We start from the raw sequence: 57,671 nt of genomic DNA, 5'->3' as shown, positions 1-57,671 counted from the left end.
CTCAGGCCATTTTTAGAGGGATAAACGACTTCGAACCTTCTCTTGAATGGCTTTATGCCTCGTATGAAATTACGCCGAGCCTGGAAGTAAACGCGGGGCGAATGCGCTTACCTGTATATCACTTTTCAGATTATATGGATGTGGGCATAGCCTACCCATGGTTGAGAGTGCCGTCTGACGCTTATTCGTTGGCTGTCACAAACTATCACGGCATTAGCCTACGCTATATGCTCGACTGGAATTCAGGAACAACAAACTTCCTACTTTACGGCGGACAACAAGACACAGATCCCAATGATTTAATCACCACGATTGAGCAGTACAAAACTGAACAACTGTACAACGAAGATGGTGGGTTTAGAGGCGTAAGAGGTATTCGCACCACCAAAGACTATGAAGACATGAAAGGCATAGTCGTTGATACTCAAATTGATTGGTTTAATTTGAGGTTGTCATATCTTGAAGGTAAAGAGAATTTCACTTTCTATGCCGAAGGCGGCTATCCGTCTACACCGCTTTTCGGTGACCAGTGGGTAGATACCCAATTTATCGATGTATCGACGTCTATCGACTATAACAATTGGTTTTTTATTGCCGAATGGAACGAGTATGACACGATTTACACCTCGTGGTTTACCTCGATAGCCAAAACCATTGGTGATTGGACGCCGTACGTCTTTTATTCCAATTTTGAGGGAGAATTAAGGTTCATTGCGCCAGGCGGTGTTTCAGCTGGTTTTGAAGATGGTGTAACAGGGACACTAGATGATGACTATAATTCGATTGGTATCGGCGTTCGTTATAACTTAAATCCGCGCACGGCGTTGAAGTTTGAAATAACCGATTTCAATGACGATGGCGATGCCGCTGTTTTCATAGATGAAGACCGAGACGGCGACACTGACGCAACAGCCGTAGCATTTTCTTTAGATTTCGTTTTTTAAGGTCTGACAATCATGAAAAGAATTTTAATATTATGTTTGGCTATGGCTTTAGCAATGCCTGTAACTGCGGCTAATGTGGTAATTATTAATGCCAATAACACCTCCGCAACAGACATGGAAACCGTTCAGCGAATTTACCTTGGTAAGTTGAAAGCTTTCGCAGATGGCAGCAGAGCCTTGGCGCTCACGTACGATCAAGGCGACGCATTACGTGAATTATTCAATAACGAGGTACTAGGAAAGTCAGAAAGCCAATACTCAGCATTTTGGTCGAAGCTTGTTTTTACTGGCCGAGGTACACCTCCCGAGTCAGTAGCTTCGCAAGAGGAAATGGTTAAGCTAGTTGGAACAAACCCCAACACCATCGGGTTTGTGGATGAAAGCTTAGTTAACGATTCTGTTAAGGTAATCGGTAACTTTTAAGCCTCGTGCTTTCTGCCATATGTAGAGATAAGAAGAGGTGCGGTCAGCTTAGCTGATTAAAGCTAAGCTGACTTGCTCTCGCTTTTACGCTAGTTAGTAGGCATCAAAAACACTTCGCGCACGTAGTTTCTCGGGTGTGCGTATACCGCATATAGCACTGCGTCAGCAACATCTTCTGGGTCAAGTTTATCCGGCTTAGGTGTATCGAAAAACGGAGTATTCACTATACCTGAGCTTATTGTGGTACAGCGCCCTTTCCACTGGGCCATTCCACTGGGCCATTTCTTCGGCCAAGTTAATGCCAAACCCATAGGCAAACTATTTTGCCGTACCATAAATAGAGCCTTTATGCAGTGTACGTTCAGCAACAAAGCTAGTTAGAACAAAGTGGTCCTGTTGAGCGCGCAAATGCGGTAACGTTAGTTTCGCTGTCCACAATAACGCGTTTACGTTTATATCGATAACACGCTTCCACTCGTCTGGATCGCCGTTTTCAGTGCCCGGGGTTGAAATGCCAGTTCCTGCATTAGCAAAAACAACATAATCTCTGCTGCCCCGGTTTTGGTTTACCCGTTTAACCCAAAACACCCCAAGTGCTAGTATTAAACGATATCTTTACTAACAGGTAATTCTAATGAAACGCTTTTTGATAATGGTCGCAGTATTGTTTTCGGCAGGGTGCGCAACGCTTTCTCAGCTTTCTTCATACACTGTTTCTAACGCAGAGCTAGAACAAGTACTTGATGCTCAAGTAAGTAAACTTCAGAAGCAAACGTCACTGGCAGGCATTCCGCTGTTTTTAGATGTTGAAGATATGACAGCAACCATTGGCCCAAACGGTCGAGACGTAGTTCAGCTAGGCGCTATTGCCATCGCTCGTGTTAGCGCATTTGGTTTGAATTACCCTGCCAAGGTAAGCTTGGCGCTTGAAGGCACGCCTTATTACGACAGCGAAGAAAAGGCCATTTTTGTGCGTTCGCTATCTTTGCTTGATAGCACAATTGATGCTGGCGGTTTTAAAGGAAACCTGGCGCCTGTCAGCGGTGAGTTCATGCAGCTTATCAACGGATATTTGGCCTCAAACCCGGTATATCGGCTAGACGCCACCAACAAAGCCGTGAACTTACTTTCAACGGTGCCAATGCAGCTCACCGTTGAAGAAGGTAAATTAAGGTTAAGCGCTAAGCCTTAATTATTGGTGTTGGGTCTATATACTGCGTTAATTTTCATTGCGGTGAATTGTCTACTTAGGCGTTGCCATCAAAAAATTGTTTTAATGCCGCTAATACCAACTCTACTTTTGTTGAGTACTGTTTATCAGCGGTTAACGCATAAATCTCGTATTCGCTAGTCTTCCAATCTGGCAGCAGCGCTACAAGTTCGCTTCTAAAAATAAGCTCTTCAACTTCTAGCCATGGTAGTAAGGCTAAACCATACCCCGCCTGTACATGGCTTATCAGGCTATTTAAATCGTTGAAACTATAGTGAAGCTTAGGTGCAAAACAGAATGACTCGCCGTTTGAATGGGTAAGATTCACTGTGCTAAGCACCCCTTTCGCTTGAGGTAAATTCATACCCAGCCACACATAACTTTGCAGCTCTTGAGGCGACAAAGGGCATCCAATTCGCTTTAGATAGTTTGGGCTAGCACAAAGCACTGTCGTGTTTTTACCCAGCGCATGATAAATAAAATTTGAATCTGGCGCCTTTCCGCAATCGATAAGAATATCGATACGTTCTTGAATAAAATCAATGTCGTGATCTTTAGCGATTATTGATAACTTCAAATCTGGGTGTTGATCGAATTCATGCTTTAACGCTTGCGCCAGCGGGCGAGCGGCAAGCCCTACAGGTACGCCTATTTTAATTTCTCCGCTTATTTCGCTTTTGCTTTGAAGTATTACCTCTTCTGCCTGCTCGGCAGCGATAAGCATTTTTTTACCCCACGCGTAATATTGCTCCCCAGCCTCAGACAAATTAATTCGGCGAGTAGAGCGATATAGCAAGGTGGTTTGTAATTCCTTTTCTAACTGGTTCATTTGCTGGCTTACGGCCGCTGGACTTATACCTAGCTGTGCCGCGGCTTCTCGCATAGAGCCAGAGTCGACCACGTGACAGAAAACGCCAATCAACTTCAAGCGATTTAAAAATTGTTGAGACATGATAAATAAACTTAAGTGCTACTTAATTGTATGTTAACAGTATTGAGACTTATTATCATTTACTTGTGTGACTATAATGCCGCCCCAGCAGTTAAAGCCAAAGCAATAAACCTAATCGCGCTTTTCTCCTCACTGCTTTTTTAACTTAATCAAACACGGAAACACTTAGTCTCAGTAAGTGCTGTGACGGTTTTCTTTTTCTCACACAGTAGGAAAACACGCTTTATGAAGTTATTAAAATTATCACCAATTGCATTGGCGATAATGTCGTTAAACGCTGTTGCAGCCAATGATAGCGACGAGAAAAAAGTTGAGCGCATTAGCGTTTATGGTCAACAAAATCAGCTTATTTTAAATTCTGGAACGGCAACCAAGTCAGACATGGAGTTAATTGAAATTCCAGCGGCTATTGTGGTGATAGGTAAAGACCTTGTCGATCAGCAAGGCAAAACTGACCTGCAAGAAATCATCAATAATATTAGTGGCTTAAACCAAGCTGGTAACAATTACGGCGTTGGCGACAACTTAGTTATTCGTGGCTTAGGTGTAAGCTATACGCTGGACGGAATGTATGCAGGTGGTGACTTCGGTAATAGCTTTAACCCTACTCGCTCTATGATCAACGTGGAAAGCGTGGAAGTGCTGAAAGGCCCTGCAACAGGGCTTTACGGTATTGGTGCTGCCGGTGGTATTATTAACCTAGTTGAGAAAAAACCGCAGTTTGAAGACGCATTTCATGTTCGCGCTCGCGCAGGAAGCTGGGACGCTCAACAAATCATGTTCGATGCGACAGGGCCACTGTCTGAACACTTAGCCTATCGCCTTGTTGCAAACCACGAGTCGAGTGATGGCTACCGAGGTCTGGGTCAAGAAAGAAACGAAGTTTACTCTACCCTTCGCTTTGAGTACACCAAATCACATACCCTTACCCTTTCTGGTGCCTACATCGACGATAGTGTTCAAATAGACTCGGTGGGCCATCCTGTTCGTATTGTAAATCAAGACAGTATTAATGGTTCACAAACCGATTGGACTGCACTTGTTAACGACAGTGATACGGACGGCGACGGCGTATTTGGCATTCAGTTAACCGATGCACAGCGACAAGAACTTGCAAACACTATCACTGACACCGATGGCTTACGCCCTTACGATTTGGGAAGTGGTTCGGTCATTTCGCCACTTTCAAAACCTAATGAAGGTGAAGAAACACGCATCAAAATAAAGTCAGATTGGCAGCTATCTAGCGACACGCTGCTAATACAGCAATTACAGTATCGCGATTATGAGTCTGAATTTGTTCGCCAAACAGGGGCGTACAACTATGTATATTGGAACCGAAATGGCGAGATTAACGCAAACCCTCGCGCACCGCTTGTAATCGACGATGTGCTTTATCCGTTTGCTGCACGCCGCCAAGAGTACCGTCGCCAATATGCCGATGAACAGTCTTTTCAGTACTTTGCCGATTTGAAATCAAACTGGTCTTATGGCGGTGTGCGCGGTGAGCATTTGGTTAGCGCTAACCTTGAATCTCGCGATATTCACTTAAAGTCTTGGTCTATTTACGACGCTGATGGCACCAGTGCCGACAATGCGATACCGTATATTTTAGATATCACAAATCCAAACTGGCCAACCGGAAACTTTGACGACTACGCACCATCACTTCGCAGTAACTACGATAAAAAAGTGACCGCAATGGGCATAAGCCTACAAGAAGTGGTGTATTTCACAGAAAGCCTCACTGGGCGTTTTGGTGCAGCCTTTACTGAAATTGAGCAAGAATACCAACACTTGGGTACTGACCGTTCACCACTTCGCACAGAAGAAGCCGACACCGACGATAAAGGTGTTACTTATAACCTTGGCCTTAACTACCGCATCACACCGCAATTTTCCGTGTTTGCAAATGTTGCTAAAGGGCGCACGGCTTATAGCATTTTAGGGAGCGTTTCTAGCTCAGAAGAAGACAATCGCCCCGATTCAGAATCTGAGTCGTTCGACATTGGTGTGCGTTTTACCGCACTGAATGAAGAATTGATTGGGTCAGTCGTTTTCTTTGACACCAGCAGAACTAACCTTCGCTACAGTAACCCGTTGTTTAACGATAACCCTGACGATCCAGAGTTCAATATCGACGTGCCGCAGTTCTTCTATGATGACGAAGACAAAACCCGTGGTGTGGAAATTGACGTGAACTTCGACATTAACGAAATGTTCTCGATGAATGCTAACGGAACCTATCAAGACGCTGAAACTATTCGAAACAGTAACCGTGGAACTGACACGCCGGTATCAGGCCCAGTTAAAGGTATTCCAGAAAAGTTTGCCAGCGTATGGGGTGAATATCGCGACACCGTATTCGGCTTGCCGGGGCAAATTAATGCAAGCCTTGGCTTAACCTACGAAGACGAGCGAACCATTAACTCAACTTCGTTTGGCCTGCCCGTTTCTGTGGTAGGAAGCTACAGCGTGTGGAATGCGGCTGCCGGCTATACCACAGACGAATGGCAGGTACGCGTTAACGTAAACAACCTGTTTGATAAAACCTATTACTCAAAGGCAATGTTCTTGGGTGGTTTACCCGGCGAAGGCAGAAACGTGACAGTGACCTTCGACTATCACTTCTAAGCTGACCAAACCCAAGTTAATAGCAGACAAAGCAAACACGTACTGCTTTTAACGTTTTATCAAAGCGCCGTCATTTTTTGAGGGCGCTTTTTTTACGTCTAATTTCTAAAATCTTATTGTTTCTTCGAAATGCGGAATAAACGCATTCCATCCTTTTTCTTTAATGGCACTTTGCAATGTATGTTTAGCGCCTTCCTCTCCGTGGATTAAGTAAATGTTGGGAGGCGAATTGAAGTGCGACAACCAGTCAATAAGTTGTTCTTGACTAGCGTGTGCTGAAAACCCGCCTAACGTGTGGATTTGTGCGCGAACGGCAATGTCCTCTCCCGCCATTTTTACATGCGTGGCTCCGTCGATAATCTTTCGTCCCGGTGTCCCCATCGCCTGAAAGCCTACAAACACCACATGGGACTGCTTACGCCATAAATTTTGTTTTAAATGGTGTCGAATACGCCCACCGTTGCACATACCGCTGCCCGCAATAATTATGGCACCGCTAACCACCTTGTTAAGCGCAATCGATTCTTCTGTTGATGTGGTATAGCTTAATATGGGTAATAGTGAATGTAAGCTCTGATTTTGGCTATGAACGCGCTCGGCACTATCGGAAATAGCATCGAGATCTTCTTCGTTATAAACATCTTGATAGCGATGATAAATTTCAGTGACCGCAATCGCCATTGGACTGTCTAAAAATACCCTTTGCTGCGTTAATTTGCCTTGTTGATATAGCTCGCCTAATCGAAATATGATCTCTTGGGTTCGCCCTACTGCAAATGATGGAATAAGAATGTTTCCGCCGTTTTCACTGGCTTGTAAAATGACCTGTTCAAACTCATCTAGGGTGGCTTCCATTGAACGATGGTTGCGATCGCCATAGGTAGACTCTAAAAGTACGATATCCGCTTCTTTTATAATATCCGGGTCGCGAAGTAACGCGGCTTGCGAATTACCGAGATCGCCAGAAAAGACTAACTTTTTAACGTCACCGTTTTCAGTAATACATATCTCTACTATCGCCGAGCCAAGAATGTGCCCGGCGTCGGCAAAATTAATTTCAACGTCTTGGGTTATTTTACGTTTGGTGTGATAGCGAGTGGGTATGCACTGCTTTAACACGCCATCAACTTCTTCTTTGCGATATAACGGTTCAATGAGGGGTTTGCCCGAACGCTGACGACGTTTATTTTCCCATTCGGCGTCTCGTTCTTGTAAAGACGCAGCATCTTTTAACAAGACTTCAATGAGATCGGCGGTTGGCCGAGTCATGTAGATTGGGCCACTGTAGCCCTCTCTTAGTAAAATAGGCAAACGGCCAGAATGATCAAGATGTGCATGAGACAATATCACCGCATCAAGCTGGCTGACATCTATAGGCAAGGGTTCGTGGTTTTTGGCTTCTTCATCTCGCCTGCCTTGATATAACCCGCAATCGAGTAACAAGGTGCTGTGCGCTGTTTTAAGCAGATGCATTGACCCTGTCACCCCTTCAACTGCGCCTAAAAAGGTAAGTGTTGCCATAGTATGCTCCTTTAATCGCCTTCCACGTTTTGTTGACTATCACCGTGCGTTAAATTTGCCGTGGTAATGCCGTCCTCGACCTGCTGAATGTGACTAAAGACCTTGATCCACATCTGCACGATTTGTAATAGCAATTCCATACACTCGGTGGCGTCTGTCATTTGGGTAACAGAAATATCACCTTGTGTTGCCCCCAGCACCAGCGCTGATTTCAGTGTGTGGTGCTCTTTATCAAGTAAATCGAATTGAACGTTTAACGCGTCGCTGCTATCAAATTGTCTCCAACGCACCATTTTCATGAACTCATTGGTCACCGATAAATAGTTGGTAAATTGCCCTTCAAGCATTGGCTGAGCGAGCACCTCTCGACGCCTACTCAGTGCTGAAATGGCTTCGGCTTTTTGTGCGTTCGATAACATGTAGTGCTCTACTCGCATAAGCGATGCCAACGCTTCGGTGGTTTGTTCACTTAAGGCTTCGCGCTCTACTTCAACAATGAACTGCGAAATATGCTTACAGAGCATCTCAACACTATGTAAATCGTTTTCAACGGCCGTTTTTTCGCTGCTTTGTTGGGAAAGCAATTTGGGGTAAACGCTTAAGAAGCGGTCTGATACTGATAGTAATTCTAGGATCAGCGCGTTCACTGCCAAATCGGGAGTTTGAGCAATGTTTTTATCTAAGTGCTTAGGCTTAGACGCCTTTTCTTCTAACGATACAAAACGTCGCTCGAGAAAGCGTGTTAGCCTGTCGTTTAGGGGCAAAATAAGCGCCACTCCCAGCAGGTTAAACAAAGTATGAAAGATAGCAAGTGTAATGCCCGGAGCTGCTTCTACGTCGGCAACAGCGGTTATCCAATTAATAAAGGCAAACAGAAGGGGTAAAACCAAGGCAGCCACAATGGCAGTAGTAACGTTAAAAATCACCTGTGCCGTTGCCACTCGCTTAGCACTGGATGTAGCGCCAATAGAGGCGAATAGAGCGGTAGACGTAGTGCCAATATTTGCACCAATTACCATTGCACCCGCGGCATAAATGCCCACCATGCCAGAGGACGCAGCGGTGATAGTTAAAGCGATGGAGGCACTAGATGACTGAGTTAGCACTGTCATAATAAAGCCAATGACTAAATACATCAGAAAGCCTTCAATACCAGAGGATTGAAACTGACTGAGATCGAAGGTGCTCACGATTCCTTCAAAGGCTGTTTTTAAACTGTCGATCCCCACAAAAAACAGGCCGAACCCAGCAATCGCAATACCCAGTGATGCTAATCGACTGTTGGGTTTCAGTAGTTTTAAAATCATGCCTACACCAATCATAGGCAATGCAACGGCTTGAATATTTAGTTTAAAACCCACTAAGGCAACAAGCCACCCGGTCATGGTTGTACCTATGTTTGCACCGTAAACAATGCCTAGAGCATGGCGCATGCTAAGAAGGCCTGCGTTAACAAAGCCTAACGATGCCACAGTTACGGCGCTTGAAGACTGGACTAACGCGGTCATCGCCGCACCTGACAACACACCTCTAAATGGCGTTTTACTCCACTTAGCAAGTAACGTACGTAAAGCGTTTCCTGCCGCCAGTTTAAGCCCGTCGGTCATCATGCCAATGGCGAGCAAGAAAAGCCCTAAGCCACCAATAATATTGCCAAGCAGTACGATACTATCCATCTACCACCTTCTTTGTCTTTTAATCGCTTATCAAAAGCAATTCGTAATACACTCTCTACTAATAGGAATTCGTTAGGAGGGTGTTGCATATAATGCCCCCGCAACGGTCACCAATTTGTAAACTAGAATGCTATGCACTGAACAAGCGGTGCTATGCATTCAACAAGCGCTGTATGCCTGCATAAAAGTGTAGATAAGAGTACAATGGGCGTAATTTGCATTGTTTGTTCTTGGTCAAACAATAAAGAAAAATTGCTGCGCTTGGCGCTGTAAGTCGGCAAGTCTATGTTCCCGAAGGCACGTGGCAGCTCAGTAACGGGCGGCTAGTATGAAAAAGGTGATGGAAGTGACAGAACGTATCAAAACACTAGATGAATTCGCAAAGCACGTAGATTACTCTTTGCTAAATACACTCACTCCCGACCCACAGTCTACCAGCGATGGTAGCGACCATGACCCGCGCCAAGTTTTCTCCGGTCACTATGTGCCGGTTACTCCGACCCCATTAACTGCACCCACGTACATTGCTCATAGCGAAACCCTGTTTGCCGAATTAGGCTTGGATAACGAGTTGGCGGCAACCGAGGCGTTTACGCGCTTATTTTCAGGCGACATGTCTGATGTACCTGCATCAATGCAGCCTTTCGGCTGGGCAACCGGCTACGCGCTTTCTATTTACGGTACGGAGTACACAGAGCAGTGCCCGTTTAGGACGGGTAACGGCTACGGTGACGGCCGCGCTATCTCTATCGTTGAAGCGGTATTAAACGGGAAACGCTGGGAAATGCAGTTAAAAGGTGCAGGCCGCACGCCTTATTGCCGTGGCGCAGACGGGCGCGCCGTATTGCGTTCAAGCGTACGCGAGTTTTTAGTGCAAGAACATATGCACGCACTTGGCATTCCAACCTCACGTTCGCTGAGTTTGTTTATGTCTGAATCAGACACAGTAGACAGGCCATGGTATCGCGAAGGTTCTCACTCATATGAACCTGAAGTGATGGTTGAAAATATAACGGCTATTTCCACCCGCGTTGCGCCTTCATTTCTACGCGTTGGGCAAATTGAGCTTTTTGCAAGACGTGCTCGCTGCAATGAACACAGCGAAGCGCTCAATGAACTCAAAGCCATTGTTAAGCACCTTATTGAGCGAGAGTATTCAAGTGAAATAGACACAAACACGCCATTTGAAGAGCAATTGGTCACGCTGGCTGAACTATTTCGAAACCGCTTAACGCGTCTTGTTTCTGGTTGGGTTCGCGTAGGTTATTGTCAGGGCAATTTTAATAGCGATAACTGTGCTGCTGGCGGCTTTACTTTAGATTATGGGCCATTCGGCTTTTGTGAATTTTTTGAAGCAGACTACCAACCTTGGACAGGCGGCGGCCGTCACTTCTCGTTTTTAAATCAGCCCATTGCTGCACAAAAGAACTTTGATATGTTCTGTCGTTCGTTAATGCCTCTGCTTGAAGGCAAAAGCGAGCACCTTTCAAAGCTTAATGATATTAATGACGGCTTTTCTGGCGTTATGGAGCAAGCGATGGAAAGCATGTGGGCAGAAAAACTAGGTTTGACTCATTATGATCACGATTTGCTAATTAAGCTTTTGCAGCTGATGTTGCGCACTGGTGTAGACTACTCAATGTTTTTCCGAGAGCTATCGTCGGTACCTAAAAATATGGCGAGTTTGACCAAGAGTTTTTACTACCCGCCAAAAGAAGACGCAATGAAGGAGTGGGAAGCGTGGCTGCAAACGTGGCGCGAGCGTATTGAAAAGGACGCCGAGGCACAAGGCGATAAAGCAAATGCTATTGCTGCCACCGCAAAAAACATGCGCAAAGCAAACCCTAAATTCACATGGCGCGAATGGCTAATTGTACCTGCCTATAAAGCCGCAGAAAAAGGCGACTTTTCGCAAATTCACGCGCTCCAAAAGACACTAACCGCGCCTTATGACGAACAATCAGAAGAGATAGAGAATAAATACTATCAGCTACGCCCGCTTGAATTTTTCAGTGCGGGCGGTGTGGCCCATTACAGCTGCTCTTCATAAATGCGCATTTCTCTTTTTGAAGTAAAGTGCTGCTAAAACCACACTTCTCCAAAATAACGGCTTTATAAAAAAGGCAGCGGAGGTAAAACCGCTGCCTTCATTCTGCTTAAGTTAAATCACATGTGCTTTTACTTTCGTTCTTTTAATGAACGTCTATTAAAGCGCGGTGAAACCACTTCTCAGTTTAGCTACTTCAAATATACGGTCTTACCTGTTTTAGCACTTTCTCTTGCCGCATCAAGAATTTCGACCACCACCATATTATTCTCTAATGCTGATAAATCATGTGGCGAAATGCTAATTTCCTCATTGATAAGCGCTTTGAAATAGTGAAATGGGTCGTTGTAAGGCGCTTCTCTTTCAGACAATGTAAGTACTGTTTCGTCGAAGTCATCGTAGCCTTTTGCAATGCGTTTGCGGTATTTATGGCGGTTATCCGCATATACGGCACCGGTTTCACCGTATATTTCCATGTCCTTGCGTCCTATAGGCCAGTTCCAAGAACCTTGCACAATGGCATTGGCCTTTTCGTAGCCCAAAATAATAATAGATTCATCATCTACCTGAGGGTTATTTTCTGCTTGAAGCTGCTGCGTAACTGCCGTTACGCTCTGCGGCTTTTTGCCATCCATCAGCCACGTCATCAGGTTTGCGCCATAACACCCAAAGTCGACAATGGCACCGCCTCCATTTTCTGCTGGGTCTGTTAGCCACTCTAAAAATTCGCTATTAATGTCCAGTTTTGACGGGCCTTTATGGCCATCTCTAACGATGACTTTTCGAATGTCTCCAACGTCACCACTCTTAACCGTGCTATAGGCTTTATGATTAGTGGGATACCACGTAGTTTCATAATTGGTTAGCAGGTGAATATTGTGCTTTTTCGCCAGTGCCTTCATTTGGCTGGCGTGATCCATATTAATGGCAAGTGGCTTCTCTACCATTACATGTATACCGCGCGGGGCTGCTTTTTGCACCACTTCTAAATGCTCAAAAATAGTGCCAAACGCAGTTACCGCTTCAACATCTTGCGCAGCAAACATGGCTTCCATAGAGTCATACACTTTGCCCATGGAATAGTTGTGCTGTTTTGCGTAACGCTGAGCCAGGTCTTTGTTTTGCTCTACAATGCCAACAATCTCAAATTCACCCTGCTTTTCGCTTTCGAAAATCCAATGAACATGGGTGTGGGTTAACCCCACCACGCCTATTTTTAGCTTATCAGATGCATTAGCACTGCCAAAAGATAGCGCAACCAATAGCGCACTTAAAAACCTGCCCAACGTTCTTCTCATCTTTATCCCTTTAAACGTTTTTTTAACGTTATTAAAGCGCGTCAATCGACTCACTAGGCTCAGCAAACCACACAGGGCCTTCTTCAGTCATATAAAAATGATCTTCTAATCGAATACCGAATTCATAGAGCACCACTAATCACAGCGCGCTTTTCCATGCTTTTTCTGGCAATAAATAAAGGCCTTTCTCGCTTTTTGCACCTTCATTCACAATATGGCCAATACCCGCAGCCATCACCGCTAAAGTGACGTCAAACGCGTTAATGCTGTCGCCATATCCAGCAGTTAAATTAAACATAGAACCGTCTGCAAGAAGATAAAGTGTTTTATCGCCCAATCTATAAGCATTCACATAAGGCATGGGCTCACTGTGACTTGCGTTGTTTTTAAGGTATGGCATATCAATTTCTTGTGCCACATGACCTACATTTAAAATAAACGCACCATCTTTCATGCTGCTCAGATGAGCCGAATTTACCACGCCATAGGCTCCCGTTGCGGTGGCAATAACATCGGCGTGGCCAGCGACCTCACTTAGACTAACTACAGGCCAACCGTCGTATTTCGCCTGTAGCGCCCTTGCTGGGTCAAGTTCGGCAACTTGGACCTGTGCACCGAAGGCTTTAGCCGACGCCGCCACGCCCTGCCCTACCAAACCATAACCAATGACCACCACTACTTTTTCGTGCAGGGTTAAATGGGTGGTTTGGAAGAAAGTTTGCCATGCGCTTAAGCCCACCATGTGTCTATTGTGAAGCCCTTCTTTCACTGGCAAATCATCCCAGTTAAAAATTGGGTAGTTTGGCGCCATACCGTTTAATCGGTTAATGCCAGAGCCCGTTGCTTCCAAACCCGAAACAATATTAGGCACTGGCTTTTTTGCTTTTATATTTTCATGAAGTCGGGTAGTGAGGTCGGCGCCCATTTCACATAAATGGGTGGGTTGCCACGCTAGCGCTTTGTCGAATGACTCAGACCAGTCAGCCTCGCTCATATCACGCCATGCATGGGCTGTTGCGCCTTTATCAACAAGGTAAGACACGACATCGTCTTGCACGGTCGTTGGGTTACATGTAGTAAGAAAAATATCGCAACCCCGTGACAGCAGCCCTTCAACCAAAGGCGCCATTTTTAAGTCCAAATGCATGTTGCAAGCAAGTTTAACGTTAGTTAGGTCAGGTAAAGATGCGATAGCCTCACGAGTACGCGGCATATGTAAACTGGCCCACGCCAGCTCTGCTTGAAAATCTTGATACATGAAGAACTTACCTAGAAAAAACGAAAATAGAATAATACGTGAGAATTCTATATTTACAAATCAGCGAAGAAACTCACCTTCATTCCACAGCACAACCTTATTTCGTCCTCTAGCTTTCGCCAAATATAGTGCTTGATCGGCACCTTTTATTAAAATATCAACGTCTTCATCGCCAGGCGACGTTCCAGCTACGCCAATACTCACGGTAACGCTAACCAATTTATTGATGTCATGGGCAAAAAGGTGCATTCGTAAATTTTCAGCAATTTGCTTTGCGTATTGAACGCGAGTGTTAGGTAGAAAAACTAGAAACTCTTCGCCGCCCCAGCGAAACGTAATATCGGAAGCTCGTACTTGACACTTTATTTCTTCTGCCACTTTCTTCAACACTTTGTCACCCATGTCGTGGCCGTATTTATCATTGATACTTTTAAACCAATCAATATCAATAAGAATAACTGACATAAATTTATTGCTACGCTTGCCTAACTCCCAAATCGGGTAAACCAAGTCTTCAAAAGCACGTCGGTTATACAGTGAAGTGAGTGGGTCTAATCGCGCATCACGTTCTGCGTTTCGGCGCGCCTGCTGGACCTGTTTATAATTGAACGCCAACGAAATCGACAGTAACGACATCTCTAAAACCATTCCAATTTCGATTGCTCGGAACGCCCATGTCGAATAGGGAATAAGCCCCCACGTAGCTAAGCTAGAGACCGTTGCTCCACCTGTTCCACATAAAACAGCAGGTAAGAAAAATTTTGCTAATGTGTCGCCATTTCTATAGGCAAAAGCACCGATAAACAGCATCCACAGCGCTATCGTTGTAAGGATAGCCAGCTGTGACATTACGGCAAAAGAACGGCTGCCAATGATCACAATAACCACTGCGAGCACACCTAATGCTCCGTAGATATATTTTCTACTTCGATATAGTCTGGGTAAGTAATGCTGGGTGTTCAAAAACTCTATAGTGAATCTAACGGCGCTAAATAAATATAAAAACATAAACGCTGGCATTAGCCATTGTTGCGATAGGACAGATTCAGACCAAACCCACCAAAATCCATGCCCTGTATAGGTAAAATTGAAAATTAAAAAAGAAAAAAGGTACAAAGAGTAAAGCAGATAGCGCTTCTCTTTGAGATAAGAATATAAAACTAGGTTGTAAACTAGCAATATAATCAGCGCACCATATAGCGCACCATAGAAATACGCGTTTTCGATCGATTTATTTTTAGCAGCTACAGGTGGCCCTACAAAAACCGGAATGGTCATGGGATCTTGGGTGGAGAACCTGAAAATGAGGATTGTTTCAGGTTGTGTAAAGCGGTAAAAAATAGAAGGCATTCTCGCGTTTTCAAATCGCGCGCTGTGGACTTGATTATCGCCTAATTTTACGTGACGTTTACTCACACCGTTTTCAAAAAAATAAATATCAATGTCGTCTAGCCATGCATTGTCTATTTCAATTTTTAAAGGAAGAAAGGGAATGTTTATCGGGCTGTCTTTGGAAACGCTTGTAACAAGAAACCCGTAAGTATTTAGCGATACAGGCAACACGCCCCATACTGTTTTGTTGGTGAAGCCATAGCTGACTCGCCCTTCTGCGTTTGTTTCAAGAAGTTCTTGCTCGTACTTATACAGAATGTCTTCTGCAGATAACGCGTTGCCATCTTCTTCAAAAATCCACAAACTGCTGTTAACCAGATGCATCTTTTTAATTGAAGCCGTTTCTTTTGCGTACACGTGCACCAGCCCGCCAGCTAGGCAATTCATTAATACAAAACCAGTAAAGAAAAGAAATGCTCTCATACATCAAATCTTTCTATTAGTTCTGAAAACAAAGCGTTGGAGGCCAAAGCGGCACGATCTTTCGCATACATAAATATTAACTTACCCTTATCAACCTCAATTGTGAATAACTTTTAATCTTCAATGTGGTTCACTTTTCGTTAGGCGAATTTGAATTCGTTAATTATCAGCGGCATTTTTTAGAAAGTGGCAAACAGTCACGATAAGAAGGGCTGTACCCTTTTAAAAATCTAGTTCAAGGCAGTGAGGTACGCTCAACGATTTCAAAAATTATTGATCTTAATAGATTAAAGCAGCAAGGCTTAAATTTCTTAAACAGAATGTGTTTTACAGCATTGTCAATCTATAAACCTCGATTGATTGCGCTTTACGCTATCTAGCAGCCACTTTGTAAAAACCTGAAAACGGGCTTGAGAATGCGTTTCCTTGTGCGTGGCCAACCAAAAGGTACGCTTAATATGAATCTCATTTTCAACTAGCCGCACCAAGCCTGGCTGTGTTTCAGCCATAAACTTCGGCAAAATACCGACGCCAGCGCCATTTATTAACATCTGATACTGCGCGTTAATACTGGTGCTACGAAGCGCACTCAACTGTGACAATGCAGTTTCTTCAATAAATTTCAATTGAGGCGCGTAGACCAAATCTGGCACGTAGCTGACTAAATTAAATGCACAGAGTTCTTGTAATGAGCTAGGCGTGCTGTCTTTAACAAGGTCTTGATGGGTATATAGGTAAAGGTTGTAGTCGGTGAGCTTTTGCGTAACCAATAAACCCCGGCTTGGCTTTTCCAACAAAATAGCCATGTCGGCTTCCCGTTTGTTTAGGTTAAGAAAACCACTGGTAGCCACCAATTCAATGCTAATGCCCGGATATTGCTTTTTGAACTCAGGTAGTAGTGGCGCTAAAAACCAGCTTCCAAAGCCTTCTGATACACTCACCCGAATGGTGCCAGCCAGATGCGAACGCTCATCGCTGAGTTCGTTTTGTGCTTCTAAGAAGTAATGCTCGGCTTTTTCGATGTAATTCACTAACTCACTGCCATGAGTAGTAAGTACGTAACCTTTTTTGGTCAGCTCGAACAATTTACAATTTAGCGAGTCTTCCAGTTTTTTTACACGACGAATAAGCGTTGTTGGGTCAACCTTTAACCCTTTTGCAGCAATAGCTACGCGCCCATTTCTGGCTAATCCTAGAAACAACCGCATATCATCCCAATTCACATTATCACCTGCATTTTTACAGCACCTTGCTGCAAGTATATGTATTGCTATTGCAAACACAAGGTTTCAATATTGTTAAAAAATACAGGAGCTATGTCATGAGAAAAATTGTTCACTTTATTGCAGGTAAAGATTTTGAAGATAGTAGCGAGAATACCGCGTCGGTATTTGCGCCTAATACTGGTGAAGTTCAAGCCGAAGTAAGCCTAGCTAATGCTTCAACCCTTGCCCATGCAATTGAAACCGCGCAAGCCGCGCAGGTTGAGTGGGCGGCGACAAACCCTCAACGACGTGCTCGTGTGATGTTTAAATTCAAAGAGCTAGTTGAGGCAAATCGCGATCGATTAGCTGCATTATTATCAAGCGAGCATGGAAAAGTGCTGGTTGATGCACAAGGCGATATTCAACGCGGCCTTGAAGTTATTGAGTTTGCGTGTGGTATTCCTCACGCGCAAAAAGGTGAATACACCGAAGGCGCAGGCCCAGGTATTGACGTGTATTCAATGCGCCAAGCACTGGGTGTGGTAGCGGGTATCACGCCATTTAACTTTCCTGCCATGATCCCGATGTGGATGTTCGGTGTGGCCATTGCTTGTGGTAACGCGTTCATTCTAAAGCCTTCAGAGCGCGACCCATCGGTACCTGTTGAACTGGCAAAGCTTATGATTGAAGCTGGCCTGCCTGCTGGCGTGCTTAACGTTGTTCACGGCAACAAAGAAGTGGTTGACGGCATTTTAGACCATCAAACTATCAAGGCTGTGAGCTTTGTGGGCTCGTCTGATATTGCAAACTATGTATATGAGCGCGGCGCGCGCGCAGGTAAACGAGTTCAAGCAATGGGTGGCGCGAAAAACCACGGTATCGTGATGCCTGACGCCGATTTAGATCAAGTGGTAACAGACCTTGTTGGCGCAGCTTACGGCAGTGCCGGCGAACGCTGCATGGCGTTACCCGTTGTGGTTCCAGTAGGCGAAGAAACAGCTGAAAAACTTAAAGCCAAGCTTATTCCGGCTATTAAAGAGATCATGGTGAGCAACAGTGAAGATCCAAACGCTCATTATGGCCCTGTGGTTACCGCTGCGCATAAAGAACGAGTTGAAAGCTACATCGACCTTGCTATAGAGGAAGGAGCTGAACTGGTATACGACGGTAGAACCTCACAAATTCCTAGTGACAGCAATGGCTATTTTATTGGTCCAACATTCTTTGACCACGTCACTAAAGATATGCGGTCTTACCAAGAAGAAATTTTTGGCCCGGTACTGCAAATGGTGCGCGCAAAAGATTTCAATGAAGCGGTAAGCCTAGCCAGCGATCATCAATATGGTAACGGCGTTGCCATGTACACCCGTAATGGCCATGCAGCGCGGGAGTTTGCTCACCGCGTAAACGTGGGAATGGTTGGCATTAACGTGCCAATTCCAGTGCCTGTTGCTTATCACACCTTCGGCGGCTGGAAGCGCTCTGCGTTTGGCGATACCAATCAACACGGTATGGAAGGCGTGAAGTTCTGGACCAAAGTTAAAACTATCACGCAGCGCTGGCCTGACGGCTCAGACACCAACGACAACGCTTTTGTTATTCCAACCATGGGCTAAGCAAGGAGACGATTATGACCACAGTTGCATTTATTGGCCTAGGTAATATGGGCTCAGGCATGGCAGATAATTTGGTTAGAAACGACTACAAAGTATTGGCTTTCGATTTAAGCGAAGCTGCATTGGCTAAGGCCAAAGCAGCAGGCTGCGATATTGCACTAAATACAGAGCAAGCCGTATCCAAGGCTGATATTGTTATAACCATGCTGCCTGCTGGAAAGCATGTTAAGGACATCTATTCGAATCAAATACTCGCTAACGTTAGCAAAGGTACCTTGCTTATTGACTGTTCCACAATTGACGTGGAAACGGCAAAAGCCGTATCAGAAATGGCGGAAAAACAAGGCCTTAAAATGCTTGATGCGCCAGTGTCTGGCGGTGTTACTGCCGCAGCTGGGGGCACATTAACATTTATGGTAGGCGGCGATGCTGATGCATTTGATAAAGCCAATGGCGTTCTTAGCGCTATGGGTAAAAAAATTGTACATGCAGGCGGTCACGGTGCGGGCCAAGCAGCAAAAATTTGTAACAACATGTTACTTGGCGCAACCATGATTGCTACCTGCGAAAGCTTCCAATTGGCTCAAAAACTGGGTTTAGACGCCCAAGTGTTTTTCGATATTGCGTCGAATGCGTCTGGACAAACTTGGTCTATGACAACCTACTGCCCCGTTAAAGGCGTGGGCCCACAAAGCCCAGCAGATAATGACTTTGCCGGCGGCTTCGCTTCAGCACTTATGCTTAAAGATTTGAGCCTAGCTATGCAAGGCGCACAAGGCGTAAATGCGCAAGTACCCATGGGCGAGCTTGCCGCTAAATGGTTTGAAATGCACTGCGAAGAAGGCAATGCAGGTATGGACTTCTCATCGATTATCAATCGACTTGCGTAGCGAAAGCACTGTAGATTTCTTCTAGGGCCGCTTAGTGAACCTACGGCCCTTGCACTGAGCGAGTAAAGCTTTTTTACTCGCTCTTTTTTTTAGTTGTACTTCCCAGAATTACTCTCATTTAACTTCATAATTTGCGCATTTATCATCCACTAAAGCCTAGTTTGCGCATTACTAATGGCAAGCTGCTAGACCCTTAATTCAAGTACTCGGTCTAATTATTGCTTTAGTCAGTATTCGCTTAGAAAGTTACACTGTGAAAGGGGTTTATTTTTTATACACCCTTATGTAAGGTAATACCTTTACTTACTATAAAATGTAATAAGTTTTAATCACTTGCTAAATTCACAAAGCAATTTCACTAAACACATTTTCTCTTGTTGCTCTGTAGGGAGCTCAATACAAAGGAGTGAATGTGTCGCTAGTTTCTAACGCTCAAATTCCTAAATTCAGTAAGTAATAATAAAAGGAACATAATATGAAAAAGCGCATTATTGCCGCTTCAACGGCAATTGTAGCTATTGGTTGTATTTTCGCATTTCTCGACACCACACCGTCGCAGGAAAATGAGAATGTAGCAGCCAATTCTGAAACAGAAAGCGTTAAACAAACGCCAGTAGTTGAAAAGAAAAGAAATGGGCAGGTGCTGTCTACAGGTGTAGATAACTTCAAGCCCAAAAGTGAGTCTGAGCTAAAAGGAAATGTTGTTGATGCCAGCGGCGCAAAAGCAGAAAAAGACACCATCGTGTGGAAAACCTCTGAAGAGGGCAAGCGTGTTCTTGAAGCTGAAGGCCATATTCCCGCGGATGTTGTTGACGAAGCCTACATTGAACTTGATCGCGAAGAGCTGATGACTGTCGAAGTCGGGGAGTATCTAGATTTATACATCCCTCAGTTTGGCGGCAGTTACACGGGCGAAGTTGACCACATTCAAAATCACCCCAACGGCGATCGCACCGTTGAAGCCCATATTCCCGGCGCTGGTTCTCTTTACGCTGCAGTTATTACCATTGGTGAAAACGCAACCTACGGAAACCTTGCTACCCCAAGAGACGTTTTTGTGCTTGAAGGGAACGACAAATACGCGTGGATCGCGCCAAAGTCATCAATGATGCAGAGCCATATCGAGCGAGAGCCTGATAGTACAAGCCCGCTCAGTGATGACAATGCTGAAGAGGTTTTTGACCTCGGGCAAAACTAATCCCCTGACGCCTGTTGAGCTTCACAGGAAATTCAACAAGCTCAAATAAAACAACAAGAAGGAAATAAAATGAAACACACATTTAAGTGTTTAACGGCAATGGCTGTATCGTTGTTTTGTGCAACGACAGCTTCAGCTGCAACCATCGATGTGATGGTGCTTTATACCCAACCAGCAGCTAACAATGTGTCTAATATCGACACAAAAATTAATCAGTACATTTCTCACGCCAACCGCGTGTATAGCAACAACGCTGTAGATTTGCAGTTGCGCTTAGTTGGCGTTCAGTCAGCTGCTGCAACATCTAGCGATCTTCAGCCAACTGAAAGTGCACTGAACTTACTTACTGACAGCAGCGGTGTTCAAGGCGCAAGAGCGTCTAACGGTGCTGACATGGTGGTACTTTTAGGTAACCGTGAAAACATCTACCAAAATGGTCAATTAACTGGCTACGTATGTGGTATTGGCTGGGTAGGTCAAGGTAACAACGGAACGTTATACTCAAGCTCGCAAAGCCGTATGTATAGCATTAGTGCCGTTGACTGTGGCCTTTCTACTTTCATACACGAGCTAGGTCATAACATGGGCTTAGGTCACTCTGTTCGTCAAGGTTCAGTAGGTGGTGTATACAATGATGGTATTGGTCACGGCGTTGATAACAACTTCTCAACTATTATGGCATACCCGCAAGCATTTGGTAGCGCAACTCAACTAGACTACTTCTCAGATCCATACTGGTCTGGCTGTAATGGCCAAGCCTGTGGTGTAGAGAACGTGTCAAACGCGTATCGCGCAGTGAATGCGGTAATCAATCAAATCGCTAACTACTACTAAGTAAAACCTCAGGGGATATTAGGGGGAGCAGTCTTGCTTTCCCTTCTCTCGCAGAAGTTCCTTCCTTCATTACTCCTACTTGTTGTTAATATAGCCATCACTAGTGATAATTTTTACCACTAGTGATGGCTACAATATAACATATCAATATGGGTAGGATTTAGGTGAAAGAAGGCATTCATTCAGCATAACTATAAATAAGGCGCGAGTGCTCCTACTTTAAGCGAAGCCTTAGTGATGTCCGCCGCAGCAACCTCCATCATGCTCAGCCCAGTTTTTACGTTTAGTGGTTTTACCTATGCCAGGGTTGAAACTATTGGTTGGGTCCAGTTCGCGATAAAAGTTTTTCAATGCATCTTTGGCGAAGTATTCGTGGCCCACATTGTGCTCCGCTGGATACTCGGCGCTTCTTGCGTCAAAGGTCTCTAGAATTTTGCCTTTAAGCAGTTTGGCATCTGCGGCTTTTGTTAGCACATAGTTTTGGTGCATAACGTGGCAAAACAAATGGCCGTAATACAGTTTAGTATCTATTTGTTCGTCAATTTCTTTAGGCAATACTTCAAACCAATCGGGGTCGTTGCGGCGAAGTGCTACGTCAATGGTCATCATTGCGCCCACCTCTTTACTGTGCATAACGTGGTAGCGACCAATTGCTCCACCTGCAACAAAGCGATGTAAGATAGCTTTATCTGCTTCTTCCTCTGTACATTCGAAGTAGCTGCCTTCATTCGTTTTAAAGAACTCATCAAGATAGGCTTTTGCTTCGTCTACCCCATCGTTGCTCATTTCTAAAATCCAATGATGTTGGTACTTGTCTCTGTACTCTTCCATGCGCTTTGGCAAATGATTAGGAAAAATATAGCTCATGTACTGCATTACTCGGTCAGACATTTTGTTAGGTAAAAAGCCCAACTTGTCGGTAAATGCATCGAACTTGCGCTTAAAAGCAAAAAGCTTAGGAATAAATTTTGCGCCAAGCTTACTGATAACAATGAACATATCTTTGCCGTACTTTTTCGAAACATCGTAGCAGTCGCGGTGAAGATATTCGCCAGAGTCTGGCAGGTTCTTAAAAGTAGAAAGAATATCGCGACGCACTTTAGTAAAAACAGCGGCATCGTTAGAGCCGACATAAAAAACCTGCTTCTTTTCAGGTATCGGGAATGTGTCTAGTCGTACTGCAAACACAGCAAGTTTACCCGCACAGCCCGAGGCTTCATGAAGCCGTCTGCCGTCGTTATTAAAGCGCGATGGCGTGTCTGAGTCTACGTCTCGCACTCGTTCATCATATTCGTTGTCTGACGCTCGAGCATCGGGATGGAATACGTCAGATTCTTTGTAACGCTTTTTCTCAAGGTTGTTTAAGATTTCCTCTGGGTCACTGCCTAAGTGAATACCTAAGTTATTAACCAGAGATAAATTACCATTGGCATCTATTTGTGCGAACAATGCAAGTTCGGTGTAAGCAGGGCCACGTTTCACCAATGCGCCACCCGAGTTATTGCAAATGCCGCCAACTATAGAGGCACCAATGCATGAAGAACCAATAACAGAGTGCGGCTCGCGGCCATAAGGTGCGAGTGTCTCTTCCAATCCAAATAGCGTACTGCCTGCTAACCCAACAATTTGCTTACCACTGTCTACCAGCTGGATATCATCAATACGCATGGTGCTTATGATCACAAGCGGCCTGTCGTAGTCTTTACCATCAGGCGTCGAGCCGCCTGTTAGACCTGTATTCGCAGCCTGCATAATAACCGCAACGTCGGCTTCAACACACAATTTAAGCACTCGCCAAATCTCAATTAATGAGCCTGGTCGCACAACCGCAAGCGCTTCGCCTGCACCAAAACGAAAACCTTTAGTGTAAGGCTGCTTTTTCGCTTTATCTGTTAACAAATAGGCTTGCCCTACTACATCGCGCATAGATGCAATCAAAGACTGTGTGTCAACGTTTACGGTCATGGTACTCTCTGTGTGTCGAAATTATCGAAGGATGAACTTGGTGATGAACTATACACTAACGTCATTTTTAACAAAGGGGGCAAGCAGTTTTTATCGCGATAATTTACTTATATTTAATACGCTGAGCGCTTAAAAAGTGTTGCATTTTTAGAAAATTTACTCGCGTTTTTTGCTGTTACATTTTGTTACGCTTTGCTACTGCAAGTAAGACCTCAGGAGTATTGTAAAGCAATGGTATAGTTCGTAAGGTTGAAGGCCACGAAAAGGAGCCTTCATGTCACATCAAGCGTTCGTACTAACAAGAAATAGTTTCGGTGAAAATACGAGAAAAGACGAGGCCTACGAACGCTTCCTTAGTATTTTGCCATCTTGTGGATTTACTGTTACAACGGGCGCAATTCATCCACCTAGAAGTGTGCTTAATAATACCCATACGTTCTTCATTGATGCGCAATACTGTAGTGCAGCGGCAATTCTCAATTTGCCCGTGGTACATGATTATCCTGAGTTAAACAAAGTCATTTTCAATGTTCGTGAATCTGACGTTGACTTTCATTACGCAGCACTTCAACACGGTATAAATGGTATTTTTCACATTGAAGATAACTTAGAGCTTTTGGTACGTGGCGTTCAGCAAGTGCAGGCAGGCAACAAATGGTTTAGTCGCGAAATTATGAGTCGCTATATAGACGCAAATTTAGTGCCCAAAACTAAGTCTATAGCGGCACTACAGTCGTCTACTGCGATTTTAACTAAGCGGGAGCTTGCCATCACGCGAAAAATTGCAGAAGGAGCGCAGAATCAGGAAATTGCAGACAGCTTACATATCAGCGTGAATACAGTGAAAACACACGTATATAGTATCTTTAGAAAGACTGAGTGCCGAAATCGCGTTGAGCTTATCAAATGGTTTGATCATCAATTTAGTCAGCCGCAACAGGTTAACTACTAAACCCTATTGCAGCGCTTGCATGGCGCCTAGGCTTTAGCGCGCCACACACCCTTCTCCATTCCTTGTAATACTAATTCGGTTACCGCTTTTTCTATGCTTTGTTTTACGCATTCAAACATGGGTTCATTGGTAGTGTAACCAGTCTCAGCTTCAAGCAAACGCTTGAGTGAAACATATCTGAACAGCCCGGCCCTGATTTCTTGGCTTAGCACCTTTTTAGATGTTGAAACCGACACCAGCACTTGACCCGTTCTCACATCTACTGCACGCATATAAATTGAAATTTGATCTTCTCTAAACAGCTCACTGGCGCCAATGCCAAAATACTCGACCCCTGCGCCACCGGTGCGAACATTGGTATCGTAGCTAATTATTCCGCCCTCAATAATAATTCTTGCGGTGGTTAAAGGGGGTAAATCGCCGCCACTGTTTTCGTCTGCTCGAATTATTTTTCGTTCGGTAAGAATATTTTGTAACCCTTCACGTTCAACCGGTAGAAACCACGATGTTTCACTTAGGGTTTGTACAAGAATAGACGTTGCACCTTGAGTGACCGCTGTGGAAAACGAGCTTGCACCTGTACTCGGCTTGTATTGCCCCGTCTGATCTCTAAATGCATATACTGAGACAGGAATTTGCCCCATAGGTGCAGGCAAAGCTTTCACTTCAGATAGCGTGGCACTATCTTTGATAACGTCGGCAGCTGTTGTGTCAGGGGGCAACGTATTGGTGATAGATTGGCAACCAGATAGTGCCAACACTAGAATTAAAAAAACGGTACTTCTCATGAATTTCCCTACCCAAACCGTGGAATTTCTACGACGGTTACTTCGCCTGTCAGCAAGTTAGTAATGTTTACGACAATACTGTCTGGATTACTTGTTATTAGCTCAACCTGAAAATCACCGCTTACAAAAATGCTATCTTGATTAAATATACTCTCTATCGGATTGCCGTCAGCATCGAACTCTTGTTCGCCAAACGCAATATCAGTAATTTCTCGAACAATACGATTTATATAGGCACGTTCTAATGACTCCTGAAGTCGTTCGTCGTAAGAGCGTTCGTTGAACGGCGCCGTGTGTGCATTTTGTGAGTTTGCCTTACTCAATAAAAATGAACCGTTTAGCGGGTTTCCGCCAAACGAAGGATTTATTGGTTCATAAACCAATTCAGTTGCCTGAGCCATATTCAATGCTAACGCTCCGGCGAACATCAGTGCGGTTAACGCCTTCCCTTTTTTCATTACCATTCGTCCCCTGCTAAGTCTGGGCTTCTACTTTCTATACTTGCGTTTGCTACCGCGTCTAAGACCAAAATAATGGCTTGCTGCACTTTCTCATCAAGCGGCACTTGCCTACGCCCCATGTATGTTTGATAAACCACCTTATTGTCGTAAATCACCGAAAGTAATGTTCCAGCCTGAGGAACAATAACTTCTTTAACAACCAAGTTTTTACCAGAACTATCAGGAACTTCTCGCCAGTACTGGCTGATGCGAGAGGCAAATTCATGACCTTGACGGCTGATGCTATTATCAAGCAACAGTCCACCTAACCGAATTTCTTCTGCGTGAATCGGAGAAAAGAGCACACCCGTAATGAGTGTGATGAAAGTGAAACGATACAAGTACTTCATTGTATTGAATAAAGCCGGGCGAACGCCCGGCCAACCGTATTACATTTGGACTACAGTTGCCACGTTGTAATCACCAACCTGCGTCACACTTACCGTGCCGCCGTTACCAGTGATACTACCTGTCACTAAGTTATCGTTGCCCATTTGCGAAACTTCGAACGTGTTTGCATCCCCCGAGACAACGAATTGACCACCCGCATCATTCGTCACCCAGTTACCTACACCTTCTTGCATTACGCTAATCATGTTGTCATCGCCGTTAACAAGTAAGTCGAGTAAGTTTAGCTCGCCTGATTGCGCTACCATAATCTCGTTGCCGCTTGATGATACATCGCTGGCTAGCTCAACAGATGCTACGTTCTCGATACCCTCTTGTGCCATATCTATTACGTTAGCGTCAGCAAAAAATGTAGCGTCACCGATACCAGCTTGAGCTAATGCTAAGTTAGCGTCGCCGCTTTGCTCAATTTTTACCGTGTTAAACAGGCCATCGAAGTTAACCGTGCTAATCTCATTGGCATCACCCACTTGAGTTAAATCGAACTCATTGAATAAGCCAATCACACCTGCATAAGCCGTGTTACCTTCGCCTACTTGGTTAATTTCAAAGCTATTAGCTTGTCCGCCGATGGTTTCTACCGTAGCCAAGTTAACATCGCCAATTTGATCGATATTTACTTCGTTTCCAGCACCTTCAAATGCACCAGTGGTAATTTCATTTCCGTTACCATCTTGTTCGAATTCAAGAATGTTGGCATCGCCAACCATATTCCAGTTCACGGCATTTTGGTCGCCATCCTGGTCTATCTCAATCTCGTTCTCTGAACCAACAACAGTCAAGTCAGACACGTTGTAGTAGCCAGCCTGAACAACATCAATGACGTTGGCATCACCATTTACCTCACGAACATAAGATTCGTGCCAATCACCAGACTGATCAACAAAAACCGTATTGTCGTTACCTGAAATTACGTTATCAGCCCAGTTACCACCGTCGCCTTGATATACTGACAAGGTATTGCCGCTACCAGTGATGCTGTTTATTGTGCGATTAAAGATAAAGCCGATAGGACCACCATCGCCTAACTGCACTAGTGATACCGTGTTATCGTCGCCCTCTACAACAGCCTCTGCTGTGCTATCTAGGCTATCTTGTTCAGCTTCTAATACGTTACCGTTACCCGTTACACTTGCAAAAAACGTGTTGCCTGCCTGCATTTGTGACGAAAGTACTTCGTTCGCATCTCCAGTAACTTCAACGACAATCGCATTTAAATCGCCTTCTTGACTTAGAATAGATTCATTGCCGACTTCGTTTCCTTCCGGAGCCGTTTGAGTCAGCGTAACTTCATTGCCTTCTGACGCAGCAACAAAATCTGCTGATGCATTAAAGTCTACTGTCTTGCTGGCTGGAATTTCTTGAGCTGATGCCCACCCCGTCGCAGCCACTAAAAGCAAAGCACTCGCTATTTTTGTTTTTCTCATTTTCACGTTTGTCTCCCTATGGCAATTACATCATTCTTGGTATTGCGTGATGTTAATTACCATCTCGTTCCCTATTTGATAAACAGTAAAAGACTGCTCACCTAATTGATTAACATTGGCAACATTGTCGAACCCATCTTGAATAATCTCGAAATAGTTATTGTTGTTTTGCTGCAATAAGTTAACAACGTTTCCCTCACCCAGCTGAGTGATCATTGCTTCATTATTACTGCCGTTTTGAACAACATTTGATAGGTTAGCGCCGTTACCGCTTTGGATTATGTTAGTTATGTTATTTAGCCCAAACTGACTGACAGCAATGAAGACCGTTTCATCGTCTATCGTGATAGCTTGAGCGTTCAGACTCATTGAAAGAGAAGATTCCACCATGTCTGAGCTTGTTGATAAGTCGGAGTGTTGAGCATAAGCAGGAAGGTTTACGGTTAGAAGACTACACCCCGTAATGGCTACTAATGTAGCAGCTTTAAATCTGTCTACTTTTTTAGCAAGTTGGCTCTTTTTAACCTGTAACTTCTTGTCCATGAGAACGACTACTTCCTTAATTAACAACAAAGGTGACTCCTCTATAACACTCCTTAAACTGGCGAGAATCTATCACCAATAAGTTGTATTTATTTCTGTTCAAATACAGGAAGTACACGTTAAATCAGCGGGTTATTCGTAGGGAGTCATACCATAGTGCTAGATCCAGCATGAAAACGGGCGTCTTAATGTTATTGGTAAGACCACCTACTTTTTGTGGGGGTACTCTCGAGCAAATGCACAAAGCGTGTTTAGTAATTAAGTACTAGTTTAGATTCGAATTTACATTTTCCCCTAGTGGTTAAGTTGTATTTTTAGGCAATTCCTTACGATAAAGGGTTGCAGGCTTTAAATTTTACGTTATAAGTTTTAACCGTTAGTTATATCAGACCGAGTGAGAAGGTTTCGTGATTTAAGTATTATTGCTAGTTATGGAATCTAAATATGAAAACAAAGCCTTTTAAAACAGGTCTTTCAGCACTGTCATTAGCCCTTCTACCGCTAATGGTATCTAGCCATGCACACGCTGCAAAAGCCGAAATTTTCGACGATAGCGTTATTGTTGTGTACAAAGAAAATGTTAGCAAAACTGAGAAAATGCGCGCTCGTTCATCAGTGGGAGCGCGTATTAGCGACGCAAACCGCGATGAAATAGACGACCGTTTCTCAAACCTTTTGAATGGCCGTATTGCTAAACTTCAACTTCGCGGTAAGTCAGTTAAAGACGCCATTGAAATACTGAAGAAGAACCCAGCGGTTAAAATTGCAGAGCCAAATTTTCTGTATCGCAAGGCATTAGTGCCGAATGACCCTTCATATGGTGATCTTTGGGGGCTGAATAACACGGGTCAAGCTGGCGGAACAAATGATGTAGACATTGATGCGCCGGAAGCGTGGGATATTACAACGGGTGATAGCGATGTTGTCATTGGCGTGATTGATACAGGTGTTGATTACAACCACGAAGACCTGGCCGACAATGCATGGGTAAACCCTGGCGAAATTGCAGGAAACGGCGTTGATGACGACGGTAACGGCTATATCGACGACGTTTACGGTATTGATACAGCAAACGGCGATACCGATCCAATGGATGACGACTCTCACGGTACACACGTTGCAGGCACCATTGGTGCTGTAGGCGATAACGGTATCGGTGTGGTTGGTGTAAACCACGATGTGTCAATTGCTGCATGTAAGTTCTTGGGTGCCGACGGTACGGGGTCAACAGCTGGTGCCATCGAATGTATTGATTATTTCACCGACTTGAAAGAAAACCGCGGTATAAACATCAAAGCGACCAATAACAGCTGGGGTGGCGGTGGCTACAGTGAAGCATTAGAGACCGCCATTGAAGTTGCGGGTCAAGCAGGTATCTTATTTGTTGCAGCTGCAGGAAACTCTGGTTCGAACAACGATAACGTAGACAACTACCCGTCTAATTATGTGACCACTACCAACAGTCTACTTGCGGTTGCAAGTCATACCCGTACCGACGGAGACAGCGGCTACTCATACGGCATTGAAACAGTGGACATTGCTGCACCAGGTACAGCAATTTTATCTACTGTTCCAGGTAACGGCTATGCAGCATTTTCAGGTACGTCTATGGCAACGCCTCATGTTGCTGGCGCGGCGGCACTTGTGTGGTCACTAAACCCAGAGCTAACGCCTTCTGAAATGAAAGAACTGTTAATGTCTACGGGTGAAACAAGCCTTTGGGCTGATGGCCGCACCGTTTCTGGCAACCGCTTGAATGTGCTTAATGCTTTGGAAGAAGCCGATCCGACACCAGGTTTCAAACTAGGTATCACACCAGGTTCTGCTGAGATTGAAGCGGGTGAAACCTACACCTTCACTATTGAAGTGGGCTCTATTGCAGGCTACGACGAAGAAGTTCAATTAGCACTTGCAGAGCCAAGTGACATCGCCTCGTTAAGTGCAAGCATCGCAATGCCTGGTGATACTGTAACGCTTACCGTTGTCACCGCTGAAGATACGCCATGGGGCCCTTACAGCTTTACGGTTAACGGTGTAAGTGGAGATATTGAAAAGTCTAAATCGGCGAATCTTTATGTTTACCCTCAAGGACTGAACGAGTTCCCTTATGCGTACTCTGGTGATGCAGTGCCTACACTGCCTAACGAAGAAGATCCAGATGATGAAGGCGTGGATTTGGTGATCAATATACCAGATGATCTCACCGTATTTGGTATGCAGGCGTCGGTAGACATCACGCACGCCTACAGCGGAGACCTCGTGCTGTCGCTAACATCACCTCAGGGTACAACAACCGTTCTGCGCCAAAACCAAGGTGGCGGCACTGATGATATCGTTGAAAGCTACAATTCAGATGCATTCAACGGCGAAGTGGCAACGGGTGATTGGACATTAAATGTTCTCGACACTTTTGATGGTGACAATGGAACCGTAAACACATGGAGCCTAGTAGTTACGGGGATTGGTGAAGTTGGCCCTACACCACCTAATTCGGCGTTTACCTATGATGCTACAGGCTTGTCGGTAAGCTTCACAAACAATAGTAACGACGTTAACGGTGACATTGTTAGCTACAGCTGGGACTTCGGTGATGGCGCTACTTCAACAGAAGAAAACCCCACACACGTTTACGCTAGCACTGGCGCTTACGATGTAACCCTAACGGTGACAGACTCAGAAGGTCAAACGGGTGTATCAACAGAAACTGTATCGGTTTCAGACAGCAACATTGTTGCAGAAATTGATCGCGCTATGTTATCCCGCTTCGGCTCGCTTCGCGTAGATTTATCGTACAGCGGTTCAATGGCTGACACCGTTATGATTTATCGCAACGGTGAGTTACTTGAAGAGGTAAGCAACACTGGTCGTTATCGCGATAGAAGCCGAGGCGTTCAACCTGGCGTATTCACGTACATGGTGTGTGACGAAACTTCTGCATGCTCTGCTCCAGTAACGGTAAACCTTTAACATACTTCACGCATTGCAGTATGTAAGCGATGCCCTGTCTTTATAAGACAGAATAAATAAAAAGAAGTATCAAAGTTAAGTCACTGCCGGCCAGGGATAGGCCGGCTTTTTTTTACTTAAAAAGTTCTAAAAACATCAATCTAAGCCATCGGCTTATTTTCTATAGGCCAAATACAACGTAAACTTGATGCATTAAGAATAAAAAATATTTTTTTATGCACATACTCATCATTGACGATTATGAGATTGTAAGGGACGGCATTAAAACACTCATCGAGCAAGAGTATGGCTGGCACGTAACTTATGCTGTGAGCTCTCTAAGCGCGTTGCCTTCCTTTGCCTCTTTAGAAGAAATTGATGTGGCCATACTGGATATTTCTCCAACTCAAGAAAGTGGCTTCGACACACTTGTAAAACTTAAGAAAGAAGCGCCTTTTATAAAGTGCTTAATATTAAGCATGTATCATCATGTGGGCTATATCAGTAAGGCGCTCGAACTAGGGGCCGATGGTTACGTGACAAAAAACGCGGCCACCAAAGAATTAATGGATGCCTTGACGTCGCTAGAGAAAGGCGAAAACTACTTAAGTCGCGATATCAGTAAGAAATTAGCGTTTGGCGATAAGCGATTAACGTCTATTCTTACAGAAAGAGAAAAGGAAATATTCTTACTTCTAGCAAAGGGGTTTCAACCTAAGCAAATTGCCTATCATATAGATACTGCCCCAAAAACAGTGATGGTTCACAGAACAAATATTTATAAAAAGCTAAACGTTACGTCTCAATTTGGCCTTCTTAGAATTGCATTAGAAACAGGGTACCTTGATGCTTTTGACGTGATCAATGACGACACATTGTGTTAAACCAGATTAACGAGAACCAAACACCGGTAGCTTCTCTACTGTCCCACTACCATGCCTTTCATTATTGCGATTTTTTTCCGCTTTTACATTCTCTTTTTATGCTACATTGTCGTTGATTTGACTCAAATTTTGACAAACTTATGCAAAACATTTTTCTTACTCGAACGCTACCATTCACTCGCCGTGCTCACTGTTTTAAACATCGCCTAACTGCGATCTTTTTTTTCGTCACCATTTTTGCGCTAAATGGTTGTGTGAGCACTCAAGATACTAGCCCTTATTCCTACACTCCATCGGTTTCACCTTACCAAGATGTAGTAAATGCGCAGCAAAAGGCAGTACAACAAAATAACTTACTTCTGGTGGTGTTGGGTGCACAATGGTGCCACGACAGCACCGGGTTGGCCGAACGATTCGCAACGAAAGAGATGGACCTTATTCTATCAGCCCATTACGAAGTCGTTTTTGTTGATGTTGGAACCCTAAAAGATAGAAGAAACATAACTGAGCGATTCAATTACCCTATCTATTACGCAACGCCTACCGTGATGATTGTAGAGCCTAATTCCAGTGCCCTGTTAAATAGAGCGACCATGGATATATGGGGGCACGCCGATAGCATTCCATTGTCTGAATATATGCATTACTTTTCGCGCTTTCCCGCGATGACACAAGCCGAAAAAGTACCGTTAATTAACTGGGCAGCCACCAATGAGGAAATTGCCTACAATAAAGAGCAAGCGGCTAGGCTTCAAAGTGCTTACGACAAACTAGGCCCATTATTGGCTCAGGATTTAGCCGGCAATTCGCCAGAGGGGCTAAATGCACTATGGAAAGAGACTAAAGGCTTTCGCACTGAACTGCAGAAAACACTCGTTAAACGCGCTGAGCTGACACTTGACGCTGAAAATGCTGACGATGTTAAGACCGCACCGTTATTACGCCACTACAACCCATTTTCATGGGAACACAACTAAGAAGCAGTTATTTAAACGATAGTGAAGCTAAAGGGCCTTTATCTTATAAAGATAAGGCCCTTTTTTGTAACAGAATTATGCTTCTGCCTGACTTGCTCTGCTTTTATTTGATGAGTGATTTCTGCGGTTAGGCGGACGCTTTGTCGCATTACTTCCTTCGCTGCCTGCTTTTTGTTGCCTTGCTGGCTTACCATTAGCGTTGTGTCGCGAGTTCGACTTCCCACCATGAGAGTTGCCGTTCCCACTGCGGTTTCCCTGGCGAGGACCCGACTTTTTGTGTTGACCAGAACGCTTTGCTTCTCCACCGCTCTCATTTTGCTGCGCTTTTGGTTTCTTCGGCTTTTTTGGCTTTTTCGGCTTAGATAGTGTGGTAGGTGGTACAGCTTGTTGAGGTTCAAATCCTTCAAGAGTTTCACGAGGAAGCAGCTTTTGAATAAGCGTTTCAATATCTTTTAAGTTTTGAAACTCTTCAGCGCACACGAATGACCACGCCTGCCCACTTGCACCAGCGCGCCCCGTGCGACCGATCCTGTGAACGTAATCAGCAGCCGTATTAGGTAAGTCTAAGTTAACAACAATCGGTAATTCACTGATGTCGATGCCGCGTGCTGCAATATCTGTGGCTACTAGCACTTTGATTGCACCACTTTTAAAGTCAGCTAAGGCTTTGGTTCTTGCACCTTGGCTTTTATTACCGTGTATTGCAGCACTTGGAATTTTTGAACGAGTAAGCTTTTCAGCAATGCGGTTCGCTCCGTGCTTAGTGCGGCTAAATACCAACACTTGTTCCCATTTTTGTTGCTTGATAAGACAAATAAGCGCAGTGGTCTTTTTCGATTTATCAATGGTTACTAAATGCTGCTGTACGGCTTCAACCGTGGTGTTAGCCGGCGCCGTTGAAATACTCACAGGGTTGCGCGTAATCGTTTTCGCCAGTGCTGTAATTTCATCAGAAAAGGTCGCCGAGAACAGCAGGCTCTGACGCTCTTGTGGCAATAGCTTCAACACTCTTTTTATGTCGTGAATAAAGCCCATATCAAGCATTCTGTCGGCTTCGTCCAACACCAACACTTCAAGTTGAGAAAACTTAACTGCGTTTTGTTGGTGCAAATCAAGTAATCTTCCAGGCGTTGCAATTAATACGTCCACGCCTTTGCGAAGCTTCATCATTTGCGGGTTAATGCCCACACCACCAAATACCACGGCAGTTTTTAATGGCAAAAATTCACTGAACGCTCTAATACTTTCTTCTACCTGCGCGGCAAGCTCGCGAGTAGGTGTTAAGATAAGAGCACGAACATTATTGCCAGACACAGGTTGCCCTGACATCAATCTTTGTAAAATGGGTAGTCCAAATCCCGCGGTTTTCCCTGTTCCCGTTTGCGCAGCTGCCAACACATCCTTTCCTTGCAACACTTCTGGTATTGCTTTTTCTTGGATTGGTGATGGTGTGCTAAATCCTCGTTTTTCAATGGCTTTTAACAAGGGTTCAGCGAGCCCTAATTGGGTAAATGACATTAACAAACTCCTGTCATAGGTATTTATAAAAATTGCATACCGCAAAGGTATAAGCGCTAGTGCGTTATTGCTAACCGTGGGGGTTATAGATTACTGGGAAAACCTAAAGAGATACGCCATTGCCAACTTGGCTTATTGGTGTTTGACATCAAGAAAAGAACGTAGGTGTTTACTCTTACAAATTGCGCGCGGAGTCTACCACTAAACGTGGGAAGCCACCAGCGCATTTTTTGTTCAACATTTAATTAGATAACAAAATAGCATCAGCACGATAAATAAAAAAAGCTTTACCATATTTGCTATAACAGATAAAAAGCGCTCAGATATTCGACGACCTAAACTATCCGCGTGAACTAACGTGGCAAACAAGTGAAGTAGAAAACATGAATGTTGATAATTTAACCCAACACTTTGAAGAAAAGTTGGCATTAGTCAAAGCATCGGTAATGTCTGACAGCTTCGTCATCCAACTTATGACAATTGCTGTTATTTATTGCGTAGCGTTTTTGCTTGCTAGACAAGTAAAGAAGCCATTTAAGTTCACGCGAGAAAAACCCCAGCAAGGTGCGCATACCATGCACGGTTTTTTGTATAACCTAGGTGAAGCACTATTCCCACTTATTACAATAAGCATGCTAAAGCTAACAACTGTGCTTGGCGCGCAATTTCAGTTCGATGCTTGGCTATTAGAGATAGCCGTGGTTGTCGCACTCATGCTATTTGTAAATTCACTCATTACAGGCTTTGTTGAAAACAATACTATTGCAGCTTTCATGCGGTGGGTCGGCTTACCTATCTTATTTTTACACCTAGTTGGTGTGCTCCCACTGATTACTTCTGCACTAGCGTCAATTTCTATTTCGGTAGGTAACGTTGAAATTTCAGCCTATGGCGTTACTCGCGTCCTGTTATTTGGCGCATTACTGTTTTGGTTAGGGCGCAGTTCTAATGCAATAGGTCAAGACATCATAAGAAATCACAAATCGCTAGATGTTTCGACAAAAGAAGTCTTTGCAAAGCTTTTTGAAGTTGCACTTTTCTGTGTTGTGTTTCTTCTATTACTTAACGTAATGGGAATTAACTTAACCGCGTTGGCTGTGTTTGGTGGTGCTTTAGGTGTTGGTTTAGGCTTAGGTCTTCAGTCAATTGCATCGAACTTTATCTCTGGCATCATAATTTTGCTGGATAAATCGTTAACTGTTGGCGATTACGTTGAGCTTGAAGACGGGCAAAAAGGTATCGTAAGAGAATTCAAAATGCGCTACGCCGTATTAGAAACTTTCGACGGTAAAGACATTTTGGTACCAAACGAAAAATTTATCAGCTCTTTGTTGATAAACTGGACACATAAAAACCAAATGCAGCGCTATCGCATCGACTTCTCCGTTGCCTACAAAACTGATATTCGGGCAATGGTTGAAGTGATTAAAGAGGCAGTGTCTGAACATCCTCAAGTGATCAGTGGCGATGATGTTCCATTTGAAGAGCGACCTGATTGCGAGATAGATAGCTTTGGTGATTCTGGTGTAAACATGTTTGTCGAGTTCTGGATGGAAGGTGTCGATGACGGTAAAAACCGCGTTGGTGGCGACTTGCTGCTTACGGTTTTTGAAACACTGCGCGAGCACAATATTGAAATTCCGTTTCCTCAACGTGAAGTTCGCGTTATCAATGAACAAGGTATTGGAATTCGAAACACCACACCTTAGCTCACCATGTTTTACTTTCGCGCTGGATTAAAATCTGGCGCGAAGTGTATCCCATTGCCACTCTGGTGTTGTAAGCCCTAGCGTTTGAGTAAATTTTCCATAGTCGCCCTGCCCCATGGCCGTTGCCACCGTTTTCAGTTGAGATTTTGCCTTTATGGCCTTTACCTGAAGAAGCTCTAGTCGCTTGTCTGCGCTTGAATCAAAGTTTTCACTGATAATTGCATTGGCTTTATTCGTCGCTTCCCATGCTGTTAATACGTACCCAAGCAACTTGATATATACTCCCACCATTCGCTTTCGCTCGAAAATGTTCTCGAACATTGAGCCCAGTAATGTTTTGTGAAAGCTCGCCTCTGTTTCCTGTGCTGCAAACTGTTCAGCAATTTTTAACTCTTCTAACACATTATGCAAAAGCCTTATGTGCGCGGCGGTATTAAGCGCATTGGCGTCTAGCGCATTAATATCGTCACTTAGCATTTCTAAATTCACCAAAGAGCGTTGAAGGCTTGCCATTGTTGAGTATATCTGTCAGAGCGAAAAATAAGCATTCAGTGTATCGAATTAACGTGAAGTTTGCGATGGCCTCCCTTTGTTTTATAGCGCATTTGCGAATCTTTAATACAGATTTAAGTTCACTATAAAAAAGGGACGCCACCGGCGCCCCTTCGTTGCTAACGTCTGTTCGCGTATCAGTAATACGCTGCGGCATTAGTGCATGTTATTTACGTAAACTGGCGTTCAAGTCGTGACGCAAATCAAAACGGTCTAACGTCATTACTTTTGTCCATGCGTCTACGAAGTCTTCAACAAAACGGGTTTTCGCGTTGTCGTAAGCATATACTTCAGACACCGCTCGAAGCTCGCTATTTGAACCAAAGATAAGGTCTACTGGCGTACCTGTGTACATTACTTCACCCGAACTTCTGCTAACACCTTCGTAAACCGATGGATCATCGGTTTTTCTCCACTTAACACCCATATCAAGTAGCGTAACGAAGAAATCGTTGTTTAACGTGCCTACCTTATCGGTAAATACACCATGCTTAGCGTTTCCTGTATTTGCGCCTAAAGAGCGCATACCACCTAAAAGTACCGTCATTTCAGGCACGGTTAGATTTAGCTGATCGGCTTTGTCTACTAGCATATCCGTAGGCGAACGATAGCTTGCTTCTGCATTATAATAGTTTCTAAACGCATCGGCATAAGGCTCAAGCAACGCAAACGAGTTCACATCTGTTTGTTCTTGAGTAGCGTCGGTTCTGCCTGGAACCACTGGAACCGTTACCTCTACACCCGCATCGGCAGCCGCTTTCTCGATAGCCGCAGCGCCGCCAATAACAATTAAGTCAGCAAGCGATACTTTTTTCTTAGAGAACATGCGCGAATTGTAGTCTTCTTGCATTTCTTTAAGCTTGGTTACCACTGCTTTAACGGTTTCAGGTTCGTTCGCTTCCCAGCTCATTTGTGGCTCTAGGGCTACGCGGGCACCGTTTGCACCTCCACGTAAATCTGAGGCACGGAAGCTTGCTGCAGCCGCCCACGCTGTTTTTACAAGCTGCTGAACGGTTAAACCGCTGTCTAAAATGTCAGCCTTAAGCTTTTTAACGTCTTTCTCAGAAATCGTTTTGTAGTCGGCTTTTGGTACAGGGTCTTGCCAAATGAAATTCTCTTCTGGAATATCATTACCCAAATAACGTGCTTTAGGCCCCATATCGCGGTGCGTAAGCTTAAACCACGCTTTAGCGAATGCCGTTTGGTACGCTTTAGGATCGGCTAAGAAACGCTCAGCTATTTTGCGATACTCTGGGTCGTATTTAAGTGCCAAGTCAGCGGTTGTCATAACAGGAGGATTCTTCTTACCTTCAACGTGTGCATCTGGCACAGCTTTGTGTAGAGACTCATCCGTAGGAATCCATTGAATAGCGCCTGCTGGGCTACGTGTTTGCTTCCACTCAAAACCAAGTAAATTCTGAAGGTATAAACTTGTCCACTTTGTGGGTGCCTGTGTCCATGCTCCTTCAAGACCACTTGTTACTGTATTTTCAGCGTTGCCTTTACCACAGTTATTTTTCCAACCCAGCCCCTGCTCTGCTAATCCTGCACCACCTGGCTCAGCCTCTAAACAATCTGCTGGTTTGTGTGCACCGTGCATTTTCCCAAATGTGTGACCACCGGCAATAAGTGCTACGGTTTCCTCATCATTCATCGCCATGCGACCAAATGCAGTGCGAATGTTCTTGGCTGATCCCATAGGATCAGGAACCCCTTTTGGCCCTTCAGGGTTTACATATATTAAGCCCATGTGCGTAGCACCTAGCGGACGCTGAAGTTTACCGTCTTGCTCTTCGCGATCGCTTGCTAGCATTTCTACTTCTGGGCCCCAGTACACCATATCTGGCTCCCAATCGTCAGTACGACCACCCGCGAAGCCATAGGTGTCAAAGCCCATGTTTTCCATTCCTACAGTGCCTGCGAGAATCATCAGGTCACCCCATGACAAGCTCTCCCCATACTTTTGCTTAATGGGCCACAGCAAGCGACGCGCTTTATCAAGATTGCCGTTATCAGGCCAGCTATTAAGGGGATCAAAACGCATTTGACCACCATCGCCGCCCCCGCGCCCGTCTAAGGTACGGTAGGTACCTGCACTGTGCCATGAAAGGCGTATAAAGAACGGCCCATAATTACCGAAGTCTGCTGGCCACCAGTCTTGTGAAGTGGTAAGAAGTTCATTTACGTCTTTTTTAACTTGGTCAAGGTCAAGCTTTGAAAACGCCTTAGCGTAGCTAAAATTGTCGCCCAGTGGATTTGAACGATTGTCGTGATCTCGAAGTGGAGATAAATCGAGTTGATCCGGCCACCAAAATTGGTTGCTCTTTGCTTGAAATGCTTTTGCCATACCAGTGCCTTTTGCACCCGCTGGCTTACTAATTTGGTCGTTGGCAACGGCACATGTTGCACTTAACGACAGTGCAATTAATGCTGAAAGCGTGGTTTTTCTAAACCTATTTATAGTCATGATTATTTCCCGTCTGAGTCTGTTTCTGCTATCAAACTGCGGTGTGTACTTGCCCACCATCTTGTTAACATTTTGTCTACCTAACAAACACCTAAAAGATAGACAGCCTTACTGGATATTGACAGTTGATAAAACAAATTCAGCTGATTAGAAAATCCAATCAAATGAAAAGCTCATGAATTCAATATGTTGTGAACATTTCGAGATTTGGTTCGATGGTCTGGGTGTTTTGAGCTAGTTGAGAATAAAATTAGATAAACGGTGTGAATCTCTTTCAGAGCATGAGAAATTTTTTCGCCCCCAGCTTTTCTTCCGCTCTATTTAAATTACAAAAGTGGTTAATTAATCAACTAAGAGATGGCGTAATCGGTAAGTTTTTCAGCTAATTGAAATGATTTTTGCAATTTCTACCATGGCACAGCAATTGATTAAGCATTAGTGAATTGAAGACACATTTACTTCACAAAAGAAGTCGATGGAATGTTACAAAAGTAGTGAGGATGAACTTATGAAAAACACACTTAAGACACTTACCGGATTAGCAACAATTGCCTCAATCAGCGCCATGGCATCGTTTGGCGCTAACGCTCAGTCTAGCCAAATTGAAGCAAAGGATAGTGGGTTTTATGTGGGTGGTAATTACGGTTACCTGCGCGTTGAAGGAGAAGACGACTTTGACGATGACAAAGATGTTTGGCAAGGTCTTGTTGGTTACAAGTTTAACGAATGGATAGCTGTAGAAGGTGGTTACATCGATTTTGGCGACTACGGCAATGACATCGCTGGTGCTGAAACAGACGGCTATACTGCAGCCATTAAAGGCATCCTGCCGCTGACAGAACGCTTTTCATTATATGCCAAAGCCGGGCAACTTTGGTCTGAAACTGAATACAACTTTGTTGGTGTATCGCGTGACTATGACGACGAGAGCCTTTTCGTAGGTGCGGGTCTAAGCTACGCCATCACAAGTAACTTTTTAGTGAATGCAGAATACACTGTTTACGATACTGAGTTAGATGCAGATGAAGCATTTGACGATATTGACGACACCGATTTTGAAACCGACCTTAAACAAGCAAGCATCGGTGTTGAGTATCGTTTTTAATTTATCGTACAAGGCACATTTCACGTAACCTTGCGTGAATTACTTTGAATAAAAGCCTTTGTCACGCGACAAAGGCTTTTTTTCACCTTCAATGCGCGGAATGCACAGCACCATAAGCTTCGTCCCATACGTGTTTTTGCTTTTATAAAGATGTTATTTCTGCTTTTTGCCAACCGTGAACATTAAACTCACTGTGTCGTGAAAATATTACACAAATTTGAAAAGCGCATTTTCCCCAATAAAACAAATTAAAATAAATATAATTAAATCAATTGATTAGATCGCTAACGTTTAGAGATGTTGAGGTATAGATACTGCATTATTCCTTGATAAGTATTTAGGATGGGTAGCAGGGTATGCAATCAAACAAGAGTATTTTTCAACCAGGTCAGAACTGTTGGGTAGCGAGCAAAGCTCGCTTTTCCACACCGTTAATTGATTGCGCAAATTATTATAAAGCCCTACATAGCGCGATCGTTAAAGCCAGACACAGTATTTTCATTGTTGGATGGGATATCGATAGTCGAATTCGTTTACTACGAGGCGATGATGAGGCAAACAGCGAAGCACCAAGCGTTATAAGCGATTTGCTTAAATGGAAGGCAGAGCAAAACCCAGACATTAAGATTTATCTGTTGCGCTGGGACTCTTCGTTGGCATTTTTCGCACAGCGTGAAATGTGGGCCAAAGAGGTGTGGGAAGAAAAAACACCAGACAACGTTGAAACAGAGCTAGACGACACCATTCCGATGGGCGGCAGTCAGCACCAAAAAATTGTGGTTATTGATGACGAATTAGTATTCTCTGGCGGAATGGATGTATCAACAAATCGCTGGGATACTCGCGATCACCCTGTCTTGTCAGACGAAAGAAATGGTCCAGACGGCGAATATGGCCCCCTTCACGACGTACAGATGGTTTCTAGTGGCCCGGTGGTTGCTGATTTTTCAAAACTCGTTAGGTGGAGATGGCAACGTGTTGCTGAAACATCTCCGGTAGACATTCGTGAAGACGCCCATATTGATGAAAACGCGCCATTGCCTGACGCTTGGCCAGAGGACTTCCCGCCACTTTTCGAAAACGTAGAATGCGCACTTGCCCGAACCATTCCATTTATGGACGAAGTTGAACCGGCGCAAGAAGTGCGACATATGCTGCTTGACCTTATTAGCGAAGCAGAGTCAGTAATCTTTATCGAAAATCAATTTACTACTCGATTAGAGATCGCCGAAGCACTTAATAAGCAGCTTAAAGAAAAGCCTGACCTTTCGGTTATTATCGTGAGTTCTTACGAGCCAAAAGGCAAATTTGAATGCGAGGCATTTTGGGCAAGCCGTATTGAATTCAAAAGCATTTTGGAAAAGGGTATTGAACCTGAACGGGTAAAGCTCACTTATTCTTCTATTGAAGATATGCAGGGGCGTCGCGCGTACAAACGTATCCATTCAAAAGTTATGACTATCGATAACAAGTACCTTGTTATTGGCTCTTCAAATCTTAGTAACCGTTCAATGACATTGGATACTGAGATTGACACAGTGCTATTTGGTAACAATAAAGAGAATCAAGCCTGTATTGAACATGTGAGAAACGACTTACTTGCTGAACATACAGGAAGAGACATTGATGCAATGCCGGAAATATTTAACAGCAATAATCCTGTTGAAGCATTAATGCATGGTCAGATAGCGCATGGTTATATTCTTACCGAAGTAAATGACGAAGTTTTTACTGAGCAATCGGTGAAAAATGTCTTTCGCGCTCTGTCTGACCCCGAAGAACCGCTAATATCGGTGCCAACGCTTGATGGCGCAGCGCTGCCCGCTAGAAACCCAAGACGTCGCAGTATTATGATTTTAATTGGCCTGGCCATTATTGCAGTTTTAGGTGGGCTGATGTTCTGGGCTAGCCAGTCAATATCCTGGTTAAGTTCAGAGAGTATAAACGCTTTCTTAGAAAAGAGTCGCGGCACTTACTTTGCACTTCCTACCGTACTACTGGTTTATGTTGTCGGCGGTATATTGTTTTTTCCGGTTACTGTATTGTCTCTTGCTGTGGCCGCTATTTTTGGTCCTATTTGGGGCCCGATTTACGGAATGATTGGGGCACTAATGAGTTCGGCAATTACCTTTGGAATTGGGAAATTTCTGGGTAATGCTGGCCTTAAGAAAATAGGTGGCCCTAAAGTTGCGGCTGTCGATGCCAAGCTAAAGCGCAGTGGGATTGTTGGCGTTGCAGCCATTCGTATGCTGCCAATTGCCCCTTTCAGCTTAGTTAATTTGGTTGCAGGTATTTCATCAATTGGTATTTTTCAATTTTTAATCGGCACCTTTCTAGGCATGTTTCCCCCCATGATTGCAAAGGGGTTGGTAGGAGATTCAATCGCACAGATTTGGAAAAACCCATCTCCTGAAACCATTAGCTACCTAGTGGGAGGAATTATTCTTTGGGGCGTTATGATTTGGGGTTCGCAAAAGTTTGCCCGTTATTACCAAGCTAGAAAGGAGTCGCGTAGAGACGATACTGAAAGTGGTGAAAGCAATAAAGACGAGGTAGAGAAATGTGTCGCGTAGTAACCTACAACATTCACAGTGGGATAGGTAGAGATAAACAGCACGACTACAAGCGCATCGGACAGTTCCTAGCAAACAGCGGCGCAGATGTTGTGCTGCTTCAGGAGATGGATACGCGCCCACTTGAACGTGAGACCGCGCAAGATGTTAAAGACATATGCGCCAATAATACGTTCAAACTTATTCCCTCCCCCGCGATTAGAGAATCCGATGGCTGGTACGGAAATGCCATACTCACTCGCTTTGACGTGTTGGACCATGACACATTGGACGTTAGCCAACACGGACGACAGCCTCGAAACGTCCAAATTGTTGAGCTAAAAACGGAGAAAACACCTCTGACCGTCGTTAATACTCACAAGGGTTTGAAAAAAATAGAGCGCCGCTCACAGTTTTCACTACTTCATGAACACCTTTCAGCTAGGCTTAAAGAAAAACATACCCCGCTGCTGTTAGCTGGGGATTTCAACGAGTGGCAATTTTTTTCAAAAGCCTTCAAATCGCTCAACGAATTGTTGTCGCAGCAAAAAGTTGGCCCCACATTTCCAAGCCATTTTCCAGTGTTTTCTCTTGATAGAGTTTGGGTAACCGACGACATCAATGTTAAGGCGTGTAGAAAACTCAAAAATGCAAAGACAAGAATATATTCCGACCACTTGCCAGTGCTTGTTGATATCGAGCTGCCTGAGAGATTAAATTAAGAGGTTTGCGCACGATAACGCAGTCAAAACACGGCGTGAATTTCGACTATCAAGCGCTTGGAGTGGTAAATGTTGAAGCAGCAAACTCTAACGAGCCGCACCAATGATTACGCGCGTTTTCTTGGGCAATTATTTTTCTAATAAGGTTCATAATGCGTTCGTGATCTAGGTTAACATTAACGTGTTTATTGGTAACGGCAAGTACTCTTCTGTGCATCTCTGGCTGAATGATTTTCAGCGTTGATACCAATCCCGATTCTTTCAAATGAAAAATAGCAGAGGTGGGCAGTATCATTACCCCTTCCCCTTGCATAACTTGTCTTAACCCTGTCATCAGCTGCCCTGAATAAACTAAGTCGTGCTGTAAACTCACCCCCGTGGCTTTTTCATAGTCGGCTATCAACTGGCCTAGTGCGTCATTCTTTCCTGGTGAGAGCAAAGGCAATTCACTGATCTCCCAGAATTTTATGGTGTTCCTATCGCGCAACTTAATATATTGCGAACACATCGATGAAGCCGAAAAAACGAGATGAAGTTCTTCTTGTATAAGGGGCATTACTCGCATCAATTTTGGCTGGACGGCTTGTTGATAGGTAAGTGCGATATCCACCTGCTTCGATTCGAGCCAATTATTGATAGTATGGGAAGGCCCGGTACTAATTTCGACTTTAAGCCCCAAATGATGTTTAGATATTTCAGTAAGTAAAGGTAGTGAAAGCACGTTACCTATAGACGGTAACATGCCTATTTTAATCACTTTGTGCTGCTCAGCTTGAAACGCTTCTAACGCTGCTTTTATATTATCTATTTCACTTAATAGTTTTTCGGCATATTTATAAAATACCTCACCGGCAGAAGTTAAGCTTACCCCAGAATAAGTTCTATCAAGCAACTTTGCTTTCATTTCTCGCTCTAAGCTAGCAATTTGCTGACTAACAGCAGGCTGCGCTATATCAAGTGCTCGCGCTGCTGCAGCGATACTTCCTTTTTGTACGGCTATCACAAAAAAATACAGCTGTTTTGAATGCACACACTATCCTAAGTTGGTGACTTAAATAAGGAGGGTCTATTAACGTTTTATACAACGGTCTGCAGCAATGAATATGCCATCTAAAGGAATCAAATGAAGCAAAAATGTAAAAATTCGCATTTTTAAGATGGCGATAAAATTCTTTCAAAACTTAATACTTAGGTCTAACTGCAAGAAAATAGCGAGCTTCAAGAAGGCTCAATGTTTTTCTTATACCCCTGAATAATCTTCTTTCTTCCTGCAACGCAAAAGAGCTCTTAGCCTAGTCCTTGTACACGAGCAACTATAAAAACAACAAAAAGAAAATGCGCCTCGCATCAAAGTGGTGCTCGTACGTGCCTAATAAGAGTGCAGGTTTTCACCATCTCTACTCACCAAACCAAACAACAATAAGCACGATTAGGAACACACATGAAAAAGAGAACACTTCACACTGCAGTTTGTAATGCCCTCACAGGCTTAACCCTTTTTACCACTACTGTGCTTTCCCATGCGCAAGAAGTGACCGACGAGACCGATGAAGCCAAAAACTTAGAACGTATTGCCGTTGTTGGCGCCAGAGGCGCCCCGCGCTCTGTCACTAGCTCTCCCGTGCCCGTTGATGTACTGACCGCAGAAGACATTGAAGCTGTAGCTTTCACAGACATGAATAACGTGCTTATGACATTGGTGCCATCTTACTCAGTTGCTCGCCAACCTATTTCTGATGGTGGTACATTCATTCGCCCAGCCACACTTCGCGGCATGCCCACTGACAAAACCTTGGTTCTGGTGAACTCCAAACGTCGCCATAGAGCGGCGCTTGTGACCATTGGTGGCTCGGGTACGCAGGGGCCAGACATTGCCACAATTCCAACCGCAGCCATTCAAAGCGTAGAAGTATTACGAGACGGTGCGGCGGCACAATATGGTTCAGATGCCATTGCAGGTGTTATTAACTTCCAGTTAAAAAATAACACTGAGGGTGGCTCGCTAATTGCCGATTATGGAACGTTTTACGAAGGTGATGGCGACCAAATAACGGTTACGGGAAACAAAGGCTTTGCACTAGGTAGTGATGGCTTCTTCAGTATTTCAGCCGAATATTCAGATAGCGATGCCACCTTTCGAGGAGAGCAATACTGCGAGCCTTGGTTTTGTGTTGACGATCAACCTGAACAATTCATTGCTGACGCTACCGCTATGGCAAACCGAGTACATGGGTCTGATATTGTTCAACCGTGGGGACAGCCAAATACAAGCGGCACCCGTATTTTCTTCAACACTGGCTACACGTTGTCAAGCGAGATAGAGCTTTACGCCTTCGGTAATTATTCAGAAAGTGAGGGCGATGGTTCATTTTATTACCGTTATCCGGGCAACGGCACCATTGAAGATATTCGTCTTGAAGATGGCTCAATCTGGAATCCGCTAACGTTTTTCCCCGGTGGTTTTACTCCGCGCTTTTTTGGTGATGTTACCGATTATTCGATGGTGGGTGGGATCAAAGGCGTTTCTGGCGATTTGACATACGATATTAGCGGACGCTATGGCAACAATGAGATTTCTTATACGTTAGCAAACACAATTAACCCTTCGCTTGGCAATGAATCACCGACCTCATTTGAGCCGGGCGATCTAATCAATGAAGAAACACAGATTCAGGCTGATTTTACGTATGACTTAAATCAATACGTGCTCGCGTTTGGCGTTAGTTATCTCGACGAGTCTTATGAAATTTCAGAAGGTGAGGTTAGTTCTTATTTCGCAGGCCCATACGCGACATCTGATCCTTGGGGATTTTGTGACGGAGAAAGCGCATCAGCAGCAGGACTAGCGGCAATTGCTGCAGGCTCAACATTAAATTGCGCAAATCCAGACGACGCAGTGTATACCGTGGTAGGCGTAGGCTCCAATGGATTTCCTGGTTACTCACCAGATTATTCTGACACCTACGAGCGCGATTCATACGCTGTGTACACTGATATCTCTGGCGATATTAGCGAAGATCTGTTTGCACAGGCAGCATTGCGTTTTGAGGACTACTCCGACTTTGGCTCAGAGGTTGTGTACAAGGTAGCAGGGTTTTATCAACTTACTGATGAAGTAGGGTTCAGATCGTCTTTTGGTACTGGCTTTAGGGCGCCAACGCCTGGCCAACAAGGTACTACTAATGTTTCAACCCGCCTTCCAGATGGTTTTCCTGTAGCAACAGGGTTATTCCCTGCCGGTGGCGAGGTAGCACAGGCTCTTGGTGCTGACGAACTGCTGCCAGAAAAGTCTACAAATTTCACGCTAGGTATGACTGCCAACTATGGTGATTTAACGCTAACTGTTGACTACTACAACATTAAACTAGAGGACCGTTTGTATTCGGTTTCAACACGGGATGTTTCAACCACAGTAGTCACCGATCCTGATGCGCCAGGCTTTGATGCTTACCAAAATTATTTAGCGCTATCTGGTGCGAACGTCTCCGGCGCAGAGTCGATTGGCGGTGTGTTCTTCTTTCAGAACGCGTTCGATACTGTAACAGAGGGCCTAGACGTTGTTGCCACATACAAAGTGGAATCACAGTACGGCGCAACCCTGTTTACTGGCTCAGTGAACTACAACAAAACAGAGTTCGATTCTGATCCAAGCGAATACTTAGACGCTGAAGATCAGTTCGATTTTGAAAATAGCCTCCCAGAAATCCGTGGCGTGTTTTCAATAACGCACAGCTACGACGTGTGGTCTGCCGTTGCTCGCCTTAGTTACTTTGGCGAGTACGAAAATGCAGGTAGCGATGATGGCGTGAATGCAACTAGCATTCAAACGTTCGGTGACGAATACATGTTCGACATTGAAGGCTCTTACCTCATCAATGAAAACTTCACGCTGTCAGTAGGAATTAGAAACCTCTTCGACAATTACCCTGACGTGAGTACCAACGGTGATGCGTGCTGCGGTCAAGTATACGACTCAGGCTCAGTTGTCGACTGGCAAGGTGGATATTACTACACCCGCCTCGCCGCCCGATTTTAACTTGGTATAAACAAACACCGACAATCGTCGGTGTTTGTGTTTTAAGTCACCGGTATATAAGAAAAATATAAAAGGTCATTCATGTTAGTAGCTGTGTTAATCGGAGTAAAAAACAAATGGAAATAGAACTACTGTGGTTTGTAGTTACTTTATGTATAACTGGTGCCATTGCTGGTATTACGGCTGGCTTGTTCGGCAACGGCGGAGGTTTTGTTGTAGTGCCCGCCCTGCTGGCTGTTTTTCCATTTTTTACCCCACCCTCTGAAGCATTGGTGAAAGTTGCAATAGGAACGTCGTTAGCCTCTATTGTGGTTTCAAGTGCTCGCTCTGTAATGGCCCATCGCGCGAAAGGTGCTGTGGATTTCGACATTCTTCGCTCGTGGAGTATTTGGCTTGTGCTTGGTGTTGGTGGCGGTGTACTGATTGCCAACAACACGAGTGCAAACGGTCTTACCGTCGTTTTTGCCGCCGGGGTATTGCTTTATTCCGTGTACTTCCTGTTTCCAGAGTTTGTCGTTCGACCGGGACTTGTTTTCGATATGCCCACGGGCGTTGGTAAAGCGGTACTGGCATTTGTTCTTGGTGGCTTTTCGGCGTTACTTGGCATAGGTGGCGGTACACCCACTGTCATCACCATGGTGATGTGCCAGCGATCCATTCAGCAAGCTGTTGCAACCGCTGCGGGTGTAGGCTTTCTGATAGGCTTGCCTGGAGCGATAGGCTTTCTATTTATGAAACACCCAGACACGGCATCACTCCCGGTTGGCACCATTGGCTACATCAACATTCCGGCACTTATCGCAATTAGTATAGGTGCAATTTTCACCGCTCCTATTGGAGCTAAAATGGCGCATAACTTTAGTGAAAAAAAGTTAAAGCGCTTGTTTGGTATTTATCTCGTCATTGTATCTAGCGCAATGTTCTATAAAGCCATTTAAAAAAATAAAGGAGACAAACCGTGAGTTACAATCGTTCAAGACGCTTATTTATCGGCGGTTCGGTAGCAGCATCAGCGATAGGTGCAAGTGCACTTAGCGGCCTTGTTGGCGCACAAACAGTGAGTGGCGCATCTGACAAAACATCATCCGTAATGTACGGCCCTAAACCCGGTGTAGCGAAGCTCAACGCAAACGAAAACCCGTTTGGCCCCAGCCCTAAAGCACTAGAAGCTATTGCAAAAGCATCGTCAGAAGGTGGGGCCTACTACGCTTATCCAGCGGCTATGACCCTGTTGGACATGATTGCAGAGCGCTACGGCATAACACGCAAGAATATCTCGTTAAGCGCAGGCTCAAGCCCGATATTGTCTTATGCCGCTCTTGCAGCGAGTAAAAATGGTAAAATTCTTGGCCCCGATCTCTTTTGGGATACCACATCTAAAGCGCCTGAAAAACAAGGCGCTCCTGAAATAGTAAGAATAGCCAATACCGCAGAGCTCGATATAGACCTTGATGCCATGTACGCCGCTATTGATGACTCAATAGGTATGGTTCACATATGCAATCCTAACAACCCCACAGGTAAAATACTGGACCCCGCCAAGCTACGCGATTTTTGCATTAAGGCGTCGAAGAAAACGCTTGTGCTTGTTGATGAGGCCTATAACGAATTGACTGACGAACCTCCAAAGCATTCTATGATCCCGCTTGTCAAAGCAGGCCACAACGTTATTGTGGCAAGAACATTTTCTAAAATTTATGGGTTGGCAGGTATGCGTGTGGGCTACCTTATCGCTTCAGAAGAAAACACAGAATGGATAAATCGCTACGGCATGGGTGGCTATACGTTAAACCAAGCAGGCCTTGCTGCCGCCATTGCCAGCTATAACGACGACGCGTTTTTAACCTTTTCTAAGGAAAAAATTTACGAAGGAAAGGCAATGGTAATGGAGGCGGTGAAAGCGAACGGATTAACAGCACTTCCCTCGAGTACGAATTTTATCTTTGTGAACTTAGGTGATGGAAACGCAGAGTATTTTCGTCAGGCTATGGCACAGCAAGATGTGCTCATTCGGGGTATTTACCGTACGTATGATAATTGGTCGCGGGTAAGCATGGGAAAAATCGCAGATGTAAAACGCTACGTCGACGCCATGCCGATTGCGCTAGAGAAAATGTACACACTACAAAAAAGCTAATCTAAAGGGTGTGTATCATTTTTAGATACGCACCTTCCCTTCATTTCACTATCTATCTCGCATCGAATATCTTATTTAAAAGTCTAATGCACAGAAAAACGCTCCTAACATATACTCAATTTAAGGCTTAGCTGCTAAGAAAGCATTCATCAGAAAAATTTTTCGGTATTGTTGCAGTAACGCTAAAGTTGCACATACTTTACTTAAAAAAAGGTATTGCTTACATGCCGTTCTAGGAGGCTATACATGTCAATTTCTGTTTTAGTTGCTGACGACTCTAAATTATCGAGACGAAGTGTTATTCGATCGCTACCAGAAGATTTAAACTATGACATCACTGAAGCAACAAACGGGCAAGAAGCTATAAATGCATTATCAGAACGTGATTTCGCGCTGATCCTTTTAGACCTTACGATGCCTGAGGTTGACGGCGTTGGCGTGTTGAAATACCTAAGCGAACAGCCAGACGCACCTAATGTAATAGTGATCAGTGCCGACTTTCAGCCAGAAAAACAAAAGATTGTGATGTCTCTTGGCGCCAAGCGATTTTTGCGCAAACCCCTCGATAAAGAAGAGTTAGCGATGACAATGTTTGAGCTGGGGTATTTATGAGTATTGTACTTCCACTAGACGAAGAGCAAAGAGACGCGCTGCAAGAGCTGTTAAACATTTCGATGGGTCAAGCGGCTAATTCTCTCGCTCAGTTAATTGAGACAAAAATTGATATCTCAATTCCTAAAATTTCAGCCGTCACGCCCACTCAACTTTATAGCCTTTTATTTGAAACAGAAGATGCTTTTTACACCCGTCAGTCTTTTTTAGGCGATGTTCACGGTGAAGTGATGTCTGTTTTATCACGCGCGGGTTTAAAAGAAGTTGCTTTATTAATGGACTATGACGAGCCACTTAGCAAAGAGGACATTCAAGAAATTATATTGGAGCTTTGCAATATTTTAGCGGGCGCTTGTTTAGCAGGTCTCTCACAGCAGCTAGAGCTGACAACGAACTTAAACATGCCCACCTTGTTTCAGCCCAACAAGACTAATTTTGATGCATTTAAGTGGCAGCACAGCTTAGTAATGGAAGTTCAATTCGTTATTGCTATCTCATCTTTCAGCATGCGCGTTGTTTTTTGCTTAGACGATGAGTCGCTAGAACGAATGAAAAATACGTTAAATGAGTTACTTGAGTAATGTTTGAACAATTGGTGGGAAAACTACCTGTTGGAATAGGCGTTGTTGATGAGGCATTTAACGTTGTATACCTTAACGACTTCTTTTTAGACCGCTTACCTCACAATTTACGCGAAAATTATAAAGAGAAGCCTGTCACCGACTTATTTCAAGGGCAAGGTAAATTTCTTAGGCGCAGATTAAAGTCGGTGTTTGTACTACAACACCCAAGCTTTAGTTATTGGGAGCAACGCCCGCATATTTTTCCATTTAAAAGCTCTCGCCCAATTACTGGTGAAGAAACACAAATGTTTCAAAACATGGAAATTCTGCCCATTAAGGATGAGAGTACGGGGCGAAAGTTGGCGTGTATCTTCCTTCAGGACGTAACGGCCCAGGCCAGTTATTTTAGAGCGCAGCAAAAGCTGAGTGAAGCACTAAAGCAGGAGCACGAAGCTCAGCGCAAACTAATACGAAAATTAGATACGACTCAAAGCCAACTCATTCAAGCAGAAAAAATGGCTTCGACTGGTCAACTAGCCGCTGGCATTGCTCACGAAATTAATAACCCTATTGGTTTTGTAAACGCCAACCTTAGTACGTTTGAACAATACGCCGCTCACTTAATTACAATTTGCGATGGTGTGCAAGCCACACTTGAGAATTTTAATGACGAGCTTAAAGAGCAAATTGACGCGCTATTTGAAGCTAATCACTACGCGTTGTTAAAAGAGGACATCACTGAATTAATTAAAGAATCTACCGATGGCCTGACACGAGTAAAAGATATAGTCGAAAACTTAAAAAATTTTTCATTGGAAACCACAGAGGGCTTGCAAATAGTAGATGTATGCGCCGTATGCCATCAGCTTATCACTCTTATTTCAGCGCAATACAACAAGCCTCAATATAAATTTGAATGCCAATACAAAAAGGTGGAGGTGATGGGAAACCCCGGGCCATTAAAGCAAGCGCTAATGAATATTGTTATTAACGCTGCACAAGCTATAGGTGATAAGGGCTTTATTAAAATTACGGTTTTTGACACTACAGAGTCAGTAAAAATAAAAATTTTGGACTCAGGCTGCGGAATACCATCACAAAATATGAATCGCATATTCGAACCTTTCTTTACGACTAAACCAGAAGGACAAGGTCAGGGGTTGGGCTTGTCTGTGGCCTATTCAGCAATTGAACAGCACCAAGGTAAAATTTCAATAAGCAGTAAAGAAGCGAAAGGGACAGTGGTAGAAATAATGGTGCCAAAACAACTAGCACAGCGCGATACCTCAAATGTTCAAAAAGGCGTAGCCAACTCGCAGACTACATGACAGAGAGCGCGCAGCTAGCCTTTAGTGACGCCTTCTCTTGCACTGACTAGGGGCTGTAAAGCGTTGCTGTACCATTTTACGGCTACCTGTGCTCTTTATAGTTTGAAGGTTTCGTATGACGTGCGTTGAAAACATTCGACGTAATGCAGATTACACCAGTCACATAGCAAACAGGGCGTCATGAAAGACGCTTAGCTTCACTTGCTTTAAATTCAAATACTCCTTCACTGTTAAGCGTGCGAGAGACAATGCCTTTACTGTGTAAATAGTTTAGGTGCGATAGGCACTCTGCGACTGCAAAAACCATGTTTCGGCTGGACAATTTGCGTTTAAACATGACAGGTAGTAGTTCCACTACGGTTTGTGACCTCTCACACGCAATTTGCAGCGCTTCTAAATGATCATGGTGATGCGCCATCAGTGAATCTACTCGTTCATGCAGCCCGATAAAGGGAAGCTTATGTGCCGGTAATACCGTCGTATCGTTAGGCAACGCTTTAAATTGTGGCAGCGTATCTAAGTAATCATCTAAGGTGTTGGCATCAGGCTCAGTTGAATATGCGCCAATGTTTGGTGTGATTATTGGCAGAATATGATCGCCCGAAATGAGGATATTTTTCTTTTTATTGTATAAACAGGCGTGCTCTGGGGAATGCCCTCGCCCAATCATCACATTCCATTCATTATCACCTAGTGATAACACCATACCCTGTTTAAGTCGGGTATAGCTAATTGGTAATGGAGAAACCACGCTACTGTAGCCTTTGCCGTCTCCAGACGTAAGTTTCGCTATCATTACTTCATCTAACCCGGCACGCTGGTAGTACTGCACATCTCTATCAACGGTCGCACCGTTTCTTCCTGCAGCAAAAGCTCGGGCAGTAAAGTATTCGGTTTGCGACATGTAAAAAGGCACGTTAAATGTGTCGGCTATCCATCCTGCAAGCCCAATATGGTCTGGATGTAAATGGGTAACGATTACGCCTACAATTGGCCCGTCTAACTTTTTAAAAATATGTTCCCACAATGCTTTTGTAGTAGACGTACCTATACCCGTATCAACAACAACCCAGCCCCCCTCACCACGAATCAGGTAGAGATTTATGTGATCGAGCTCAAAAGGAAGCGGCATGGTTAGCCATAGAACTCCGTCAGCAACTTCTATAAGCTCACCAGGTTCCACCTGTTTATCGTAAAGATATTCCAAATCGCCCTCACCGTTTCTGCCCCACATGAACAGACATTTACGCGAAAAGAAAATATAGTCGCTAAAGGCTGTGTCTATTCAAGATAAATTGTAATGATGTCGTTCTAACTCGCCTAGCGCATAAAGACAAACATATCTGTCGAATAGAGATCTATAGGAGTGGATGATAACAAGCGGTATACTAGTGCTTTAAATACCTACGAACACGCGCACATTCAAACAGATACATGCCTGCCTCGACGATACAACAAGGGTTTATACTCAATAAAAGCACCTTCTCTAAGCGAGGAAGAGTGTATGTTGAGCTTTGGGTTAAAACACCTCGCGCTACCGTTAGGCTTGTATCTACAGAGCAAAAGCCAACGTGTTTTGTGCCAGTAGGACAGGTCGAGTCTCTGCGTGAAATTGCAAAACGAATTCCTGCTACCATCACCATTTCAGACGACGGTTTTCATACGCTTGAGCAAACTAAAGTGGCAACGGTAAAAACGGTTACCGAGTCGCACATGCATCACCTTCGCCAGCACGCACAAGAGCAAAGCATTGTGCTTTATGAAGCTGACATTCGTGTGGCTGACCGCTATTTAATGGAGCGTTTTGTTTATGGGGCTGTAGAATTTATCGCGCCCGCATTGCAAGGCGATAACCCAAACATCGTCATAGAAAACGCACAAATTAGACCTTGTCAGTTTCGAACCACTTTCACGTCATTAAGCATAGATATCGAATGCAATGAGCACGAAGAGCTATTCAGTATTGCATTAGCCGGTGATGACTTAAATGTGGTAATTCTCGTACGCCCACCTGACTTTGCTAACCAGCCCTTTATTCAAGAAAAGGATAGTGCTTATGAGCTCATTACCGTTGATTCTGAAGGTGAGTTACTTGCGCGTTTTTTTAAAATGGTTACCGACTACGACCCCGATATTATTTTAGGGTGGAACGTTAAACAGTTCGACATGGCCGTGCTTGCTCGAAGGGCTAAAGAGAATAACCTTAAATATGCGATTGGTAGACACAATCGAGAAGCATCGGTTAGGCGCTGGGAAGATCAGACCTTAGTTGACGTTCCAGGTCGATGCGTTATTGACGGTATTGAAGCGCTTAAAACAATGACGTATCACTTCGAATCATTTTCGCTTGATCATGTATCCGAGGAGCTTCTTGGCGAGAACAAACTGATTCAAGATACCGACAAATTGGAAGCGATTAAGCGTTTATATCACACCGACCCAGTTGCACTTGCTAACTACAACTTTAAAGACACCGAATTAGTTAATCGAATTCAAGATAAGACGCAATTTATTGATTTTCTAGCACTGCGAAGCATTCTTACAGGGTTAGATATGAGCAGACCTGGCGGTTCAGTGGCAGCCTTTCTCAACGTATACTTACCCAAGCTACACCGCATGTCTTATGTAGCAGGAGTAAGACCGGAAAATGGAGGGTTAGCAAGCCCTGGTGGGTATGTAATGCGCTCTCAACCCGGTCTTTATAAGGACGTTTTGGTTCTAGATTTTAAGAGCCTTTACCCTTCTATCATTCGCACGTTTAAAATAGACCCTCTTGGGCTTGCTGAAGGTCTTAAATCGCCCGAGACAGCCATAGATGGGTTTAAAGGTGCCGTGTTCAGTCGCCACTCTCACTTTCTTCCTTCTATCATTGAAAACCTTTGGCAGCAGCGTGATGAAGCAAAAAAACAACAAGATGCGCCGCGCTCTCAGGCGATCAAAATATTGATGAATTCATTTTACGGTGTGCTAGGTAGCGGAGGCTGCCCGTTTTACGATCCACGCCTTGCAAGCTCAATTACACTGCGAGGGCATGAGATCATGCAAACTACCGCAGGATGGATTGAGGAGCTTGGTTATACTGTCATCTATGGCGATACCGACTCTACATTTGTTCATGTAGAGGGAAATAATGCATTGGGAACGCCATCAGAAACAGGGCTTAGATTAGCTGAAATCATAAATAAAAAATGGAACGAATTGCTAAAACGTCAATTCGATATCGATTGCCATTTGGAAATTGAGTTTGAATCGCATTTTGCTACGTTTTTCATGCCGACAATAAGAGGCTCGTCAGAGGGTAGCAAAAAGCGTTATGCGGGAATGAAAGACGGAGAGCTCATATTCAAAGGGCTGGAAAACGTTCGCTCAGATTGGACTGTAATGGCCAAAACATTTCAGTATGAACTTTATAAAAAAGTGTTCACTGGCCAACCTGTTGAAGACTACATTAATGAAACCATAGCGGACATTAAAGCAGGAAAAGTAGATCATGAATTGGTATATAAAAAGCGCCTAAGAAAGCCACTTTCCTCTTATACGAAGTCACTGCCGCCCCATGTGAAGGCCGCGCGATTGGCCGATGAATATAACAAAGAACAAGGTTTGCCATTGCGCTATCAGTTTAATACAACAATTGCTTATGTAATTACAGTGCAAGGCCCTCAAACCGTAGAAACTGCAACCGCTCCACTACGTTACGATCACTATATTGAAAAACAGATCCAACCTATCGCTGACAGCATTTTGCCTCTTATAGGTTTAAATTTCGAAGGGATAGCTAACGATCAATTATCGCTATTTTAACTATCGAAAGTGTTCAAATGTCACAGCATATGAAGATCTTGCAACTACTGCGACAATTTAACATAGCAGAAATACTTTCCTGAAAAGAATCGAGAGCTTTTAACTTTTCATATCAACAGCTTAGGCAGTTGGCACAACCCGTGAATACCTTCAACTGTGTAATGAAGCGTATTGGGGGCGTATGTTTTACCCAGTCAAGTTTGTTTAAAAATCTGTGAAACGAGTGGACAAGGCGATTGAGCGTCAGCGTTCATCGTGAAAGCCAGAAGGAGTTTGATTATGAAGATCGCAAAACTAAGTATGCTCACCAGTGCTGTTATTGCTGCAACATTATCTGCAACTGTGATAGCGGGCCATCATGAAGAAAAGATCATTATGGGATTTAGCGCCATGGACAAAGACGGTAACGGTTATATTGTTGGTTCTGAAACCTCTGGTGTCATCGACAGCAAACTACTTTCTAAGATGGATACGGATGGCGACAGTATGATCAGTCGCGCTGAATTTAATAAATTCGTTGATGAAAAACCCGCTATGTTTAGTGACGACATCATAACTCAGGTAAAAACCGAAGGTACCAACGATGCGCTTCTTACTGAACAAGGGAATCCTGAGCTCTTTTCAAAAGCTGATGGTGAGATGATTTCAGAAAAGAACAAAGAACTGCGTACTGAGATGTCAGCGACTGCAGACGATAAGTTTACCAAGATAGACGTAAACAGCGACGGAAAACTTACCGCTGATGAATTAAAAATAGCGCATGTTGCAGGTGACTTTGAAATGATGGATGAAAACGGTGATTCATACGTAACACGTATGGAATACCGTGCTTATTTCGAAGGCTTAGAATCTAATTGATAGTTAACTCTTGTTAGTTGTTAACTATCAGCTATTAGCCCTGCTGCGAGGCTTCTTAATATTAGGGTCAGAGTACATTTATCTAATTGCAGATCCTGTTTGAGATTTAAAGTACTCTGACCCCATTTCTCAATCATAGGTTTTTCTTACGAATATTCAGACGTATTGAGCCTCTTCTGTTATAGCGCATCGTTCCGAACTAAAAACGAAGAATAGTCAGCGCCTCAAATATTAGGGTCAGAGTACATTTATGTGATTACTGAGCCAGTTAGAGAATTAATGAACTCTGACCCCACTTTTGAAGCCGGTTGAAGAATTAAAGTATCCTGCCCCTAATTTTCGTGGTTGGAGGGGTATGGGGTGTAGCGTTTCAGCTCCATTACCGACAAGGCCTGGGCTGGAATCGTATGAAATTAAATTCGTGGGGATCCCTCAGACTCTGACCCCAATTTTTTCTTTCTTCCAAACGCAAAAAACCCGCCGTAAGGCGGGTTTCTTTTAATGGGACCTGGCAGTGTCCTACTCTCACATGGGGAAACCCCACACTACCATCGGCGCTAATACGTTTCACTTCTGAGTTCGGAATGGAGTCAGGTGGTACCGTATCGCTATGGCTGCCAGGAAAAACTGGTAACAATTTGGGAAAGATAATATTAATTCAATCAGTGAGTAACTACTTTTCACTCTACTTTCTTTAGCTTGTCTACAACACGCAAAAGCCTAAAGCTTCTTGGGCGTTGTATGGTTAAGCCTCTCGGGCAATTAGTACAGGTTAGCTTAACGCCTTACAACGCTTC

43 protein-coding genes, 1 rRNA gene and 1 pseudogene (1 of these 45 running past the window's edge) are annotated in these 57,671 nt (G+C 44.2%); 25 read left to right on the top strand and 20 right to left on the bottom strand.

Going from position 1 to position 57,671, the window contains the following annotated elements; genetic code table 11:
* Together ACHUFN_RS17135 and ACHUFN_RS17130 are read left to right on the top strand one after the other, a co-directional pair.
* Positions 1-944 carry the 3' portion of a porin gene (locus ACHUFN_RS17135; protein ID WP_394223812.1) on the top strand. The gene continues 253 nt to the left of window position 1, outside the view, so only the last 944 of its 1,197 coding nucleotides appear in the window; its start codon lies off the left edge, out of view; it ends in the stop codon at positions 942-944.
* A gap of 12 nt (positions 945-956) precedes the next feature.
* On the top strand, positions 957-1,367 hold the full coding sequence (locus ACHUFN_RS17130; protein ID WP_394223810.1) for a type 2 periplasmic-binding domain-containing protein: 411 nt from the start codon (positions 957-959) through the stop codon (positions 1,365-1,367).
* Positions 1,368-1,456: 89 nt separating this feature from the next.
* Here ACHUFN_RS17130 and ACHUFN_RS17125 read toward each other — a convergent pair.
* Positions 1,457-1,907: pseudogene (locus ACHUFN_RS17125) on the bottom strand (SDR family oxidoreductase); the annotation flags it as partial.
* A gap of 94 nt (positions 1,908-2,001) precedes the next feature.
* Between ACHUFN_RS17125 and ACHUFN_RS17120 the strand changes: the two are divergent.
* Positions 2,002-2,559 carry a YceB family lipoprotein gene (locus ACHUFN_RS17120; protein ID WP_394223809.1) on the top strand — a complete coding sequence of 186 codons (558 nt, stop codon included), beginning with the start codon at positions 2,002-2,004 and terminating at the stop codon, positions 2,557-2,559.
* Positions 2,560-2,614: 55 nt separating this feature from the next.
* Here the strand turns inward: ACHUFN_RS17120 and ACHUFN_RS17115 are convergent, their stop codons facing one another.
* Positions 2,615-3,529, bottom strand: coding sequence for a LysR family transcriptional regulator (locus ACHUFN_RS17115; RefSeq protein WP_394223807.1), 915 nt, complete (start codon positions 3,527-3,529; stop codon positions 2,615-2,617).
* 225 nt (positions 3,530-3,754) lie between these two features.
* On the opposite strand from ACHUFN_RS17115, the gene ACHUFN_RS17110 reads away from it, so the two are divergent.
* The gene (locus ACHUFN_RS17110; RefSeq protein WP_394223805.1) at positions 3,755-6,163 is read left to right on the top strand and encodes a TonB-dependent receptor; all 2,409 of its coding nucleotides are present in this window, start codon (positions 3,755-3,757) and stop codon (positions 6,161-6,163) included.
* 105 nt (positions 6,164-6,268) lie between these two features.
* Here ACHUFN_RS17110 and ACHUFN_RS17105 read toward each other — a convergent pair whose 3' ends face one another.
* Together ACHUFN_RS17105 and ACHUFN_RS17100 are read right to left on the bottom strand one after the other, a co-directional pair.
* Positions 6,269-7,684 (bottom strand): MBL fold metallo-hydrolase RNA specificity domain-containing protein, encoded by a 1,416-nt coding sequence (locus ACHUFN_RS17105; protein WP_394223803.1) that lies wholly within the window; start codon positions 7,682-7,684, stop codon positions 6,269-6,271.
* Positions 7,685-7,695: 11 nt separating this feature from the next.
* Positions 7,696-9,360, bottom strand: coding sequence for a Na/Pi cotransporter family protein (locus tag ACHUFN_RS17100; RefSeq protein WP_394223801.1), 1,665 nt, complete (start codon positions 9,358-9,360; stop codon positions 7,696-7,698).
* 328 nt (positions 9,361-9,688) lie between these two features.
* Here ACHUFN_RS17100 and ACHUFN_RS17095 point away from each other — a divergent pair, with 328 nt between their 5' ends.
* Entirely contained in the window at positions 9,689-11,410 is a 1,722-nt protein-coding gene (locus tag ACHUFN_RS17095; RefSeq protein ID WP_463424087.1) for a protein adenylyltransferase SelO, read from the top strand.
* Between the two features lie 188 nt (positions 11,411-11,598).
* Here ACHUFN_RS17095 and ACHUFN_RS17090 read toward each other — a convergent pair whose 3' ends face one another.
* The 4 genes from ACHUFN_RS17090 to ACHUFN_RS17075 all read right to left on the bottom strand — a co-directional run bounded on the left by ACHUFN_RS17090 (position 11,599) and on the right by ACHUFN_RS17075 (position 17,001).
* The gene (locus tag ACHUFN_RS17090) at positions 11,599-12,705 is read right to left on the bottom strand and encodes a Gfo/Idh/MocA family protein (RefSeq protein WP_394223800.1); all 1,107 of its coding nucleotides are present in this window, start codon (positions 12,703-12,705) and stop codon (positions 11,599-11,601) included.
* A gap of 139 nt (positions 12,706-12,844) precedes the next feature.
* Positions 12,845-13,963: an adenosylhomocysteinase gene (locus ACHUFN_RS17085; RefSeq protein ID WP_394223799.1), complete on the bottom strand. Its 1,119-nt coding sequence runs from the start codon at positions 13,961-13,963 to the stop codon at positions 12,845-12,847.
* 60 nt (positions 13,964-14,023) lie between these two features.
* A complete protein-coding gene (locus tag ACHUFN_RS17080; RefSeq protein WP_394223797.1) occupies positions 14,024-15,778 on the bottom strand; it encodes a sensor domain-containing diguanylate cyclase in 1,755 nt (584 codons plus the stop codon).
* 338 nt (positions 15,779-16,116) lie between these two features.
* A complete protein-coding gene (locus ACHUFN_RS17075; protein ID WP_394223795.1) occupies positions 16,117-17,001 on the bottom strand; it encodes a LysR family transcriptional regulator in 885 nt (294 codons plus the stop codon).
* Positions 17,002-17,099: 98 nt separating this feature from the next.
* On the opposite strand from ACHUFN_RS17075, the gene ACHUFN_RS17070 reads away from it, so the two are divergent.
* The 4 genes from ACHUFN_RS17070 (at position 17,100) to ACHUFN_RS17055 (ending at position 21,521) form a co-directional block, all read left to right on the top strand.
* Positions 17,100-18,599, top strand: coding sequence for a CoA-acylating methylmalonate-semialdehyde dehydrogenase (locus ACHUFN_RS17070; protein WP_394223793.1), 1,500 nt, complete (start codon positions 17,100-17,102; stop codon positions 18,597-18,599).
* A gap of 14 nt (positions 18,600-18,613) precedes the next feature.
* Entirely contained in the window at positions 18,614-19,489 is an 876-nt protein-coding gene (gene mmsB, locus ACHUFN_RS17065) for a 3-hydroxyisobutyrate dehydrogenase (protein ID WP_394223792.1), read from the top strand.
* 475 nt (positions 19,490-19,964) lie between these two features.
* A complete protein-coding gene (locus ACHUFN_RS17060; RefSeq protein ID WP_394223790.1) occupies positions 19,965-20,687 on the top strand; it encodes a hypothetical protein in 723 nt (240 codons plus the stop codon).
* A gap of 69 nt (positions 20,688-20,756) precedes the next feature.
* Complete coding sequence (locus tag ACHUFN_RS17055; protein WP_394223788.1) at positions 20,757-21,521, top strand: zinc-dependent metalloprotease family protein; 765 nt, start codon at positions 20,757-20,759, stop codon at positions 21,519-21,521.
* Between the two features lie 231 nt (positions 21,522-21,752).
* Here ACHUFN_RS17055 and dld read toward each other — a convergent pair whose 3' ends face one another.
* The gene (dld, locus tag ACHUFN_RS17050; protein WP_394223787.1) at positions 21,753-23,486 is read right to left on the bottom strand and encodes a D-lactate dehydrogenase; all 1,734 of its coding nucleotides are present in this window, start codon (positions 23,484-23,486) and stop codon (positions 21,753-21,755) included.
* A gap of 274 nt (positions 23,487-23,760) precedes the next feature.
* Between dld and ACHUFN_RS17045 the strand changes: the two genes are divergently transcribed.
* On the top strand, positions 23,761-24,438 hold the full coding sequence (locus tag ACHUFN_RS17045; RefSeq protein ID WP_394223786.1) for a helix-turn-helix transcriptional regulator: 678 nt from the start codon (positions 23,761-23,763) through the stop codon (positions 24,436-24,438).
* 26 nt (positions 24,439-24,464) lie between these two features.
* Here ACHUFN_RS17045 and ACHUFN_RS17040 read toward each other — a convergent pair whose 3' ends face one another.
* The 5 genes from ACHUFN_RS17040 to ACHUFN_RS17020 are packed head-to-tail and all read right to left on the bottom strand — an operon-like array spanning position 24,465 to position 28,104.
* Positions 24,465-25,226: a CsgG/HfaB family protein gene (locus ACHUFN_RS17040; RefSeq protein ID WP_394223785.1), complete on the bottom strand. Its 762-nt coding sequence runs from the start codon at positions 25,224-25,226 to the stop codon at positions 24,465-24,467.
* A gap of 8 nt (positions 25,227-25,234) precedes the next feature.
* Positions 25,235-25,690, bottom strand: a complete 456-nt coding sequence (locus ACHUFN_RS17035; RefSeq protein ID WP_394223784.1) for a curli assembly protein CsgF — start codon at positions 25,688-25,690, stop codon at positions 25,235-25,237.
* Positions 25,684-26,076 carry a CsgE family curli-type amyloid fiber assembly protein gene (locus ACHUFN_RS17030; protein WP_394223783.1) on the bottom strand — a complete coding sequence of 131 codons (393 nt, stop codon included), beginning with the start codon at positions 26,074-26,076 and terminating at the stop codon, positions 25,684-25,686. Before ACHUFN_RS17030 ends, ACHUFN_RS17035 begins: the two co-directional genes overlap by 7 nt.
* 39 nt (positions 26,077-26,115) lie before the next feature.
* On the bottom strand, positions 26,116-27,561 hold the full coding sequence (locus ACHUFN_RS17025) for a curlin (protein WP_394223912.1): 1,446 nt from the start codon (positions 27,559-27,561) through the stop codon (positions 26,116-26,118).
* A 30-nt stretch (positions 27,562-27,591) separates the two neighbouring features.
* Positions 27,592-28,104 carry a curlin subunit CsgB gene (locus tag ACHUFN_RS17020; RefSeq protein ID WP_394223781.1) on the bottom strand — a complete coding sequence of 171 codons (513 nt, stop codon included), beginning with the start codon at positions 28,102-28,104 and terminating at the stop codon, positions 27,592-27,594.
* Positions 28,105-28,548: 444 nt separating this feature from the next.
* On the opposite strand from ACHUFN_RS17020, the gene ACHUFN_RS17015 reads away from it, so the two are divergent.
* From ACHUFN_RS17015 to ACHUFN_RS17005, 3 genes are all read left to right on the top strand, one after another.
* The gene (locus ACHUFN_RS17015; RefSeq protein ID WP_394223780.1) at positions 28,549-31,071 is read left to right on the top strand and encodes a S8 family serine peptidase; all 2,523 of its coding nucleotides are present in this window, start codon (positions 28,549-28,551) and stop codon (positions 31,069-31,071) included.
* A 215-nt stretch (positions 31,072-31,286) separates the two neighbouring features.
* Positions 31,287-31,934, top strand: coding sequence for a response regulator (locus ACHUFN_RS17010; RefSeq protein WP_394223779.1), 648 nt, complete (start codon positions 31,287-31,289; stop codon positions 31,932-31,934).
* A 254-nt stretch (positions 31,935-32,188) separates the two neighbouring features.
* On the top strand, positions 32,189-32,911 hold the full coding sequence (locus ACHUFN_RS17005; protein ID WP_394223778.1) for a thioredoxin family protein: 723 nt from the start codon (positions 32,189-32,191) through the stop codon (positions 32,909-32,911).
* Between the two features lie 75 nt (positions 32,912-32,986).
* Here the strand turns inward: ACHUFN_RS17005 and ACHUFN_RS17000 are convergent, their stop codons facing one another.
* Complete coding sequence (locus ACHUFN_RS17000; RefSeq protein WP_394223776.1) at positions 32,987-34,429, bottom strand: DEAD/DEAH box helicase; 1,443 nt, start codon at positions 34,427-34,429, stop codon at positions 32,987-32,989.
* Positions 34,430-34,812: 383 nt separating this feature from the next.
* On the opposite strand from ACHUFN_RS17000, the gene ACHUFN_RS16995 reads away from it, so the two are divergent.
* Positions 34,813-36,138 carry a mechanosensitive ion channel family protein gene (locus tag ACHUFN_RS16995; protein WP_394223774.1) on the top strand — a complete coding sequence of 442 codons (1,326 nt, stop codon included), beginning with the start codon at positions 34,813-34,815 and terminating at the stop codon, positions 36,136-36,138.
* Between the two features lie 27 nt (positions 36,139-36,165).
* Here ACHUFN_RS16995 and ACHUFN_RS16990 read toward each other — a convergent pair whose 3' ends face one another.
* Together ACHUFN_RS16990 and katG are read right to left on the bottom strand one after the other, a co-directional pair.
* Positions 36,166-36,651 carry a hypothetical protein gene (locus ACHUFN_RS16990; protein ID WP_394223772.1) on the bottom strand — a complete coding sequence of 162 codons (486 nt, stop codon included), beginning with the start codon at positions 36,649-36,651 and terminating at the stop codon, positions 36,166-36,168.
* A 205-nt stretch (positions 36,652-36,856) separates the two neighbouring features.
* A complete protein-coding gene (katG, locus tag ACHUFN_RS16985; RefSeq protein WP_394223770.1) occupies positions 36,857-39,157 on the bottom strand; it encodes a catalase/peroxidase HPI in 2,301 nt (766 codons plus the stop codon).
* A gap of 508 nt (positions 39,158-39,665) precedes the next feature.
* Here katG and ACHUFN_RS16980 point away from each other — a divergent pair.
* The 3 genes from ACHUFN_RS16980 to ACHUFN_RS16970 all read left to right on the top strand — a co-directional run bounded on the left by ACHUFN_RS16980 (position 39,666) and on the right by ACHUFN_RS16970 (position 43,536).
* On the top strand, positions 39,666-40,262 hold the full coding sequence (locus ACHUFN_RS16980; RefSeq protein WP_394223768.1) for a porin family protein: 597 nt from the start codon (positions 39,666-39,668) through the stop codon (positions 40,260-40,262).
* Positions 40,263-40,618: 356 nt separating this feature from the next.
* Positions 40,619-42,835, top strand: a complete 2,217-nt coding sequence (locus tag ACHUFN_RS16975; protein ID WP_394223766.1) for a VTT domain-containing protein — start codon at positions 40,619-40,621, stop codon at positions 42,833-42,835.
* Entirely contained in the window at positions 42,823-43,536 is a 714-nt protein-coding gene (locus ACHUFN_RS16970) for an endonuclease/exonuclease/phosphatase family protein (protein WP_394223765.1), read from the top strand. Before ACHUFN_RS16975 ends, ACHUFN_RS16970 begins: the two co-directional genes overlap by 13 nt.
* A gap of 49 nt (positions 43,537-43,585) precedes the next feature.
* Here the strand turns inward: ACHUFN_RS16970 and ACHUFN_RS16965 are convergent, their stop codons facing one another.
* Positions 43,586-44,566 (bottom strand): LysR family transcriptional regulator, encoded by a 981-nt coding sequence (locus tag ACHUFN_RS16965; RefSeq protein ID WP_394223763.1) that lies wholly within the window; start codon positions 44,564-44,566, stop codon positions 43,586-43,588.
* A gap of 411 nt (positions 44,567-44,977) precedes the next feature.
* Between ACHUFN_RS16965 and ACHUFN_RS16960 the strand changes: the two genes are divergently transcribed.
* The 6 genes from ACHUFN_RS16960 (at position 44,978) to ACHUFN_RS16935 (ending at position 52,212) form a co-directional block, all read left to right on the top strand.
* Positions 44,978-47,572, top strand: a complete 2,595-nt coding sequence (locus ACHUFN_RS16960; RefSeq protein WP_394223761.1) for a TonB-dependent receptor plug domain-containing protein — start codon at positions 44,978-44,980, stop codon at positions 47,570-47,572.
* A 116-nt stretch (positions 47,573-47,688) separates the two neighbouring features.
* On the top strand, positions 47,689-48,510 hold the full coding sequence (locus ACHUFN_RS16955) for a sulfite exporter TauE/SafE family protein (protein ID WP_394223759.1): 822 nt from the start codon (positions 47,689-47,691) through the stop codon (positions 48,508-48,510).
* 20 nt (positions 48,511-48,530) lie between these two features.
* Entirely contained in the window at positions 48,531-49,709 is a 1,179-nt protein-coding gene (locus ACHUFN_RS16950; RefSeq protein WP_394223757.1) for a pyridoxal phosphate-dependent aminotransferase, read from the top strand.
* Between the two features lie 246 nt (positions 49,710-49,955).
* On the top strand, positions 49,956-50,321 hold the full coding sequence (locus ACHUFN_RS16945; protein WP_394223755.1) for a response regulator: 366 nt from the start codon (positions 49,956-49,958) through the stop codon (positions 50,319-50,321).
* A complete protein-coding gene (locus ACHUFN_RS16940; RefSeq protein WP_394223753.1) occupies positions 50,318-50,902 on the top strand; it encodes a chemotaxis protein CheX in 585 nt (194 codons plus the stop codon). Before ACHUFN_RS16945 ends, ACHUFN_RS16940 begins: the two co-directional genes overlap by 4 nt.
* Positions 50,902-52,212 carry a sensor histidine kinase gene (locus tag ACHUFN_RS16935; RefSeq protein WP_394223752.1) on the top strand — a complete coding sequence of 437 codons (1,311 nt, stop codon included), beginning with the start codon at positions 50,902-50,904 and terminating at the stop codon, positions 52,210-52,212. Before ACHUFN_RS16940 ends, ACHUFN_RS16935 begins: the two co-directional genes overlap by 1 nt.
* Positions 52,213-52,390: 178 nt before the next feature.
* On the opposite strand, the gene ACHUFN_RS16930 is transcribed toward ACHUFN_RS16935, so the two are convergent.
* Positions 52,391-53,419, bottom strand: coding sequence for an MBL fold metallo-hydrolase (locus tag ACHUFN_RS16930; RefSeq protein WP_394223911.1), 1,029 nt, complete (start codon positions 53,417-53,419; stop codon positions 52,391-52,393).
* Positions 53,420-53,646: 227 nt separating this feature from the next.
* Between ACHUFN_RS16930 and ACHUFN_RS16925 the strand changes: the two genes are divergently transcribed.
* Together ACHUFN_RS16925 and ACHUFN_RS16920 are read left to right on the top strand one after the other, a co-directional pair.
* Positions 53,647-56,016, top strand: a complete 2,370-nt coding sequence (locus tag ACHUFN_RS16925; protein WP_394223750.1) for a DNA polymerase II — start codon at positions 53,647-53,649, stop codon at positions 56,014-56,016.
* A gap of 279 nt (positions 56,017-56,295) precedes the next feature.
* Positions 56,296-56,874: an EF-hand domain-containing protein gene (locus ACHUFN_RS16920; protein WP_394223748.1), complete on the top strand. Its 579-nt coding sequence runs from the start codon at positions 56,296-56,298 to the stop codon at positions 56,872-56,874.
* A 506-nt stretch (positions 56,875-57,380) separates the two neighbouring features.
* Here the strand turns inward: ACHUFN_RS16920 and rrf are convergent.
* Positions 57,381-57,496, bottom strand: a 5S ribosomal RNA gene (gene rrf, locus ACHUFN_RS16915).
* Positions 57,497-57,671 lie beyond the last annotated feature (175 nt).

The organism is Alteromonas gracilis, from assembly GCF_043642145.1.
GTDB classification, from domain to species: Bacteria; Pseudomonadota; Gammaproteobacteria; order Enterobacterales; family Alteromonadaceae; genus Alteromonas; species Alteromonas gracilis_B.
This window is presented reverse-complemented; position numbering and strand designations above follow the sequence as displayed.

What these genes read in the sequence shown, in the direction of transcription:
- ACHUFN_RS17130 (WP_394223810.1), top strand. Translation starts at nt 957, where the DNA reads ATGAAAAGAATTTTAATATTATGTTTGGCTATGGCTTTAGCAATGCCT.
- ACHUFN_RS17120 (WP_394223809.1), top strand. Translation starts at nt 2,002, where the DNA reads ATGAAACGCTTTTTGATAATGGTCGCAGTATTGTTTTCGGCAGGGTGC.
- ACHUFN_RS17115 (WP_394223807.1), bottom strand. Translation starts at nt 3,529, where the DNA reads ATGTCTCAACAATTTTTAAATCGCTTGAAGTTGATTGGCGTTTTCTGT.
- ACHUFN_RS17110 (WP_394223805.1), top strand. Translation starts at nt 3,755, where the DNA reads ATGAAGTTATTAAAATTATCACCAATTGCATTGGCGATAATGTCGTTA.
- ACHUFN_RS17105 (WP_394223803.1), bottom strand. Translation starts at nt 7,684, where the DNA reads ATGGCAACACTTACCTTTTTAGGCGCAGTTGAAGGGGTGACAGGGTCA.
- ACHUFN_RS17100 (WP_394223801.1), bottom strand. Translation starts at nt 9,360, where the DNA reads ATGGATAGTATCGTACTGCTTGGCAATATTATTGGTGGCTTAGGGCTT.
- ACHUFN_RS17095 (WP_463424087.1), top strand. Translation starts at nt 9,689, where the DNA reads ATGAAAAAGGTGATGGAAGTGACAGAACGTATCAAAACACTAGATGAA.
- ACHUFN_RS17090 (WP_394223800.1), bottom strand. Translation starts at nt 12,705, where the DNA reads ATGAGAAGAACGTTGGGCAGGTTTTTAAGTGCGCTATTGGTTGCGCTA.
- ACHUFN_RS17085 (WP_394223799.1), bottom strand. Translation starts at nt 13,963, where the DNA reads ATGTATCAAGATTTTCAAGCAGAGCTGGCGTGGGCCAGTTTACATATG.
- ACHUFN_RS17080 (WP_394223797.1), bottom strand. Translation starts at nt 15,778, where the DNA reads ATGAGAGCATTTCTTTTCTTTACTGGTTTTGTATTAATGAATTGCCTA.
- ACHUFN_RS17070 (WP_394223793.1), top strand. Translation starts at nt 17,100, where the DNA reads ATGAGAAAAATTGTTCACTTTATTGCAGGTAAAGATTTTGAAGATAGT.
- mmsB (WP_394223792.1), top strand. Translation starts at nt 18,614, where the DNA reads ATGACCACAGTTGCATTTATTGGCCTAGGTAATATGGGCTCAGGCATG.
- ACHUFN_RS17060 (WP_394223790.1), top strand. Translation starts at nt 19,965, where the DNA reads ATGAAAAAGCGCATTATTGCCGCTTCAACGGCAATTGTAGCTATTGGT.
- ACHUFN_RS17055 (WP_394223788.1), top strand. Translation starts at nt 20,757, where the DNA reads ATGAAACACACATTTAAGTGTTTAACGGCAATGGCTGTATCGTTGTTT.
- dld (WP_394223787.1), bottom strand. Translation starts at nt 23,486, where the DNA reads ATGACCGTAAACGTTGACACACAGTCTTTGATTGCATCTATGCGCGAT.
- ACHUFN_RS17045 (WP_394223786.1), top strand. Translation starts at nt 23,761, where the DNA reads ATGTCACATCAAGCGTTCGTACTAACAAGAAATAGTTTCGGTGAAAAT.
- ACHUFN_RS17040 (WP_394223785.1), bottom strand. Translation starts at nt 25,226, where the DNA reads ATGAGAAGTACCGTTTTTTTAATTCTAGTGTTGGCACTATCTGGTTGC.
- ACHUFN_RS17035 (WP_394223784.1), bottom strand. Translation starts at nt 25,690, where the DNA reads ATGGTAATGAAAAAAGGGAAGGCGTTAACCGCACTGATGTTCGCCGGA.
- ACHUFN_RS17030 (WP_394223783.1), bottom strand. Translation starts at nt 26,076, where the DNA reads ATGAAGTACTTGTATCGTTTCACTTTCATCACACTCATTACGGGTGTG.
- ACHUFN_RS17025 (WP_394223912.1), bottom strand. Translation starts at nt 27,561, where the DNA reads ATGAGAAAAACAAAAATAGCGAGTGCTTTGCTTTTAGTGGCTGCGACG.
- ACHUFN_RS17020 (WP_394223781.1), bottom strand. Translation starts at nt 28,104, where the DNA reads ATGGACAAGAAGTTACAGGTTAAAAAGAGCCAACTTGCTAAAAAAGTA.
- ACHUFN_RS17015 (WP_394223780.1), top strand. Translation starts at nt 28,549, where the DNA reads ATGAAAACAAAGCCTTTTAAAACAGGTCTTTCAGCACTGTCATTAGCC.
- ACHUFN_RS17010 (WP_394223779.1), top strand. Translation starts at nt 31,287, where the DNA reads ATGCACATACTCATCATTGACGATTATGAGATTGTAAGGGACGGCATT.
- ACHUFN_RS17000 (WP_394223776.1), bottom strand. Translation starts at nt 34,429, where the DNA reads ATGTCATTTACCCAATTAGGGCTCGCTGAACCCTTGTTAAAAGCCATT.
- ACHUFN_RS16995 (WP_394223774.1), top strand. Translation starts at nt 34,813, where the DNA reads ATGAATGTTGATAATTTAACCCAACACTTTGAAGAAAAGTTGGCATTA.
- ACHUFN_RS16990 (WP_394223772.1), bottom strand. Translation starts at nt 36,651, where the DNA reads ATGGCAAGCCTTCAACGCTCTTTGGTGAATTTAGAAATGCTAAGTGAC.
- katG (WP_394223770.1), bottom strand. Translation starts at nt 39,157, where the DNA reads ATGACTATAAATAGGTTTAGAAAAACCACGCTTTCAGCATTAATTGCA.
- ACHUFN_RS16980 (WP_394223768.1), top strand. Translation starts at nt 39,666, where the DNA reads ATGAAAAACACACTTAAGACACTTACCGGATTAGCAACAATTGCCTCA.
- ACHUFN_RS16975 (WP_394223766.1), top strand. Translation starts at nt 40,619, where the DNA reads ATGCAATCAAACAAGAGTATTTTTCAACCAGGTCAGAACTGTTGGGTA.
- ACHUFN_RS16970 (WP_394223765.1), top strand. Translation starts at nt 42,823, where the DNA reads ATGTGTCGCGTAGTAACCTACAACATTCACAGTGGGATAGGTAGAGAT.
- ACHUFN_RS16960 (WP_394223761.1), top strand. Translation starts at nt 44,978, where the DNA reads ATGAAAAAGAGAACACTTCACACTGCAGTTTGTAATGCCCTCACAGGC.
- ACHUFN_RS16955 (WP_394223759.1), top strand. Translation starts at nt 47,689, where the DNA reads ATGGAAATAGAACTACTGTGGTTTGTAGTTACTTTATGTATAACTGGT.
- ACHUFN_RS16945 (WP_394223755.1), top strand. Translation starts at nt 49,956, where the DNA reads ATGTCAATTTCTGTTTTAGTTGCTGACGACTCTAAATTATCGAGACGA.
- ACHUFN_RS16940 (WP_394223753.1), top strand. Translation starts at nt 50,318, where the DNA reads ATGAGTATTGTACTTCCACTAGACGAAGAGCAAAGAGACGCGCTGCAA.
- ACHUFN_RS16935 (WP_394223752.1), top strand. Translation starts at nt 50,902, where the DNA reads ATGTTTGAACAATTGGTGGGAAAACTACCTGTTGGAATAGGCGTTGTT.
- ACHUFN_RS16925 (WP_394223750.1), top strand. Translation starts at nt 53,647, where the DNA reads ATGCCTGCCTCGACGATACAACAAGGGTTTATACTCAATAAAAGCACC.
- ACHUFN_RS16920 (WP_394223748.1), top strand. Translation starts at nt 56,296, where the DNA reads ATGAAGATCGCAAAACTAAGTATGCTCACCAGTGCTGTTATTGCTGCA.